Source organism: Tunturibacter empetritectus (assembly GCF_040358985.1).
GTDB lineage: Bacteria > Acidobacteriota > Terriglobia > Terriglobales > Acidobacteriaceae > Edaphobacter > Edaphobacter empetritectus.
Genome location: NZ_CP132932.1, coordinates 287,509 through 345,179, shown reverse-complemented (window position 1 = coordinate 345,179; position 57,671 = coordinate 287,509). Strand labels below are relative to the sequence as shown.

Here is a 57,671-nt window from a genome sequence, read left to right as displayed (position 1 = left end):
CCCCCCGCCAGCCTTGCCACGGAAAAGGCGCGCGCGCTGCTTCCTGCTACCTATCCCCGGGAGGACGTAGTTGCCAATATTCAGTCAACCGCCCTGCTGGTGGCTGCCTTTGCCCAGGGGCGGGGCGATCTTCTCCGAATTGCTATGCAGGATCGTATCCACCAGCCGTACCGCATGAAGGTTTGCCCGCTGCTCCCACTGCTGCTGCCCCTGGCGGACAGTTCGGCGACACTCAGTCCAAAGATCGCGAGCCCCAGGATTCTGGGCGTTGCTCTCAGCGGCGCCGGTCCGTCTGTTCTGATCATTACCGAAGATGCCAAGCCTTCGGCTCTTCCTGCTATGATTCGCGAAGCCGCTGGCGACGAGTCACTTGAAGTTCTACAGACGACAATTTCTATGGGAGCACTTGAAGGCTGAGACCCATCCCTTTCACGCAGAAGGGATTAGGCAGACAGAAGTAACATCTCAGTAATGGTAATTTTGTTACCTAAGAGTTCTTTACGAATCGCAAAAAGCCCCGTACTTTAGCCGAGTGGGCAGTTCTGGGGAGGGCTGCTACGCCGCCCGTTGACCTCTTTACAGAGGTCCGGGCGTTTACACTTTAAGTGGTATTTCGCACTCTGAAACTCCCGGTTCAAAATTGCATCTACTATAGAGAAGACTGCGCTGCACCGGATGGGTGTAAAAAGTGCAGAGCATTCTGGAGGAAGATAAATGGCAGGACAGTTCATCACCGAAGTAAATGATGCAAATTTTGAAAGAGACGTTCTTCAGTCGACAGAGCCTGTTCTCGTCGATTTTTGGGCTGCTTGGTGTGGCCCCTGTCGCGCTCTCGCCCCGGTTGTCGATGAGGTTGCCACACACTACCAGGGCAAGCTCAAGGTTATGAAGATGGATGTCGATTCCAACACTGCAACCCCGATGCGCTATGGCATCCGCGGTATTCCTGCCCTGCTCATCTTCAAGGATGGCAAGGTCGCAGAGCAGATTGTTGGCTTCGTTCCCAAGGACACCATCGACAAGTCCGTGAATAAGGTTCTGGCGTAAGTTTCAAGCAACGCCAAGGGACGGCCCGTTGAGTTCAACTCGCGGGCCGTTTCGTTTGCGTGCAAGATTGCTTATCCGCCTTCCAAATCCGCCCTGATAAACTCAAGCCTTAATGCTCGAGTGGATGCTCTTCCGCATAATCATGGTGGCCTTTTTCATTCTGGCTAGCAGCTTCTTCGTGGCCGCAGAGTTCGCCCTGGTGAGCGTCCGCGAGACTCGCATTCAGCAGCTGATCGCGCTGGGGCGGCCTGGCGCGCGTACGGTGCTCAAGCTCAAACACTCGATTGATGAGTTTCTGCCTGCGGTGCAGCTTGGCGTTACTGTAGCCGGTCTGGCTCTCGGATGGATTGGCGAACCTGCCGTGGCCGAGATCATCCTTAATTTCCTGGGTGGCCCTCTGCACCGGCTGCCCGCTCATGCGGTTTTGTATGCCCATACTGCGGCGGTCATCTTCGCTTTTTCGTTGATCACTTATTTTGAGGTTCTCTTGGGCGAACTTGTTCCGAAGTCGCTCGCCTTACAGCGAACCGAACGCATCGCTCTGGCGGTTGCCGGTCCTATGGACGTCTTTATTCGGCTCACCCGGCCTATTGTGAAGCTGATGAACTCGTCTGCGGCGCTTGTTCTCAGGCTCTTTCGGGCTCCCCTGCGCGGCGAAGGGGCGGTCCACTCGCCTGAAGAGCTGAAGCTTATCGCCACCGCCACGCGCCGGATGGGTCTGCTTCCCGTCTTTCAGGAAGAGATAATCCATCGCGCGATTGAGCTTAATCACGTCACGGTCCGCGAGATCATGACGCCTCGCGGCAGCATCTTCTCGCTCTCTGCGGACCTGCCGCTGCAGCAGGCCTCAGCCCGCATCGTTGAAGAGCAGCACTCCCGCGTCCCGGTCTATGATCCCGTCAGCGGCCCTGAGCACATCATCGGCATCGTCTACTCGAAGGACATCTCGCGCCTGATGCACTTCCGGACCGTCGCTCTTTCGCTTGGCGGCAAGGGCGAGTCCGGACTTACTCTCCGCCAGGTGATGCGTGAGCTGACCGTTGTTCCGGAGACCAAGCTTGCGATCGAGCTTCTGCAGGAGTTCCAAGAGAGACGCCGGCACATTGCCATCGTCGTTGACGAGTTCGGCTCGACGGTCGGCCTGGTCACGGCTGAAGATGTTCTCGAGCAGATCGTCGGCGAACTGGAAGACGAGTTCGACGTCAGCAAATCGCCTCTGCTCAGTACTACCGGAGCCATGGTGCTCGACGGCAGCACCACCCTCCGCGATCTTGGCAACCAGCTTCACTGGACATTCCCGCGCGAGCCTGGAGTTGAAACTCTGGCTGGCTTTCTCCTCGCGAACCTGGGCCATATTCCTGCCGCAGGGGAGAGTGTCGAGCATGGAGGCCGCCGCTACGAAGTTGCTGAGATGGCGGGGCGTCGTATCAGCCGCGTGATTGTGGAGGACGTAGCTCCGCCGCCCAACCAGGTCGAAGACGAAGCCGATAGCAGGGAAGCGATCCAGTGACTCTGAATCGCGCGGCCATCTGGCGACCACTCCGCCGTATCCTCCTCACCCTGCCAGTGCTGTGGGTCGTGGTCTCGGTGGTCTTCCTCCTCATCCACCTCGTCCCGGGGGACCCGATCGTCCAGATGCTTGGCGAAGGCGCCACCGCATCTGACATAGACGCACTCCGCCACTCCTATGGTCTGGACGCCCCGCTCGGCCAGCAGTACGCCCACTACTGGCATGGCATTCTTCACGCTAACCTCGGCCAATCCTTACGGCTGCACGACTCCGTCGTCCACCTCGTTCTTCAGCGGTACCCATACACCCTCGCTCTTACTGCCGCGGCGTTGCTGATAGGTATATTGCTATCCATTCCTGCCGGGATTGCCTCGGCTCTCCACCGCAACCGCTGGCAGGACCGCTTTCTCGGCGTCGTCTCTCTCGTTGGCCTGTCCTTCCCTAACTTCGCTCTCGGGCCGATTCTTATCCTTGTCTTTTCTATTCAGTTTGGGTGGCTACCAGTCTCGGGAGCCGGCACGGGTGAGGCCACCAGCTTCGTCCTCCACCTCATCCTGCCTGCTATCACGCTCGGTCTCTCGCTGGCCGCCATCCTCACCCGGATGGTCCGCACTGCCATGTTGGAAGAGCTAAACCAGGACTACATCCGCACGGCTCGCGCCAAGGGTCTTACGGAGAACGCGGTTGTCTACCGCCATGCCCTGCGCAACGCTCTGATCCCGGTTCTAACGGTTATTGGGCTGCAGTTTGGCAGTCTTCTTGCGGGTGCCATCGTAACCGAAACAATCTTCAGCTGGCCCGGGATTGGCCGGCTCACTCTGTCTGCTATCTCCAACCGGGACTATGCTTTAGTTCAGGGTTGCATCCTTGCCGTGGGGCTAACTTATGTTGTAGTGAATCTTCTGACCGACATCGCCTACACTGTAGCCAATCCGCGCATGCGCGCCGAGTAATAGCGCCTAGAGAAGGAAGCATGAAAACCGCCCACCTTGTCCGTTGTACCACTGCTGTTCTGATGACCGTCGTGACAGTGATCGCCTGCGCGGCGCAGAGCAAGTCTTCCGGGTTGGAGGCCGTTCCGCCCATGCTTCGTCCGAAACCTCCGGCGATCGAGCCCAGCATGCCACCCGCACATCCCTTTCATGATTCGCGCTACGGAGTTACTTTTACTGTTCCTGCGGCCTGGGAGCTTAACCGCAAAGACTCCGAGGTGAGCACTTTTAATCTCGATGCCCGGTCCATTGCTCACAGCACACAGTTGCGTGCCGTTGCCAGCATCAGCTTCAACCCGCACCCCAACTCCACCTTCAGCGGAGCCTTCTTCTACTTCAGCGTCACTCCGCACCTTGGCTCTGCCGAGTGCAGCGCACAGGCGACGGTGCGCGATCCTCACACCGCCTCCAGTGCGCAGATCGGGGGCATACCATTTACCCACGGTTACGACGAGCATGGGGGAATCTGCACTGAATCCCGCGATGAGATCTACACCACCGCGCACAACAACGCGTGCTATCGCTTTGACGCTGTCATCAACACCTTCTGTGGCGGGGATGTCAGCGGGGTGCAGGATATCTCGCCACGGGAGTTAGACGCCGTTCGCCATCGGATGCAGAAGATCCTCGACTCTGTCCACTTCGACACCAACTAGCGAACTTGTCCAAAAGATGTGAAACGAGCCGGTGGGCGACGCTGTCTCGTGGAACAGGCTAAACTGTCCACGACGTGGCTCGACCTGAGGACTCCGCGATGAAGAAGAATCTGCCCACTACTCCTGACCGCCGTACCTTTCTCAAGACCGGAGGCGTTGCCGCCGCAGCCCTTCTTACCAAAGGCGCTATCGCCGTTGAGACCGCGCACACGCTGCCACCGCTCCCAGCCAATACGAACACTCGTACGACGATGCCCACTCGCAATCTCGGCAAGACCGGCTACAAGGTTGGGATCTTCTCGCTTGGCGGGCAGGCGGCCCTGGAGAAGCCCGCGAACTTTGATGTTGCTGTTCCCATCATCGAGCGTGCGCTCGATCTCGGCGTCAACTACATCGATACCTCCTCCATCTATGGTGGGCCTGAACGCTGGAGCGAGCAGTATGTCGGTCGCGTCATGAAGAGCCGACGCAACGAGGCATTCCTCGCCACCAAGACCAAGGAGCGTACCCGCGATGGCTCGCTCCGTATGATTGAGAAGTCTCTCCAGCTTCTCAACACCGATCACGTCGACCTCTGGCAGCTTCATGATGTTGGCCTTCCCGAGGACGTCGACACGATCTTTGCCAAGGGAGGCGCGATGGAAGCGCTGCTCGAGATGCAGGACCAGAAGGTCGTCCGCTACCTCGGCGTCACTGGCCACTATCGCCCCGAAGCTCTCATCGACGCGGTCAACCGCCACAACTTCGACACTATCTTGATGGCTATGAACGCCGCCGATACCCACATTCACAGCTTCACCGACAAGCTGCTTCCGCTGGTCGTCGAGAAGCAGATGGGCATCATCGGCATGAAAGTTCCCTCGCGTGGCCGTCTCCTTGCTTCGTGGACGCCACCCTCGCTCGATGCGCAGCGTCACTCATGGGAGGGCTCTGCTATTGCCCATCGCCCTGGCGTAATGACCATGAAGGATGCAATGAACTTCACGCTCTCGCACCCTGTCAGTACGGTCATCATCGGCTGCGACAATATTCCTCAACTAGAAGAGAACGTAAAGATCGCCCAGGACTTCACGCCCCTCTCCAACTCCCAGATGGCTGCGCTCAACGAACTTGCCGCTCCAGTTGCTGAGCAGTCCCTCTTCTTCCGCTTCACAGACCGCAGCAAAGGCTAATGTCCAACCGAGCAATTTACCACTAAAGATTGTCTGAGGTGCTGCAAACGTGATGCCAAGATGGAGAGTAGTTTTCGGTACTCTGCTTATTCTGACTCCGTTTGTGGTTCTCGCAGGTGGCTGTCTCTTGGGCGTCCTATTGGGTTCAATGGGCATGGATATCCACTGGACTTTAAAAGCGCCGTTTTATGTTGCCGGTATCCTTGGCGTCCTCATTATCTTCGCTAGTGTTATCTCAGGTGTTCACTTAACGAGAAACGCGAGAAACTAGTATTTGCACCGGGCGCGTATCGTATTCTTACCCAACCATGAGCTCCATGACGCTGGCCTCGACCCTATCCTCCACCGTCACAAATCCCACGGTGACCGGTAGCGAAAATCTTCGTGGTCCCGCGCTACCGGGATTGAAATAAATCACTCCATCTTTCACTTCGACTTTAGCTTTATGCGAATGCCCGCTTACCACCATCGCTACGCCGGCGGCCTTTGGGTTGATATCCAGATCGTTCACCGAGTGAACCAGATAAAACAGCTGGCCACTTAGCTCCACGACATCGGTTGCGGGCAGCTCCGCGCAAGCTCCCGACACGTCTACATTCCCGCGAATCGCCGTCACCGGAGCGATCTCGCGAAGGGCATCGAGGATTGCAATATCCCCAACATCGCCAGAGTGCAGAATATGTTCCACGCCGCGCAGTGCAGCCAGAGCCTCCGGCCGCAGCAATCCGTGTGTATCGGAGATCACCCCAATCAACATAGCGACTAAACCCGTTTTGCTTCTGCTTGTTTTCTAATCCGTAATATCCGCGCAGATTCGCAGTCAGTCTTATGCCAGCTTCAAACTCTGCAGCGAGGCATACTCGCGGCTCAACTTCGGATCGTGGCTCCGGTCTGGATCGATCCGCAGCTCGAGCGTCGTAATACCGCTTAGGTTCTCCACATAGTCTTCTATCTCTTCGGTCGAGCCATTCGGACTGAATGTCCACTGCTGGCGCACGATTTCTTTCAGCTCGGTGCCCGCACCTGCAAACAACGCGAACTCCTGTGACCGCTCCGAAGTTCGATCCACAAAGTGCAGCTGCAGCCGTTTGATCGTCAGTGGCTCATCAAAGTGCAGACGTATTAATTGAGGACCCGGCGTCGCAGCTTTCCAGCCGGTCGTTGATTTCCTGTCCAGCGCGTGTTCAATCGGAAACTTCTCATCTTCGGAGCTAATCTCGACACGCGCAATCCGCTCCAGGTCGCGCCATAGATCGCTGATCGGAGTTGCTGTCGTCGTCGACGGTGAAACGATACTCTTACGCATTGGTACTGCCTTTCCGTTGCTAGGCCAAGCATATCCGATAACCGGCGGTGATGCCGCGCATGGAAGACGCACCCGCGGGGCGTAGCGGTGATAAGAGCGACAAAAGAGATGAAACCACAGCCAAGCTAGAACCAGATTAGCCGCAGGGATTCGATCAGCTTTTTATCGATCCTTATCGCTTTGATCATCTTTACGCCTTCCATTTGCGCCGTCAAAGCCCAGTGCTCATCCGCGTTCGAGGGTCGAGATAGTCCCGCAGGGCATCCCCGATGAAGTTGAACGAGAGTACGCAGAGCATTACTGCCATGGCCGGAAAGAAGACCAGATGCGGTGAGTCGAACAGGTGCGACCGCGCATCGTTAAGCATCGATCCCCAACTCGCTGCTGGTGGCGGAACCCCCAGCCCCAGAAAGCTCAGCGTAGCCTCGGCCAGTACGGCGCCCGCCATGCCGATCGCCGCCTGCACGATCAGCGGCTGCAGGATGTTCGGCAGAATATGCCGCGTCATAATGCGAAGATCCGTCGCGCCAAGGGCTCGCGCCGCCTCGACAAACTCGCGCTCCTTCACGGCCATGACCTGCGCACGTACCAAGCGCGCGTATCCCACCCAACCTGAGATGGCGAGGGCCAGAATCACATTGCCCAACCCCGGCCCCATGAATGCAATAAACGCAATCGCCAGCAGAATTCCAGGCAGCGCCAGAAATGCGTTAGTCACGTAGATGTTCACGACCGTGTCCGTCCACCCGCCGTAGAATCCAGCCAGACCGCCCGCCACCAGCCCCACCGCCAGCGAGAGTCCTACTACGCTTACAGCTACTACTAACGAGATTCTCGCCCCAAACAACGTTCGCGAGAGGATGTCCCGTCCCAGTTCGTCTGTGCCAAACCAGTGAGTCCACGACGGACTCATCAGACGTCCCGTCAGATCCAACTGTGCTGGATCCCACGGCGCCAGCCAGGGAGCAAAGACTGCGCAAGCCACAAAGACGACCAGCAGGGCAAGTCCTATCGCTGCCAGTGGCTGTCTCTTGACAGCCACGACCGAAAGTCCCGGAACGATGCCGGCGTTTGCAACAGAAGTTTCCACGACCTAGATCCTACATGCTGGCTAGCGTCGCTCCCATAACTGAGGCTAGGACGCGAACAGCTTTGTAAGACTCGTAAGCTTCACCAGTTCCTGAATGCGTGGTGAGAGATTCTGTAACTTCAAGGTGCAATACCCTTCGTTGATCGCAGAGACCTTCAGCCCGACGAGCGTTCCCAACCCGAGGCTATCCAGAAACGTCACATCCTCCAGGTCGATCACTATCGTGCCGCCCTGAGGGATCAACGGCTTCACGATCTCTTTGACCTCACCAGCCGTCTGGTTAATCAAACGGCCATGGCACCGAACCGTCGTAACCGTGACTCCGTTTTCGGTCGAACTTTCTACGTCGCAATGAAACGGAACCTCTGATGTATTGGTCACTCTAACTCCCACAGTACGACTATTTTGAAATTTACTCCTCCCTCCATTGGGCTTTCGTTAATTTCCGGTTACTACCTGCGCGGGACAGTCTCGTGTTCTGTCTTAGGGTGCTGGGCATAACTCTGGCAGTTGCAACAGATATGAGCACGCAGCCGATCCACATCCGCAATGACGCTAACGGGGCTTTGAAGCTAACTGAAGGAGCATGTAGGGTTAAGGAATGAAGGAACTCCGTCGTCTCGCCATAGCAGTTCCCGCCGCCCTCCTCGTTCTCTGCCTCGCGGCAGCGTGGTGGACGCGTGGTGCCATGGCTCACATGCCTTTTCTCAAATCCAACGGCGGTCCTGCCGGCGGGCAAAATCTCATCGACCAGCGTCCGTGGCAGACTATCGAGTCGCTCGCTCCTCTTGCCGTCTCTGCCGAAGAGCAATCTTTTGCGCATGAGGCGGCCCGGCTAGCTGACCATGAGGTGGATCAGGCGTTTGCCCTCGCTCTTCGCCAGGCTGCGTTACAGACTCGCACTCTCACTGGTGACGCCTTAGTGCTCCAGGAAAAAGAGGCACAGGTCCAGTCGCTCGTCAAAGAAGATCAGGGCAAAGTGGACGCTGTTACTGCTTCTCTCAAACAGCCCAACGGGACGACTGCCGACTCCGATGACCTCGACGTTGCCAAGGCTCAGCTTCAGCTGGACAGCGATGAACTGGCCGACCTCACCGAACAGCTCGCCCGGGTGAGCGGCGACCAACGCAGCCAGATTCAACAGGAGCTCACCGCTCGCGAAGCTGCCATGAAGAAGTACGATGCGGCCCAGGGAAATACCGGGGGGCAGATCGCCGTTCTCTCTGCCCGGCGTTATGGCACGCTCTATGGCCGCGTCTCCGCCTGGTTCGACCAGCGCAGCCGCATGAATCTTATTCGCCAGGCCAAAGCCGAGACCGATGCCGACATCGCCACGCTCACCGCGAGGCATGCAGAGTTCGAAAAGAAAGCCTCAGCGGCTGCAGCCAGCATCAACGCTTCCGTCAATGTATCGAGTGTCGATGGATCCAAGGTCGATGCACCGAGTGCTCAACCCAACGGTGCCGCCCCGCAGGACGCCGTAAAGAGCCGTGTAGCTCGCATGGCTAAGGCTCATGCCTTCTCGCAGATGCATAGCATCGCGGAGGATCAGCTACAGACCCAGCAGCAGCTTTCCTCCGTCTACGGCAAATGGCTCGCGCAGGTGGAGCTTCAACACTCAATCGTCACGCACCTTGCGCTGCAATCACTTTCGCTCATCGCCTTCCTGATTCTTTGCGGGGTCCTTCTCGCCACATTTGTCGGTCAACTTATCGACCGCTCCCGCATGGAGCAGCGCCGCCTCCACACCCTCCGCACCATCATCGGTCTCGGCATCCAGCTGGTCACATTGTTGCTGGTATTACTCGTTATCTTTGGGGCGCCGAGTCAGGTTCCAACTATCCTGGGCCTTGGTGCCGCCGGCCTCACCGTTGTCTTCCAAGACTTTATCCTCGCCTTCTTCGGCTGGTTCATCCTTATGGGCAAAAATGGCATCCGCGTTGGCGACTGGGTTGAGATCAACGGCGTAGGCGGCGAGGTCGTCGAGATCGGCCTCTTCCGTACGGCTCTCCTAGAGACCGGTAATTGGACCGACAAAGGCCATCCCACCGGTCGCCGCGTCACCTTCATCAACAACTTTGCCATCTCAGGCCAATACTTCAACTTCTCCACGACTGGCCAGTGGATGTGGGATGAGATCACGGTCAACATTCCACCGGGCGTCGATTCGTACAAGACTATCGAAGCTATCCACAACACCGTGCTGAAACAGACCGAACGTGACGCCAAGCTCGCCGAGCAGGAGTGGCAGAGTGCCACGCGTCATAATGGCCTGAGCCAGTTCAAGGCCACACCCTCGGTCGATATGCGGCCGGCGGCCTCTGGCGTGGACATCGTCGTTCGCTATGTCATTCGTGCCGGCGACCGCTTCGAGGTGCGCAATCGCCTCTACCAGTCAGTCATTGATCTACTGCACAAGCCGGCGAACACAGCACTCACTCCATCGACTACTGATCAAGAGGAGCTGGCGAAGGTTTAATTAGAGGCTTCCTGCCCAATCCGTCGACTTGAACCAGTACTTCCGTCGTGTGTCGATCCATTGATCCGCATTTCGCGCGGCGATCCAGGAGTTCAGGTAGTTGACGAAGTCCATATCACCACGCCTCACAGCGAAGGCCGCGGGAAACCTTCCCAGCGGGGCCACAGTCGGCACCGTTACAGCATCAGGATAGAGCTTTGCCAGGATGTCCAACCGGGGATTGTCTGCAACAGCCGCAGCAAGCCTGCCCGCGACCAGATCGCTGAACAACGCGCTGTCTTCCGTATAGGTCTGGATTGAGGCCTTCGGAAACGCCAACGCTGCCAGGTCTTCCGACGTCATTCCCTCCACCACCCCAATCGTGATGCCCTTTTTATTGAAGTCTTCCATCGTCTTCAACTCGCCGCCCAATTTTTTGCTGGCGGCAATTGTCACGTCGGTCACGTTGTAAGGCTGGCTGAAGTTCACCGCCAGCGCCCGCCGCGCCTCAATCGAAAAACCTGCGACGATAATGTCGAAACGATTCGCTTCGAGATCCGGAATCAAATAACGAAACTCATCCGGATGAAACTCCACTTGCACTCCCATGTCGCGTGCGAGCTTTCTTGCCACATCGATCTCGAATCCCACCAGGTTTCCATCTTTATCATGCATCGCCCACGGAACAATCTCCGAGACGCCCACACGGAGCTTGCCGCTCTTCTTGATCTCGGCCAGCATATCGACCGTGCTGCGTGTTGGAATCTCAACATCTTTGGAGGTAGAGGGGATAGCGGGCGGAGGAGGGGACGCCGGGGACTCCTGTGCCTGCGCCACCACTGCGCATGCCAAAAGCAAGACCAAACCGGCCATCCGTTGCATCGATGCGGAAACTGCTGAGCTCTTCATTGCGTCAATTCCTCCGTCCTTGCAGTGTGTCGAAATCTACGGCACTGATTGCAGCCGCTTCTGCTCGCAAACCTGGGTCTATCGCGGCGGACGTCGCCCATTATTGTTGTAGCCGTCGGTGTATCCAGCGGCAAAATCCCTCTCATACTTCATCGGGTAGCGTTCGCTCCACCACTGGTAAAAGTTCCGCCGTCCGTTATCAGCATCCTGCCGTCCCATGCGGTATCCGTCGTTGTAGTAGTTCGTGCGCTCGCGGTCTCCACCGTTCTCATTGTCCTTGGCTGCAGCCACCGCCGCTCCCAAAATCAGCGCACCCAAAATCCCGCCCGCAATCGCGGCGCCGGTGTTGTCATCCCCACGCGAGCGCCCTCGGCCATAGACAAACTGGGCTCGACATCCGCGGTCCACCCAGATTCCGCGCGGATCGTATCCCCAGCTATACCCCTGCTCGCACCGCGAACCCGAGATCTGCCGTGTCAGCTGAACCTGGTTCTGAGTGTCCGCGCGACAGTATCTGTAACCCCCATCGTCGCTCGAGCAGGTAAGCCCCCCAGTCTGGGCAATCGTTAAAGCAGAAGTGGAAACAATCAGGAGAGCGGCGACTGCACGAGAGACCCCCATCGGGTGTTCCTCCGAGAAGTGCGTAAGCGTCAATGTCAAATGCGAAACGATGCTACATCAGATCCGAGTCATCTCTCCAATTCTTTTGGGATAAATCGCGACACGAGATAAGAGATGCGTAAGCAATTAGCCGAGTCCGTGAGTGTGAGGCTGATAAAGTCGTCACATCTATTATCCGAAACTTCGAAAAGTCAATCCCTCTCGTTAGGATTTATTTCTCATGGCAGCCCGCTACCCCTCACAGCTATACTGGGACTTGGAAGCAAAGCGGAAAATGCATTGCCAGAGTGTCCCACCAGGTAACCTGAACCACTTCAATAGCTTCTAACTTATGACCCAAGGAGTCTCTCCCTCTATGAAGCTCAAAGGACAGAAAGCAGTCGTCTGTGGTGCCGGTGGATTCATCGGTGGCCACCTAGTTCAAAGCCTGCTCGCCAATGGCGTTGACGTTGTACGTGCGGTCGACATCAAGCCGCTCGATGAGTGGTATCAGGTATCCAAAGGCGTCGAAAGCCTCTCCCTTGATCTCAAGGATAAGGACAGCTGCCTTAAAGCGGCAGCCGGCACCAATGTGGTCTTTCAGCTCGCAGCCGACATGGGTGGGATGGGCTTCATCGAAAACAACAAAGCTCTGTGCATGCTCTCGGTCCTGACGAACACCCACATGCTGATGGCGGCTCGGGAAAAGGGTGTTGAGCGCTTCTTCTACTCCTCTTCCGCCTGCGTCTACAACGGCGAAAAGCAGACCAACCCCGACGTCGTCGCCCTCAAGGAAGAGGACGCGTATCCTGCGCTTCCGGAAGATGGCTACGGTTGGGAGAAGCTCTTCTCCGAGCGCATGTGCCGCCACTTCGAGGAGGACTATGGCTTGCAGACTCGCGTCGCACGCTACCACAACGTCTACGGCCCGCTGGGCACCTGGACCGGCGGCCGCGAGAAGGCTCCCGCCGCAGTCTGTCGCAAGGTCATCGAGGCGAAGCACTCCGGCAAGCACGAGATCGAGATCTGGGGTGACGGGAAGCAGACTCGCTCCTTTATGTACATCGACGATTGCACCAAGGGCACACAGATGATCGCCGAGAGCGAGATCCATGAGCCCCTCAACCTCGGCTCCGATGAGCTCGTCACCATCAACCAACTCGTCGATATTGCCGAAGACATCGCCGGCATCAAGCTCAAACGCAACTACAACCTTGGCGCCCCAAAAGGCGTCAACGGCCGCAACAGTGACAACACGCTCATCCAGGAAAAGATGAACTGGGCACCGTCGATCAAGCTTCGCGACGGCTTGGCAAAGACCTACGCCTGGATCGAAGAGGAGATCCTCTCCGCTAAGCCTCTGGCAGCTGCAACGAGGTAGTAACCGATCACGAAAACACGATAGCCCCCGGAGCAGCACACTTGCGGGGGCTGTCGTGTCATGCTCCAACAGAACCAAGAGAGTTTCTCAGCGCAGGATCTTCGAGTAGAGAGCACGCTTGCAGCAATAGTCGCCAGCTAGCCGTCTCGACTGAAACTGAGCGCCTTCCGCAACGAGTAGCCTCATGTTCTATTACGAAGCGTAGCGCTTATTTAACTCACCTTCGAATAAGATACGAAGCAACACCTCTTTCATGCCTACACCTCCCGTCACCCACCGCATTCTTGGCATTGATTTCTTCGACGGCTCTGCAAAGGAAGCTATCGAGATTATGCGAACCAACAGAGGTCTTCTGGTCGTTCCCGCAGCTCCGGCCCTCAAAGACCTTGATTGCAGTCCTGACTATCGCGACGCACTCCTAAGCGCCGACCTCGCCATCACCGATTCTGCCTTCATGGTTCTTGTCTGGAACCGCCTGCAGCCTGTCCCCATCAGGCGCCTCTCCGGCCTCGTGTATCTCCGTGAACTTCTCTCCGAAGCTGACGTTCGCAAACCAGGTAATTCCTTCTGGATCATGGCGAGTCCAGTCAGCGCCAGACGCAATCTCGCCTGGCTCGCTTCGCAGGGAATCGTCATTCCTGAAGACAACGTCTATATGGCCCCCATGTACGGAAATGGTCTCATTGACGATCCTGCTCTGCTCGAACGCCTCAACCGGCTGCTACCAGAGCACGTCATCGTCACGATTGGCGGCGGGACCCAGGAGCGTCTGGGGCTCTACCTCAAACGCAACCTGGCCTATCGACCCGCGATTCACTGCATCGGCGCAGCGATTGCCTTTCTCAGCGGCGATCAGGTCCACATCCCCGTCTGGGCCGACAGATTCTATCTGGGCTGGCTATTTCGCTCGCTGGCTGAACCTAAACGGTATATTCCTCGCTACTGGGAGGCGCGAAAGCTCTTAGCTATCATGCTCCGCAACCGCAGCCGTCTCCCAGCCCTTAAGCCTTGAGCAGATTGAGTTTCAGAATCGAATCGGAGAATCGATCAGGGAAACTGGCTCAATATTGCAAAACACTTTGACATTGGCAGTAAAGCTTTTACAGCGGGCTGTGGAGTGGGCGTGCAGAGCTCAAAGCTAGAGGTCAGAGGCAAGAGGCGGAGTTAGCCCAGACGGATTCCTGCCTGAGAGTGGTTTCTACTTTGTGTGGTGAGGGTATTTATGAGGGAGCGCGCAAATGATTGGCTTATGGCTCCTGAGGTAGGACTCGAACCTACAACCCTTCGGTTAACAGCCGAATGCTCTGCCATTGAGCTACTCAGGAACATCTTTGGAGTGCGAGAAACTCCCGCGCCTCTTCAGTTATAACAAATCGGGGTGGAGGGGTCAAAAGCTAAGGGTAGAGCAGTACTGCGATGTTGTAGGCAGTGAAGGGGCTGTTGCGGGTTACGGAGCAGGCCCCGACTACGGCCTGGTGGTATTTGCCGGAGGCCAGTTTGCTTCTGAGTTGGCTGGGAATCTCATTCAGGCTTCCGGCGGTGTAGCGCATGATGTACCAGGGTTGGCGAGAACCCGCGTAACCAGAGGACATTGTGCAGGTTTGACGGGCCTCTACGGTGGTTTCGGCGACACGCATTCCGGACTGCGCGATGACGCCGGCGACGGTGCGCTCCTGCTGGTTAAGCGACAGGGTTTGAACGGTGCTGGCGAAGTCTTCTACTGCGTAGAGTTGATGATTGCGGGTGACGATGGCGATTCCTATGGAATCCACATTGGGATCGAGGAGATTAGCGCGGTGGCCGGGCGAGTGCATCCATAGGTTGTGGATGATGACGGAGGTAGGAGCTTCGGCTACGTTTTCTGTGATGAGGCTGAAGTGTGCGCCAGCATTGGCTCCGCGGGCGGCGAGTTCGGGTTCGCCGTCGAACTGGTGGGAGATTTCGGCGTGGTCGGCCATCTCGCGGGCGTGGACTTCGGAGGCTTCGGCGAGGACTGGGTCGAAGCGAAGTGGCTGAAGTCCTTGATTGATGCGGTCCTGGTTGGCGGCGGCGAGGAGGTATTGTTCGGCTACGGTGAGATTTGCTGAGGATTCGAAGCTCTGGGCCGGGAGGAGGTGGGCCGCTGGGAGCAGTAGGGCAGCCAGCGCCAAGTGACCTAGGCGAGAGTTCTGCAATGAAATCAGAGACTTGGCGCACGCTGCAAAGGGGGCCGACATGAGGGTGATTCTAGGTCGGGGGTGCCGGGGTAGGTAATACCACTTTCTGGGTAGCATGAGGGTTTCCTACTGTGTCTATCGTGTTCGGATGCGGAGAAGGTGAGGATATGACGCTTGGGGTGGCAAACTTTAGTGCTAAAAAAATCTGAAGGGAAAACCTCAGTTTTTCAGGGGGTTTTGCAGATTTTGAGTGTTTTGCGGTGGTGAAATCGTGGTGACGTTGTGGTGGATTGCGTGGTAGACGTGGTGTTTTGGACGTGACTTTTGAGGTGTCGGAAAACACGCCACGGTTTTCAAGTTTATTTTCAATTGGTTGGCGGGAGGGTGTCTTTTTGGGACTGGAATCAGGGTAGTGAGGGGACCGGCGGGATTCTGGCTATGCCTAAATTTGAGTTCTTGCAGAGGGACTTGGTGCAACGACAAAAGCAACTGCAACCGCAGATCCCCTTCGGGGATGACAACAAGAACTGCAACCGCAGATTCCTTCCTCCTTCGGCATCGCTCAGGTGTGGAATGATGACATGAGAACAGGCGATGGTGCATTGGCGTATTCTGCATATGGAATGGCGTGTTCTGCTTATCGTCGACTTCTGGACGGGTCTAGCTTTGAAGTTATGTACAACGCAAAAGCATTCTCCGCTGCAAGTGCGACATCGCCGCTCGCCTCCACTACGATCGCGCGGCGCGATCCAACCGAAACCGATGTGCAGATTGAGATTCTCTTCTGCGGAATCTGTCACTCTGACCTTCACCAGGTTCGCAATGAGTGGAGCGGCGTGATGCCGACTGCCTACCCCTGCGTGCCAGGCCATGAGATCGTCGGCCGCGTCACCAAGACCGGTTCTGCGGTCACGAAGTTCAAGGTGGGCGATCTTGCTGCGGTGGGCTGCATGGTCGACTCCGACGGGACCTGCCCGGAGTGCCGCGATGGCCTCGAGCAGTTTTGTCCGAATCTGACCCTTACCTATAACTTTCCCGACAAACACACCGGTGGCGTGACCTACGGTGGCTACTCGGACAGCGTGGTCGTGGATCAGCGCTTCGTGCTGAAGGTTCCCACGAACCTGAACCTGGCCGGAGTTGCGCCTCTGCTCTGCGCGGGCATCACAACTTTTTCGCCTCTACATCACTGGGGTGTGACCAAGGGTAAGAAGGTGGGGATCGTGGGTCTTGGTGGGCTGGGGCACATGGGGGTGAAGTTTGCACACGCGCTTGGAGCGCATGTGGTTTTGTTCACGACTTCGCCGGGAAAGAAGGACGATGCGATTCGCCTTGGCGCTGATGAGGTTGTGATCTCAAAGAATGCGGATGAGATGGCCAAGCATGCAGGCAGCTTCGACTTTATCCTCGACGCGGTTTCGGCTGACCATGACATCAATGCCTTGCTTGGGCTACTTCGACGCGACGGTAATCTGTGCCTGGTTGGTGCTCCGGAGAAGCCGCTTTCTGTTGCTGCCTTCGGTCTGCTCTTTGGACGGCGCAGTCTTTCGGGTTCGCCGATTGGCGGGATCGCTGAGACCCAGGAGATGCTGGACTTCTGCGGCAAACACAACATCACAGCCGATGTTGAAGTGATTCCGATTCAGAAGGTCAACGAGGCTTATGAAAGACTGCTGAAGTCGGACGTGAAGTATCGCTTCTCGATCGACATGGCTTCCCTGAAGACTGCATAAGCATGAAGACTGAATAACGATGAGCAAACACTTTCGGGTTCCCGGCCGTCTGGCAATACGTTTGGAAGAGGCGGGGACCCGTGTGTCTGCTGTGCTTCAGAGTGCGGGATTGGAGCCGGGGCTACTCGATCAACCACGCGTTGTGGTGACGACTGAAGAGCTGTTTGCTTTGTGGCGGGGAGTGGGCGTGGCCAGCCCGAACCCCGCCATTGGTCTTGAACTTGGCACCGAGACTAAGGCGGAACACTTCGATCCGATTGCGGTCGCAGCTCTTTCTACTGCCAGCTTTGGCGAGGCCATGCGGCAGATGGCTCGCTATAAACAACTCTCGTGTCCTGAAGAGATCATCCACGAGACCGATGAGAGCGAGTGGAGCATACAGTTTCGCTGGCTGCTTGCCGATGGCGCCGAGCCTGCGATTCTTACTGATGTGTGTTTTGCCTGGGTGCTGTGCATTGCGCGGCATGGGACTGGGACTCGCATCTCTCCGCTGCGTGTTGAGCTTGCACGCCAAGCTGCGCATGGCAAGATCTTTGAGCGGCACTTCGGCTGCCCGGTTGTGTTTGGGGCTGTCCGTAATGCCATGATCTTTCGTGCGTCGGATGCTGCTCTGCCGTTTGTGACTCGCAATGCCGAACTCTTGGCCATGCTTGCGCCTCAGTTTGATGAAGAGTTGAAGCAGCGTAAGGGCGAAGAGACTTTTCCTGAGAGGGTTCGCGCTGCGATCCAGAGAAAGCTTGCCGGGCGACGACCGAAGATGCAGGAGATTGCGCGTGAGTTTCATATCAGTTCGCGAACGTTGCAGCGAAGGTTGCAGGATGCGGGGTACAGCTTTCAGCAGGTGCTTGAGGAGGCTCGGCATCAGTTGGCGCGGCACTATCTTAATAACTCTCTGCTGGAGCTGAATGAGACGGCTTATCTTCTGGGGTATGAGGATTCGAACTCCTTTGTCCGGGCTTTTCGGATGTGGGAGGGAACTCCTCCTGCGCTCTGGCGGGGGGCGCAGAGGGAGAAGGTCCTGCCGGACGGGCCCACTACGCGTGGCGCGGTCACTTCGTGACTTGTGTACCCCTTCGGGTGGTGCTCCCGTTGGTCGCAGGTTAGATTGTGCCGACCAGCGGGAGGACCTTTATTGATGATGGTGACACGACCGGTATACCTGTCACGAAGTGACCGCGCTCCGCGCAGGAGGCCCGTCCGGCAGGACGCTGCTTCGTTGCAGCCGATGCAGATAGAGATAGATGACCGGTGTGACGTAGAGGGTGAGGGATTGTGAGAGCAGGAGTCCGCCAACGACTGCGATACCAAGAGGGCGACGCGCTTCTCCGCCGATGCCCTGACCAAATGCAATAGGAGCCGCGCCCAGCAGGGCAGCCATCGTAGTCATCATGATGGGGCGGAAGCGCTGAAGACAGCCTTGATAGATAGCCTGCTCGGGCGGGAGTGCGCGATTGCGCTCGGCGTCGAGGGCGAAGTCGACGATCATGATGGCGTTTTTCTTGACGATGCCGACGAGCAGGATGATGCCGAGGAAGGAGTAGAGGTTGAGATCCTGGCCGAAGACGAGCAGCGTGAGGAGCGCGCCGATGGCCGCGGCAGGCAGGCCGGAGAGGATGGTGATGGGGTGGATGAAGCTCTCGTAGAGGACGCCGAGGACAAGATAGATGACCATGACAGCGATGATGAGCAGGACGCCGAGGCCTTTGAGGGAGCTCTGAAACTGCGCGGCAGTGCCCTGGAAGGTGAAGTTCATGCTGGCAGGTAGGCCGATCTGTGTGGCGGCAAGCTGCACGGCGCGGGTGGCTGCGTCGAGTGAGATGCCGGGCTTGAGATCGAAGTGAAAGGTGACGGCGGGAAATTGGCCGAGGTGATTGACGGCGAGAGGCGCGACGGTCTGGCTGAGCGTGGTGACGGCGGAGAGGGGAACGAGGTGACCGTTGGTGGATGCGAGATAGATGCTGCCCATTGACTCGGGATCGCGCTGGTATTGGCGGGCGACTTCGAGGATTACGTCGTACTGCTGGGAGGCTACGGTGATGGTGTTGGCGCGGCGATTTCCGTAGGCGTCGTAGAGCGTGTTCGCAATCTTTTCGGGGTCGACGTTGAGTGACATAGCGAGGTCGCGGCGGATGTCGACGTTGACACGGGGTGCGCTCATCTGGAGGTCGGTGGATACGTTGGCGAGTTCGGGGAGGGAGTCGAGTTTGTCTTTGAGGCGTGGCGCCCAGCGGTAGAGCTCGTCGGCGTCCGGGCTTTGGAGGGCGGCGGAGTATTGGGATCGGGATTCAGACTGGCCGAGGTCGACGAACTCCGGCTGGCGGAGATATACCTTGAGGCTGGGGATGCGGTCGAGCTTCTTCTGGAGGTCGGCGATGATGGTCTTGACGTTGGGGCGGTGGCGGTCCTTACGGAGGTTGACCCAGAGCCAGCCTTCGTTCTGGGCGTAGACGCCGGAGAGGTTGCTGTCCATCCAGGGAATTGCTGCAAGCGCTTTGTTGACTTGCTCGGCGTTGGCGATCGTTTGGGCGAAGGAGCTGTCCTGCGGGGCTTCCATGCTTCCGGAGATGCCGCCGGTGTCGACTGCGGGCATGAAGCTCTTGGGGACGATGGCGAAGAGGATGGCTGTGATTGCTGTCATTGCGATGCTGGCGAAGATGGTTGCGCGGGGATGACGGAGGACTCGATCGAGGGAGCGACGGTAGAAGTTTTCGAGTGCGGTGTAGAGGCGCTCGTTGCGGCGATGGAACCAGTTGTCTGCGTGGGTGCGCTCCGAGAGAAAGCGGCTGCAGAGCATGGGAGTAAGGGTGAGCGCGGAGACGCCGGAGAGCAGGATAGAGACGGAGATTGTGACGGCGAACTCGCGGAGGAGACGGCCGAGGACGCCGTTGAGGAAGAGGATGGGGAGGAAGACGGCGACGAGGGAGAGGGTCATGGAGAGGATGGTGAAGGCGACTTCGGCGGCTCCGTCGAGCGCGGCGGTGACGGGGGGCTTTGCCATCTCGCGATGACGGACGATGTTCTCGATCATGACGATGGCGTCGTCGACGATGAAGCCGACGGAGAGCGTGATGGCCATCATGGAGAACATGTCGACGGTGTAGTTGAGGAGGCGCATGGCGATGAAGGAGCCAAGGATGGAGACGGGGATGGTGGCGCTGGCGATGAGGGTGGAAGAGACGGTGCCGAGGAAGGCGAAGATGACGAAGACGACGAGGGCGATGGTGAGGATGAGGGTGTGGTTGACCTCGGAGATGGAGTCGCGGACGATGTCGGAGTCGTCGGAGACTCGGCCGAAGGTTACACCGGGAGGTAAGACGCTGCGGAGGTTTTGGACTGCGGCTTTGACTTGATCGGCGACCTCGACGGTGTTTGCGCCGGGCTGCTTGCGCACAGCGAGGATGACGCCGCGGCGACCGTTGATCCAGAAGGTGTGCTTGTCGTTGCTGGAGCTGTTGAAGACCTGGGCGACCTGGCTGAGGCGGAGGGGGACTCCGTTGCGATAGGCGATGACGAGGTCGGAGAACTGGTTGGCGGTGGTGAGCTGGCTGTTGGCCTGGAGGGAGTAGTCACGGGCCTCGCCGTAGAGGGTGCCGGTGGGAAGGCTGGCGCTGTTGGTGGTGAGGGCGGTGCGGAGTTGTTCGAGATCGAGGCCGTAGGCGGCGAGGCGCGCGGGGTCGGCCTGGACGCGGATGGCTGGGCGCTCGGGACCGTAGACCTCGACCTGCGAGACGCCGTTGACCATGGAGATCTGCTTGGAGACGATTTGGGTGGCGTAGCGGGAGAACTGCTCGAAGGACATGGTCTGGGAGTGCATCTCGAGCCAGATGATGGGGTCGTCGGCGGGGTTGACCTTGGAGTAGGAGGGTGGGTCGGGCATGCCGGGAGGGAGGCTGCCGGTGGCGCGGGAGATGGCGGCCTGGACGTCTTGCGCGGCAGCGTCGACGCTGCGGTTGAGGGCGAATTGGAGGGTGATGTCGGTGCTGCCGACGGAGCTGGAGGAGGTCATGTTCGCGATGCCGGGGATGCGGGAGAACTCGCCCTCGAGCGGCGTGGCGACGGTGGAGGCCATGGAGTCGGGGTTGGCGCCGGGGAGTGAGGCGGAGACGTGGATGGTGGGGTACTCGACCTCGGGCAGATTGCTGACGGGGAGGGAGAGATAGCTGAGAAAGCCGAAGCCTGCGATGGCGGAGATGAGGAGAGTGGTGGTGATGGCGCGACGGATGAAGAACTCGGTGAAACGCATGAGTGGAACCTCGTCGGCGGATGTGGCTCAGGGTGCTGCGTTGCGCAGGGTGTTGTTGGTGAGGGAATCTTGCGATGAGGGGGCGTCGATGGGAGAGACGCGTGCGCCTGGGGTTAGGCGGAGTTGGCCTTCGGTGACGATCACATCTCCTTGGCGGAGACCGCTGCCTAGAACTGCTACTTCGTTCGCTGCCTGCTCGGATGTTGGGGGGCGGTAGGTGCGCAGCACGGTGACGGGGACCATGGTGGCGATGCTTGCTTGAATGCGCCAAGCGTATGTTCCCTCGAGGCCTTGCTGGATGGCGGACTGCGGAACGACTAGCTGGTTGGCGTCGATCCGTAGACGGAGGCGGACGTTGACGAACTCGCCTGGCCAGAGTGCTCTGTCGGTGTTTAGGAATGAGGCCTTGAGCCGGATCGTGCCAGTAGCGGGATCGACAGTGTTGTCGATGAACTCGAGGCGGCCTTTGCCCAGGGGGCCGTCGCTTGGGCCGGCTTCGACTTCGAGGGGGCCAAGGGAGCTGAGGTGCTGTACCTGGGCGAGGGCTTGCTCTGGAACGCCGAAGGTGACGCGGATGGGTGCGAGCTGAAGGAGGGTGACGAGGGTTGTGTCGTTTTCGCGAATTAGGTTGCCGGCTTTGACCATGGCGGCGCCGGCGCGTCCAGCGATGGGAGCGACGACCTGGGCGAAGTTGAGCTGTAGCTGTGTCTGGGCGAGGCGAGCGCGGTCGGCGTTGATGGCTCCGGTGGCGGCGGCGATGGCGGCCTTGTCGGCCTGGAGGCTGGCGCGTGTGGTGTCGCTTGTTGTGACGGCTTGCCTTACACTTTGGCCGGAGAGAACGCCGAGTTCGCCTAACTTGACGGCAGTGTCGGCCTCGGACTGGCTCTGCCTTTGCGACGCCGCATCTCGGGCGGCGATGGCGGTAGCCTGTTGTTCCATTGCGACATCACGATCGAGTTCGGCCTGTTGTTGTGCCTGCTGGCGGCTTAGCGTGTCGCGGTCGATGGTGAAGAGCAGCTGGCCTTTGGTTACGTCTTGTCCTTCGGTGAAGGCGACTTCTTTGATTTGTCCGGCTACGCGCGGCTTGACGTCGACACTCTCGACGGCTTCGACGTTTCCAACTGCCGCGAGCTCGAGTGGCACATCCTGCGATACGGCGCGGGCAACGTGAACGGGGACGCCCTCGGGAGGAGAGGTGTTGGCATGGGCTACGACGCGGGAACAGGAGGCGAGGGGAATGCAGATTAAGGTGCACAGAAGCACGAGGGTTTTGTTCGCCTGCATAACGGTAGTACCTCAGTGTCAGGATGAGCCTCAGGACGGCGCCTGAAAACCGATATGCAGCCGGATACGCTTAAGCTGCAGGGAGGATGACAGGATGCGCGGTGGATTATGTCGCTGCGGAGTGGCTTCGCTGGCCGGCTTTGCAGACTTTGAGATTGATGCGGGGAAGCTTCAGATGTTGGGATAGTGGGTCAGTTTGATGTGAACGACTCAACTTGCCGAAACCCGACTTTGAGGAAGTTTATCGAATTGGCCAACAGAAGTGCGTTTGTCGTTACCGATCCGCCAATCGCTGGTAGTGACAGGCAGCGGGCGACGGGAAACGTCAAGCTGTCCAAACAATGTCGTGGAAGATCGTAATAATTCCCCAGCCGTACATGAGGATCTGAAGAGCAAAGAACTGGTTGTTGTGCGGATCGTTCATAGTATTCTCGAACTCGTTAATCACGTGAGAACTCGGGTGGATCAGCTTCGATGCCATCTTCCAGGTCAACTCTTCCTGATCACCTGACGGCCTCACGTTGACGCGCTGTCCATCTGAATTCGGTGGCAGTGGCGGCATGGTTTCGACATCGTCCGGCATCAACCTTTTTAGGCGCTCGGAAACTTCCCTCAAGTCGATATTGGATTCGTTGACGAACTGGGTCGCCTTCTCTTCGCTTTCGGAAACGAACTTGGCCCAGAACTTCAGCTCAATGAGATTCCGCATAACCCAGGCCATCAGGTCAGCTTCCTTGTCGACCCAGCTAACAGACCGCGCCAACTGCAAGTCGAGATAGCGCAGTATGCGGTATCGTGCGCGCTGCTGGTCAGAACAGTTGTCTTCGGCGGCGAGTTTGGCGATGACCTCACGGCATTGGCCGATTTCGACTTGGAAGGCCGCGGCGCTATAATCCCCCGCTAGCGCGCTAATTGCCATCACATGATAGGGAATCTCCAGCTCTTTGTCCGCCATGATTTCGGAGCTTACCATGAGCTGTCATAGTGCCATTGCAGGCTTGCAACTGGACACTACCAAGATAAGCGCGTTTGTCGTTACTAATCCGAGAAGTTTCAAACAATGCGACTTCGTGGGAACTGAGCTAAAAGGTTTGGCGACCGCCCACAGAGGACTATTGCTTACTTTTATGTATTTCCCTGAGCAATTCTTCCATCAGGTTGAAGCGATCATGGAAATCCGGCTTACTGTCGGTCTTGGATTGGAAAAGTCGAGTCGCACCTTTCAACGTCTCTTTTTTTGAATTCAACCGTGGATCGATCACTGTTATAAGCAGAGCTTCAAGCATCTCAATCGCTGCCGTCGTTTTTAGACCAACGCGGAGATTCAATTTCTTTACATCTCCATTCGGACGAAGTCCGCAGAAGCCGAACCACGAGAAGGCATCCCAGCGTGTTCCTTTGCGATTCGATTCACGGTGAAGCTGAAGGCGATATCCAATCGACTGCTGAAGAGCTTTCCCCACGTATACGGGCGTGTAGTCGTTATAAAGGACGTATATGCCGCGCTCTTCAAAGACGTTTATGTCCGGTGACTTCGGCCCTTTATTACGTTTACCCAACAGTTTCCATGATCTAGCCCAATCGACGTACTCTGGATTCCACAACTCCCCGTACTGTTTGATCAGATGCGCCTTGACCACTGGCTCTTGTTCGAGTTCTAAGTCTGGCATCAAAGTCTCGCTTTCGTTACAGCAGTCCCCTTTGGAATTCACTGGGTAGCTTCGTCCCAAAGCGTACCACTCCCGGCAAGTCGGCTTTTCGGTAATATCGAAGCGTCATTTCCGGAAACGGGTTTTCGGTTAACTTCGCTTGGTCTGGACTCGAAGCTGACCCACTACCGGCATTAGCCTCGTACCGGAGAGAAGGAGCTAGATATAACATGGCTGCCTGCAGAAATGGGGGCTTTGGCTGCAAAGATGTTGGAGCCGCGGGGGAGACGATGGATCCTAATTCTTGCACGTTCTCGCTTAGGGATCGCGGAACGGCTTAATTTCGATGTAGAGAACCTTTAGTTGAATAAAGAAAAGGATGCGCGCATGAACACTTTGACCACTTCTCCGGAGTTTCGGCAGCCCCCGGCGATCTCGCAGGATAACGCGCCGGAAGAGGTTGCTGCGCAGGGAGGTAGAGGACTCAACGGCTACCTGTTGATCCTGTCGCTGGCGGCAGTACTGGCGCTCGCTACTGCAGCCGAGTGTGGGTCGGTGATGCATCCAGCGTCGCTGGTTTATGGCGCAGTTCTTTGGGGTTGGTGGGGAACGATTGCGTGCGTCCTGTGGAAGATGGCGCCGCGCTTACCGACTGTCTCCAGCCTTTCCGTGAAGACAATTGTGCTGCACGTAGTTGCTGGATCGGTGCTTGCGCTGGTTCATCTGCTGATGCTGTGGGGTATAGGTTTTCCGCTCGGCTGGGGGCCGGGGGAAGAACACATGATGTGGGGGGTGCTGTTCAACGTCAACCGGTTTGGCATCGAACTTCTGCTCTATGGGTTCATTATCGGGGTTACCGGAATCGTTCAATACAAGCTGCGGGCGCAGGACGATGCGATGCGGTCGCTCGAGCTTCAGAAGCAACTCTCTTCGGCTCACCTGCGTGCTCTGCAGATGCAGCTTGAACCTCACTTTCTCTTCAACACATTGAACGCAATCACGACGCTGGTCGAGCTGGGCAGGCAGAGGGAGGCGGTAGAGATGCTGTCGCATCTGAACATGATCCTGAAGAGCACGCTGAAGCGGACGACGCCGGAGAAGGTTCCGCTCTCGCAGGAGCTGGAGATGATTGATAGCTATCTGGCGATCGAGCAGATTCGATTTGCGGATCGGCTGAAGGTAGAGATCAAGGTCGATCCGGGAGCGCTGGACAGCCTGGTGCCGTGTTTTTTGCTCCAGCCAATTGTTGAGAACGCGATTCGACATGGGATTGCGCATTGTGTGAGTGAGGGCGTGGTGGAGGCTTCCGCTCGACGCGACGGCGGTAGCCTGCTCCTGAGGGTACGCGATACGGGAGCCGAAGCCGGTGCGCAGGCGCAGAAGGGACACGGGATCGGGCTGAAGAATACTCGGGAGCGGTTGCTGCACTTTTACCAGAACGAGTTTGCGATGAGGGCAGAGCCGCTGGAGGATGGCGGCTTCGAGGTTGCGATCACCATACCTTATGAGCCGCAAACCCTATGAAGCTGAAGACGCTGATTGCCGATGACGAACCACTGGCGCGAGAGCGGTTGCGTTTTCTGCTCGCCGGCGATGATGAGGTGGAGGTTGTCGGCGAGTGCAGGAACGGCGGCGAGGTGTTGGCCTCGCTGAAGGCGTCGCGGGTCGATGTTCTGTTTCTGGACATTCAGATGCCAGGCAGGGGAGGGTTTGAGGTGATCGAGCAGGTGGGTGCGGCGCAGATGCCGGTGACGGTATTTGTAACCGCACATAATCAGCATGCGCTGCGCGCGTTTGAGGTGCATGCGCTCGACTACCTGACGAAGCCTGTGGAACCGGAGCGACTGAAGGCTGCGCTGGCTCAGGTGAAGAAGCGTATTGCTTCGAATACGGCGTTGCTGAACCAGGAGCGGTTGAAGCAGGTTCTGGCTGAACTGGAGACGGGGGACGTTGGAGCGAAGGAGTATCCGAAGCGGCTGCTGGTTCCGAATGGAACGAAGGATACGGTGGTGAATGTTCAGGAGATCGAGTGGATTGAGGCGCAGGATTACTATTCGTGTCTGCATGTGGGGGCGAAGAGTTTTATGCTGCGGGAGACGGTGAAGCAACTGGCGAACACGCTGGACCCGAATCGCTTCGTTCGAATTCACCGATCTACGATTGTGAACATGGACTATGTGCGCGAGTTGTCGCGGGAGGGGCGTAGCGAGGCATCGGTGATCCTGACACGCGGGCAAAGGCTGAAGATGAGCAAGACAGGGTGGCAGAATCTGGTTATGGCGAGCCGCAAGCTTTGAATTGAGGTGGGTGGCGCTGTGAGATGCGCTCGGCGCGAGTGGTCTGGCGGGCGCCGGCGCACTACACTAGAAGAATGAGCCAGATTGCCACTTCGACTACGACGACGTTTTCCGAGATTGCGGGTAAGGTCACCGAGGGCTCCCGGATTGGGCGGGATGAGGCGCGGTGGCTTTGGAGCAACGCGTCCGATGAGGAGTTGCGGTCGCTTGCTGCGATGGTGCGCGGGCGGTTTCATGCTCCGGCGACGTGCACGTATATGGTGATGCGGATCATCAACTATACGAATGTGTGTGTGGCGCAGTGCGACTACTGTGCGTTCTACAAGCTGCCCAGCCAGGATGGCGGGTATGTGTTAAGCCAGGAAGATGTGTTTGCGAAGCTGGATGAGTTGTTGGCGCTGGGTGGGGATCTGGCGGCATTCAATGGCGGGTTCAATCCGCATCTGCCGCTGAGTTATTACTGCGAGTTGTTTGCTGCGATTCGCGCTCGGTATGGCGATGGACTGGAGTTTTATGCGCTGACGATTGCGGAGTTTATGTATCTGGCGGATCATGCCAAGCTGAGCTACTCGGAGGCGGCGGCGCGGCTGAAGGATGCGGGCGTGCGGTGGATCACTGGCGGCGGGTCGGAGATTTTGACGGAGGAGTTTCGCGCGCGGCACTCGAAGTTCAAGTACACGGTGGCGCAGTACTTTGAGGCGCAGCGGGCGATTGTTGAAGCAGGGCTGAAGACGACGGCGACGATGGTGATCGGATTTGATGAGAGCCTGGAGGAGCGGTTGGAACATCTTGAGCGCACGCGGCAGTTTCAGGATGAGACTGGGGGGCTGGCGAGCTTTCTGTGCTGGACGTTCAAACCCTACTTCACGCAGATTGGCGGGATTGAGATTACGACGGCGGAGTATCTGCGGCACCTCGCGTTGTGCCGGATTTATCTGGACAATATTCCGCGGATTCGTACTTCGGTGTTGACTCAGAATGAGCAGGCGTTGGGTGGGTTGAACTATGGTGCGGATGATTTTGATCTGCCGATCGAGGATGAAGTGACGCAGAAGGCGGGGGCGACGATCAGCCTGGACTTTGAGCGAATACTGAACTATGCACGAGAGCTTGGGTATACGCCGACGTATCGGCATGTGTCGCTGGGGCAACCGCCGTGGGTTGAGGTTTAATGATCGGTCCTGCCGGACGGGCTGCCTACGCGGCAGGCGGTCACTTCGTGACTTGTATAACGCTTCGCGTGGCGCTCCCGATGGTCGCGGTGATGATCGTTTCCGACCATCGGGAGGACATCAGTTTTAGCGGCCGACGACGATGACAGAGAAGGTGCCGGGGACTGGAGTGGGGCGGAACTTCAGCTCTTCGGAGGTCGCGCTGGTGTTCTGGCCGAACTTGGAGGTTACGAGATATGCCCTGTCGTCCTTCTGGCTGACAATCATGGTTCTTGCGCCGGGTTGAGTGCTTACCTGCTGGATGCGGGAGTATTTTGCGAGTCCGTCGCGGCGGAAGATGGAGAGCGTTCCGGTGGCGTCGGCGACGAAGAGCAGATTGTGACGGGCATCGAAGTCGATGTCGCCGGTGTTGGGTGGAGCGTCGCCGATGGGGGTGAGGCGGCCGGTGTCTGTGTCGACGGAGACGAGCTTGTGATCTTCGCAGGTGGTGAAGAGCTGATGGTGGGCTGCGTCGCTGGCTAAGCCGGCTGGGCCGGTGCAGGGCGTGAGCTGCCAGGATGCGGTGATCTTTTTTGCGGCAGGGTCGATGCGGGTGATCTGACCGAGGGCTGGGAGCGCGACGAAGATGGCCCCTTTGCCGTCGGTGATGGCTGAAGCGGGGCGGCTGGTGAGGGGGATGGTTGCGGTGACCTGGTTGGTGGCGGCGTCGATGATGGTGACGCTATGGCTGTGTGAGTTGAAGGCGACGACCGAGTTTGAAGCGGGGTCGAAGACGATGGCGGCGGGAATGGCGCCGGTGGGGATGGAGGCGACAACTTTGAGGGTGGCGCGGTCGAAGACTCGGACGAATCCGGCGGTGCCGTCGGTGGGGTCGGTGACGTAGCCGAATTTGCCGGAGCTGTCGAGGGCGATGTCGCGGATGTTTTTCATGTCCTCTACTTCGCCGATGAGCTTGCCGGTGTCGGTGTCGACGACCATGACGCGATTGGTTCGGGGAATGTAGAGGCGGTGCGCGGGGGCGTCGAGAACGAGGAAGCCCCATCCGCCTTTACCGCCGAGGTTCCATTGGTCCTGGACATGAAACTTCGGCAAGACGGTTGGGCTTGCAGCGTGGAGGAGATGGGTGGCGGCAGCGATTCCCGCGAGGAGGAGGGTTGAGGGAAGGAGTTTTGCGATTAGTTTTTGCAGGCGGAGATTCTTCATTTGATTGATGGCCAATGTGGTTAATAAATTACTTCGACGGCCAGCGTGGGCTGACCGTCGAATGGTTGGATCTTGAGACGTGCTGCGGTTATTTGGTGGAGAATTGGAAGTCATCCGTTAGATCGCCAATTGCTGGGCTGTTCGTCGGGACGTAGGGGCTGGTTGCTTTCTGGATCGGGTTCGGCAGGTTGTCGCGGCTGCGGTCGGAGATGGTGGGCAGGCCCCAGTTCTTCTCGATGAACTTCATGAGGGAGACGTGATCGCCGTACTCGTGCGAGACTTTTCCGCCGGTGGAGTACTTCGAGACAACGATGAGGGGGATGCGGGTACCGTCGCCGAAGAAGTCGACGGGCTGGATGTAGCCGGAGTCATAGTATCCGCCGCCTTCGTCGAAGGTGACGAAGATGGCAGTGTCGGCCCAGAGGGTCGGGTTGGCTTTGACGCCGTCGATGATCTTCTTGGTGAAGCCTTCGAAGAGGTCGAGTTTGGAGGAGGCCGGGTGACCATCGTTGAAGCCGCTGGGCTTGACGATGGAGACTGGGGGCAGGTTGCCGGTGTCGATGTCTTCATAGAGCTCAGTCGTGTCCGCGATGTAGGTCTGGCGGGCAGCCTGGGTTCCCATGAACTGTGTCTGATACTGGAAGGGATTGCAGATGTTGCAGTACTCATCGAACGAGTTCGACTCGGTGGGGTCGGTTACGTACAGATCCCAGTTCTCGCCGAAGTATTTGAAGGGAATGTTGTGAGCAACGAGATTGTCGCCGATGCTCTTCTGGCTGGTTGGTGGAATAGTGAAAGGCGAGTACTGCGAGGTGAGGGTACCGTCGCCGTTGTAGCCGGGGTTGTAGTTGTTGACTAGGTAGTAATCGCCCTTGACGCAGTTCGACTTCACAGGCCGCTTGAGGGACTGGAGGTAGTTGGTGACGGCTGGAACGCCTGGCTGGCTGATGTCGCCGCAGTCGACGTAGCTGCCGCCGCCGTAACCATCCTGATCGTAGAAGTCATTGGTCGCGACCTGGGGGTTGGGGTTTTCGATTTCGTTGGTGGGGGGCTTGGTGGCGGCGCCTTTGGAGTTGGTGTAGAAGATGGCATCGCCGAAGCCGAACATGATGTGGTTGGCGCCGGTGCCGCCCATGACGGACTGGTGGAAGTTGTCGCTGATGGTGTAGTCATCGGCGAGCGTCTTGAAGTAGGGGGCGTCGCCCTGGGCCATGTTGTAGAAGCCCATGGAGGTGGCGCCTTCGCCGGTGGTCGTTTCGTTGAAGTTGGCTGGCTGCTTGGCTCCATTGCCGCCGGTGCCGACCGAGACTTCAACCCAGGGGAAGAGGTCGTTCAAGCAACCGCTGGCGTTCTCTTCGGTGGCGTAGTCGGCGTTGCAGTCGGTCTGCTGCCACATCTGGAAGAAGCGGTGTACGGGGCTGTTGGTGTAGGCGTCGTACGGCATCTTGGGTCCGCTGAGCTGGAAGACACCTTCGCGCAGGTTGGTGTCGTTGGCAATGCGAGTGTCGGGCTTGCCGCCAGCGATGCCGGTGGCACCGGTGAGCAGGAACTTGTTGTAGGCGGGAGCGAGACCGGTGTCAGCAAGTTCGGCGACCTTAAGAGTAGTGAAAGGTGCGCTGGCTACGCTCTGCTTTTCAGGTCCGCCAGCGAGAGCCGCGGGCAGGGTGCTGTAGATGCTCTTTTCCTGTGGGCTATTGGAGTACTTTCCGTTATCAGCGGTGGTGCTGTCGACGGCCGAGAACTGAGCGGAGAGGGAGTAGTTCGGGCCGGGCTTGCCGTTGGCGTTGACGATGCCCTTAGAGAGGAGGTTCGAGACGGTCTCGCCTGCCTTCGGCTTGTAGGTGGCGTAGACGTGATCGAAGGTGCGGTTTTCCCCGATGATGATGATGACGTGCTTGATAGGAGTCTTTGTTTCGGGGACGGCAGTTTGGGCGTAGGCGGATTGTGGCAGTCCCGCAAACACTTGCAGCGCAATCAACATCATCGCGCCGCACTTCAATGTCCCGTTAGGGGCGTTGACAGTACGTTTCAAAATGATACCTCCGGAAAACTGAGGGAACGAATTGACTCGTTGGGGAATACAACCTCAGTGGGATAACCGTAGAGGTAGCGGCATGGTTGGTGTGTCACGTCCAAGTGAAATGATCAATAATTACGGTTACGTTATTGATAGGATTTCGTCGCGAGAAAAATGTTTTTGAATATAACAATCGATTCGCAATCCTGTCACATTCGATTTTGCTCGCAGCGGGTGCGAGTGGGTTACACGATTAGCTTGTAGGGCCTCATCATCTCGTTGTCTTCGTGCTCCAGGATGTGGCAGTGCCAGACGTAGAGGAGTTCGTCGCCTGGAGAGACCTGTGCTCCGTGGGGAAGATCAAAGCGCATGATGACGCGGGTGACATAGCCCGGGTAGGACTTGATCGTATCTTTGTAGGCGGGGCGCTCGTTGCTCTCGGGCGCCATTGGCCTTCCGGTGAAGACGAGCTTGCCGGTCTGCTGGTAGGTTGGCACATCGAAGGTCTGGCGATTCAAGACCTGGAAGCGCACGAGATGGATGTGCAGGGGATGGACGTCGCCGGTGATGTTGATGAAAGACCAGATCTCGGTTGAACCAGCCGTTGGATCTTCGGTGATGGGTTCGTGCCAGCGTGCGTTGCCGAGAAGGCCGGTGATGACGTAGCCGTCGGAGGGGCGCTCTTTTTCTGAGACGAGGAGGAGGCGTTCCCGGGTCGTATAGGTGGGGACAAGCGGCTCGAATGGGACGAGTGTTTCTGAGACGACGCTGGTGTCCTGGCTGGAGAGGGGCTTGTTCACCTTGAAGAGCAGGACGTCTTCGGCGAGGTACTGACCGCCCATGGTGTAGGGGGCAGGGGCGTCGTTGACGAGCGAGAAGGATTTGCCTTCACAGCCAGAGAAGTCGATGACGATATCGAAGCGCTCGCCTGGGGCTATGAGGAGGTAGTGAAGTTGGAGCGGGGCAGGGAGAAGGCCACCGTCGGTGCCGATCTGCTGGAAGGATGGGGTGTCGAAGGAGTCGTTCTGGATCTTTCCGGTGGCGTCTGAGTTGAAGAGCCGCAGGTGATAGAAGCGCGCGTTCGCGGCGTTGACGATGCGGAAGCGGTATCTGCGCGGTTCGACCTCGAGAAATGGGGCGACCTTTCCGTTGACGCAGTTGTAGTCGCCGTAGAACTCCTGAATCCAGATGGGGTGTTCCTTGGGGCCGTTAATAACTTTTGGGTAGTAGAGGGATCCGTCGTGGTGGAAGAGGCGATCCTGCAGCATGAGGGGGATTTCGTAGTCGCCTTGAGGGAGGTTGAGTGCTTTCTCCGCTTCGTCGCGAATGAGATAGAAGCCTGCTAATCCGGCGTAGACGTTCAGCCTGGTGATGCCGAGGCAATGGTCGTGATACCAGAGAGCGGTTGAGGGCTGGCAGTTGGGATATGTCGAGGGGCGGGGGTTGAACTTCGCGCCATGCGGCCCGTGTTCGCCTTGCGCTGTGAACCAGGCTTCGGGGTAGCCGTCGTCGTCGGGCATGGTGCAGGCGCCGTGGAGATGGGCGACGTTGCGGACGGCGGGCAGTGACGATTCGGCGCCGTGTATGGAGTGATCGATGGGGAGTAGATGCGTTGTAGGAAGCTTACTGATCCAGTTGATGCTGAGGGGCTGGCCGCTCCGGGCTTCGATGGTGGGGCCGGGCCAGGAGCTGTTGTATCCCCACAAGGTCGTCGGCGGGAGGTCGCGGTGAACCTTGTGTTGGAACTGGCGCATTTCGACGTCGATGACTTCGTTTGGTTTGCCGGTGGTGCGGATAACCGGCGGGATGGGCAGGGGGTCGACGTAGCTGGTGAGTTTGACTCCACTGCGTACCTGGGCGGGCGAGGCCATGGCCTGTTGCATTGCAGGCACGGTTTTGCTAAGGGTGAGGCCGGCGGCGGAGGTGAGACCGCGCTGGAGTAGGCGGCGTCTGCTTAGCATCGTGCGGCGCCTGGGCTGTATGGATTTTTTGCGAGGAAAGGGTTCATTAATTCAGATTCAATTTGCTTGTTTCTAATACGGCTGCAAAGAAAGACACTAGTCTGATCTTGTTACGGCAAGATGAAGGTGTCCGGATATGGCGCTAAGGGAAATAGAATGAGGGGACATGCCGAAAGCGACACTCTCTGTAGCCATCATCACCTTGAATGAAGAAGCCAATCTCGCGCGGACGCTGGCCAGTGTGGGGTTTGCGAATGAGGTGATTGTGGTGGACTCAGGCTCGACCGATCGCACTCTGGAGATTGCGGAGTCGTTTGGGGCAAAGATTTTTACGGAGCCGTGGAAGGGATTTGCGAGGCAGAAGAACTCTGCCATTGAAAAGTGTGTGGGGACGTGGGTACTTTCGCTGGATGCGGATGAAGAGCTGACGGCGGAGTTGCAGAGGGAGATTGGGCAGATGCTTGAAGGGGACGCCGAGGTGCGCCCACCTGTGGATGGCTATCGGCTTCGACTGCGGCATGTCTTTCTCGGACGCTGGATGCGTCATGGAGGCTATTATCCGGATCTCAAGCTGCGTTTATTTCGGCGTGTGGCGAGCGCTGGTGCGGCCGGCTTCACTGAGCGGCCGGTGCATGAGTCGGTGCAGGTTGCGGGGAGGGTGGAGATGATGAAGAACGATTTTCTCCACCATGGTTATCCTGAGTTGAATATTTATCTGGAACATATGAACCGCTACAGCAGTCTTGGCGGCAAGATTGTTGCGGCAAAGGGGAAGGTCAGCCGCTCGTGGGTGGCTTTCTGCTGGAACGTTGTTTGGGTTCCGCTGCTGACGTTTGTGTGGAACTTTGGGTTTCGGCTGGGTTTTCTGGATGGGCGCGAAGGGTTGCTGCTCCATCTTTATCATTCGGCTTATATCAGCTGGAAGTATGCCAAGGCGTGGCAGATTGGGCGTTACGTCGGCTCTCGCTGAGACGCTCGAGTGGCGGACTGGAAGAGGTAGACGGTGAGGATGGTCATGAGGGGTTCGAGCGGGTGGCGAAAGCGAGCCTGGACGGTGACGAAGTAATAGGTGAGCGGTAGAAGTGCGAAAGCCCATGCGAAGAGGATCGCTCCAGGGATGCGCTGCTTGAGCGCTAAAAAGAGACCTAGAAGTCCGGCGAGGCTGACGAAGCTGTAGTTCAGGACACGGAAGGCTTCGTTGAGGACTCCTTTTTCGACCGGCTTGGGAACGCTGATCCAGTAGAAGTAGAAGCGCTTGAGAGCGAGTTCGAAGAATCGCATTTTGTGGGTGCGGATATGTTCGCGTGCGAGTTTGCCTTCGTGCTGGACGTAGGCGTACTCTCCCATGGTTTTGTATCTGAGGTACTCCGGGCATACGTCACAGACGGGCACTCTTGTGCCGACGGTGAAGCCATTGTAGGAGTCGAGAACGGAGTCGTGCAGCTCTGCGCCGAGGTTGCCGCGAATGGGGATGAATGCGTGAAAGACTCTCTCGTTGCGCAGCATCCACGGTGCGAGACAGGCGAGAAAGATGATTGCCGAGAGGATGGCTTTGCTGATTGCGGGGCCGAGGGCGGGTTTTGGCTTTGCTCCTCCGAGGAGCATCCAGATGCCGCAGACGGGGAGGAAGAGAAGGATCGTTGAGTTGAGCAGGGCGATCATGCCCCAGAGGAGTCCGAAGAGGCACCAGCGGAGGGTGGTTTGAGGATTGGGTGCTGGAGGTTCTTCTCCGATGCTGCGAACACGCAGGGCGATCACGATGACGGCGGAGAAGAGGAAGGCGGTGAGGGCCATGTCCCAGACCCAGTGGACGGCGTATTGCAAGGCGGCGGGGTAGAGCGCCCATAGCCAGGCTGACCAGAGGGCGATCTTGCGGGCTCGTCCGGTGGGTTGAAAGCACCTTGCGGCGATCTCGAATATGAGGAGAGCTGTTGCTGCGGAGAAGATGCTGTTGATGGTGAGGATGACCCAGGTGGATTTCGCGGTGTAGACGCCGAAGAGTTTGAAGACACCGGCAAGGAGCAGAGGGTAGAGCGGCGGCACCCAGGCGGTGGGGCCGGAGTGGCCTGTGAATGGGTCGGCGTATCCAAAGCCGGTGGAGAGTGCCCGGGCGATGCGGCCCATCTCCCACCCAAACTGCAGGTGATCCTCGGAGGGGCGGATGCGGTAGGTGTGGGCGAGGGTGATGTAGAGAACGCGGAGAAGGAGGCCGGCCCAGAAGAGATACCACGGCGCTCGGAAGGGATGAGAGTGCTTCTGTGTTTGTGGAGTTGGCATCCGCTTAATCCTACGTCTAGCTGCGCCCGGCGCGGGGTTGAGCGATGACGAGTCCGCGAGGCGTGGGTAGAAAGACGACGGAGAGCAGGCCTTCGGCCTCCATTGATTTCGCAGCGTCGCGAACGACTTTGTGGTGCGAACTGGCGTCGTGCATGAGGATGAGTCCGTTGGGGTTGATCTGGGGAAGAAAGCGTTTGACCTCCTGCTCGCGGATCGGCATGTCGGAGTCGGAGAAGAAGAGATCGATGGTGCCGTCAATCTTCATCTCAAGGCTGGACTGGTTGCGGAGTTCGATCCAGGGCTTGAGCGGGGAGGCATCGAGGCGTTCTTTGGCGCGAGCGTAGACGACGGGGTCAAACTCGCAGCTGATGACTTTGCCGAAGCCGTTGCGCTCGAGGCCCTTTGCAATCCATTCGGTCGAGACGCCTAGGAACGATCCGGTTTCAACGACGAGCCTGGGCTTGATGGTTGTCACCAGCGTCGCGAGGAATTCGAGGACTTCGAGCTCGGCGGTCATGGAGTCGACCATGCTCCAGTGCTGGGGTTGCGGGCACTCGGGCGTGGCGCGGTGGGTCTCGGACTGGAGCGTACCGGCGGCGCGATCATGCTGCAGCATGACCTTGTGTTCCTGCTTTATCTTCTTGCTGAATAAACCCATGCAAAACTCCCTGATATTCCATTATGCGGGATTGGATGGCGCAGGGACGAGTGGGTACAGGGGTTCAGGCGGTTGGCGAGAGATGGCTTTGGTGTCTATTTCACCGCTGTGGTCGCAGGTAGAAGCCTGTGGCGGTCTCGTCGACCTTCCCGTCTTGGCGGACGGGCCGATACCGAATTTGGCCGGTATTGTGAGGCAAACCTTCGCTTGCGGAGAAAAATGTAGATAATGGCCAGCGAGCGGAGAGACGGAGTTTTCGACTTCCGTGGTTCTTCCCAAGTAGATCGAACAGACAAGCAAGGAGAAGACGCTGAATGAGCAAGACGTTCGTGGGGCAACTGATATCAGAAGCTGTGGCTATGTTCATTGTGATTGCCTTTGGAGATTCGGTCGCGGCAATGTACACGCTTTACAATCCAAGCCCGTACCAGCAGGCCTATTGGGGAGTGTGTATTGCCTGGGGGCTGGCGGTGACGATCTCGATCTACACGACGGCTTCGGTGAGCGGGTGTCATGGGAACCCGGTGGTAACGCTGACGCTCGCAGTCTATCGAGGGTTTTCCTGGCATAAGGTGCTTCCGTATTGCCTTGCACAGGTGACAGGAGCATTTTTGGGGGCGGGGATCGTCTATACGCTGTTCTCGCCGGTGATCGACAACTTCAACCTGACGAACCACCTCACTCGAGCTGGGGGCGGGGCTGCGGGAGTTTTCTTTACTCACCCGGGTTTGGCGATCACACCCATGCATGCCTTTGGCGATGAGATTATTCTGACTGCGTTTCTGATCTTTGGGATCTTTGCGATTACGGAGCAGTACAACGAGATGGCTCCCGGCGCGAATGCGGGAGCGCTGATGATCGGATTCCTGGTGGCGTTGATTGGCGCCTCGATGGGTTATCTGGAGGCGTGGGCGCTTAACCCTGCGCGCGATTTTGGACCGCGGCTCTTCTGCTTCTTTATGGGTTGGGGTTCTTCTGCGCTTCCTTCGCCACAGAGTTATTGGTGGATTCCCATCGTTGCCCCGCTGATCGGCGGAGTTTTGGGTGGCGGAGCATACCAATTTCTGATTCGGCCTTTTTTGCCAGCCAGACAGAAAGCACTGCTTGATGTAGTGAAGCAACTCTCAAAGGACGAATCGTCCTTCGAACTGCGAACATCCAAGGAGATAAGATGAAGTACGTACTCTCACTCGATCAGGGAACGACGAGCTCTCGCGCCATCCTCTTCGATCACGATGGGCAGATTGCGGGAACTGCGGCGCATGAGTTTCCGCAGATCTATCCGAATAGTGGCTGGGTAGAACATGATCCCTTCGACATTCTGACGTCACAGCTGAGCTCTGCAATTGAGGTGATGGGTAAAGCGCGAGTGCGTCCAAGAGATGTCATCGCTCTGGGGATTACCAACCAGCGGGAGACTACGATCGTTTGGGATCGCGAGACGGGAAAGCCGGTCTATAACGCGATCGTCTGGCAGGACAGCCGTACCGGCGCCATGATGAAGAGGCTCGCTGATGAGGGGGCTGAGGAGATCGTTCGGCAAAAGACAGGGCTCCTTCTAAGCCCCTACTTCTCTGCGGGCAAAGTGGCGTGGATACTGGAGAATGTTGAGGGAGTGCGTGCCCGTGCAGAGGCGGGAAAGTTAGCCTTCGGAACGGTTGACAGCTGGCTGGTGTGGAATTTGACCAGTGGTAAGCGTCACGTCACGGATAGGACCAACGCTTCACGAACTCTTCTCTACAATATCGTTGAAGACAAGTGGGACGATGACCTGCTGAAGCTTTTCAATGTTCCCAAGAGTCTTTTGCCTGAGGTGGTGTGGTCTAACGAGAAGGTGGGAGAGGTGACGACCTCGCTTGGGCTGGGCGAAGTTGAGATTGCAGGTATTGCCGGGGATCAGCAATCGGCCTTGTTTGGGCAGCTCTGTGTCTCTCCTGGCGATGCGAAGAATACTTACGGTACGGGTTGTTTTCTGTTGCAGAATATTGGCGGGAAGTTCACGCTTTCGAGCCATCGCCTGATTACAACCCTTGCCTGCAGCACAGACCGGAAGCTTGCTTATGCACTTGAAGGCAGCATCTTTATAGGCGGCGCTGTGGTGCAGTGGCTTCGGGATAACATGAAGTTTTTTCGGAAGTCCTCGGAGGTGGAGGCGGTTGCGGCCACTGTACCTGACTCGGATGGTGTGGTCTTTGTGCCTGCATTTACAGGTCTCGGAGCGCCTTACTGGGATGCCGAGGCGAGGGGGTTGATCATAGGCCTGCAACGCGGAACGCAGATCGCTCACATTGCGAAGGCGGCTGTCGAGAGCATTGCGTTTCAGGTCGCGGACGTTCTTCGCGTGATGGATTCAGATACCAAGAATCCCTTTACAGAGCTTCGCGTCGATGGGGGAGCCGCAGCCAACGATGACCTGATGCAGTTTCAGGCGGACCTGCTAGGTGTGCCGGTTCGTCGTCCTGCGGTGCTGGAGACGACTGCTCTTGGTGCCGCCTATCTGGCGGGCCTGTCCAGTGGATTCTGGAGCAGCATCGATGAGTTGAAGCTGCATCGCAAGGCGGACACGCTCTTCGAGCCAAAGACGGATAAGAAGCAGATGCAAAAACTGCAGGACAACTGGAGAGAGGCTGTCGAGCGCTCTCGCCACTGGAACAAGGAGAGCAGATGAATCGCGATGAGATGTTAGCCCGTGTACGCAATCGCAAAGAGCCCTGGGACATTGTTGTGATCGGCGGAGGAGCCACAGGCGCTGGCGTTGCCGTTGATGCGGCATCGCGAGGGTATGATGTGTTGCTGCTGGAGCGGGAAGACTTTGGCAAAGGTACATCCAGTCGCGCCACCAAATTAGTTCATGGTGGTGTTCGTTATCTTGAGCAGGGAAACGTTTCGCTGGTGATGGAGGCGCTGAAGGAGCGGGGGATACTTCTGCGGAACGCACCTCATATCGTGAAAGATCTGAAGTTCATAGTTCCCAACTACTCCTGGTGGGAGGCGCCGTTCTATGGGATTGGGATGAAGATTTATGACTTCCTTGCAGGCAAGTACAGTTTTGGCTCGTCCAAGGTGCTTTCCCTGGAAGAGACGTTGCAGCTTCTGCCCACGATTCGCAGGGACGGACTGCGCGGCGGGGTGATGTATCACGACGGGCAGTTTGATGACACGCGTCTCCTGATCAATCTGATGACTACTGCCGCGGAGCATGGTGCGACTCTTTTGAACTATGCGGGTGTGGTTGAGCTAAAGAAGGACGAGTCGGGCTTTGTGCAGGGTGTGCGGGCGGTCGATAGTGAGAGCGGGGAGAAGTTTGAGATTGAAGCGCGTTCCGTGGTGAATGCGACAGGAATCTTCACCGATGAGATCCGCCGGCTGGCGGAGCCCGGGGTCGAACAGATGATGGCTCCCAGTCAGGGTATTCACCTTATGTTCGACCGCTCCTTCCTGGTGGGCGACACAGCTTTGCTTGTACCCCAAACAGACGATGGTCGCGTACTGTTTGCGGTTCCCTGGCACAACCGCACTCTGGTCGGTACTACGGATACGCCCATCGAATCGATATCGTATGAGCCGCTACCCTTTGAGGAGGAGATCGACTTTGTGCTTGAGACGGCGGGCCGCTATCTGAGCCACAAGCCGACTCGGGAAGATATTCTCAGCGTCTATGTTGGCATTCGACCGTTGGTAAAGGCTGCAGGGGCCAGCGACGGAAAGACTTCATCGCTGTCGCGCGACTATACGATTCATATCGACCACTCCGGTCTGCTGACGATTGTCGGGGGAAAGTGGACGACCTATCGACATATGGCCGAAGACACAGTGGACCACGCCATGACTCTCGGAAGACTGGACGAAAGACCATGTGTCACGGCGACCATGCACATTCATGGATACCATCAGCATCCCGAGGAGTTTGGGAGTTTGTCCGTCTACGGCTCCGATGCACCGGCGATCCTGGAGCTATCCAAAGAAAGGCCTGAACTCGGCGGACTCCTGCACCCTGATCTGCCATACACTGCGGCAGAGGTTGTGTGGGCGGCACGAAATGAGATGTCTCGCACGTTGGATGATGCTCTGGCGCGACGCACTCGAGCGCTGCTGTTGAACGCGCGTGCTGCAGTAGAGATAGCGCCTGCGGTAGCGTCCCTGCTGGCTAAGGAACTCGGCAAGGATGCGGCGTGGGCGGAGGAGCAGGTGAGGATTTTTGGTGCGTTGGCAGCCCAGTACATACCACAGGGGACGAGGTATCCGGCCGCGCCACCTGTGGTATGAACCGGGTGATTTCGGTGTAGAGCCGATCTCTTGCTATTGCTTTAGGTAAGCGATCAAGTCCCGCCGGTCTTCGGCCTTGGGAACACTGAAGCTCATCTTGTTATCCGCTATCAACAAATCCGGATCGCTCAGCCACCTCTCCAACGTCGCCTGGTCCCAAGTCAGACCGGAGTTCTTCAGTACAGCTGAGTATGTAAATCCAGGGCTGCTTCCGGCTTTCCTGCCGAACACACCCGCGAGGCGCGGTCCTTCACGATCCGCGTCCATCGCATGGCACCCTGTGCAACGTCTCTCAAACAGGGCCTTTCCGTGGGTAGCATCGGCGGCTCCCTCCGAAGCTACTTCGCTCTTTCCCACATTCTTTCCTAGCATCGAAAGGGTAAGTACATCGGACTTGGAAAGGGCTGCATTCCAATGCAATAACCGATACTGCATGGGAGGCATCTCTCCACTCTTCGTCTCTTGAACAATCTTCGACATCAGCACATCCTGCTGATCCGGGGATAACTGTTCCCATTGCGACAGATTCATCTTTTTCCGCGCTTCAACGATATCCCGCTCGATCAGCCATGATCCCGGAGCGATCCGCGCATACATCGGCCACCGCGTCTCGCTTGAATGGCAGTCAGCGCACTTGGTTATCAAGACTGCCTTTGCATCCGACGGCATCTTCGCACTATGCAACAGCGTGCCGAGCCCATTTGCGGGCTCGACACGCGGAATGCCAAACGGGTGCACAAATCCGAACCCGACAACGGCAGCCACAGTCAATATTGCTACAGACCACACGCGCATTTTAAACGGTCTCCGCGAGTGTGGAGTCGATAACTGCCAGGTGATTGTGCCCGCGAACAACCTTAACTTTTGTCACGCCAAGCACACTCTCCAGCTTGCCTGCGGGGACTGTCATCGGCCCCGGATTTGGCGCAGCTCCGGGAGCAGGCTGTGGAAACGCGGTCGACATCGCGGTGTGGAACGCCACGTTGCCTTCGACCTTCTGGACGATCTGGTGAATATGCCCATTCAACACCGTCACCGAACCAAACGGTTTCAGCATAGCTAATGCCTGCTCGCCGTCCTTCGTCCCCCAGCCCCACTTCTCGTACACCATCCAGAGCGGAATGTGCGCAAACACCACGATCGGTGTGGAATGGCTCAGACCCGCCAGATCTGACTTAAGCCACGCCAGTTGGTCGCTGCCCAGGTTGCCCATTGCATCCACCTGCACGCAGTTGTTCAAACCGACAAAGTGAACGCCCTTGTGGTTGTAGCTATACCAGCCGTTGCCAGCGGTGCCCTTGCCGAAACGTTGTTTGTACTGAACGCCATCGTCGATATAGTCATGCTCCCCGGGGACGTAAAACACTTCGCCCCTGAAGCCTTTGATCACCTGCGAAGCTGTATCGAACTCTGCCGCCTTCGAGTTCTGCGTGATGTCTCCGGTGTGAAGCATAAAATCCGGAGCCTTCGCGCCGGCAGGCGCAAGATTTGATCTGTCGATCGCCTTCTTGAGCGTGTGGGTTACATCCGGATTTGCACCTTTGTTGAAGCCGATATGACAGTCGCTTATCTGTACGAAGGAGAAGTCTTCAACTTTGCCACTCCCTCCGCCGCTCTTGATCGCCTGCGCCAACAGCTTTGAAGTTGGCACGCCGCCAACCATCGACCACAGCAATCCTGTTCCAGCCCATGCCATGCATCCCAGAAAATTGCGCCGGTCGATGCCATCGTTTTCCGACTTTGCAGTATTTTCGTGCTCCTGTACTACTTCGTCCTCTTTAAACCGGTTCATGTCAAACTCCATTTTGCGTATTTTTGATTGCCTGCACCTCCCTAAACTGAGTTAGTTCACTTTTATTCCAGCGCATAGGCAAATAATTCGTGGAATAATCTGTCTGCGATTTGGTTAACGGTAGCGATGTTTCCTAATCGATGCTGTTCTATGCCGTATTCCTGCAACTCGGCAATCTCACACCCACCGAGGCACACTGCACCGTGTCGTCCGCCACCACCCGTAGCGCAGACTTCGAGCAACTCGCGCTGCCACTGTTTGGTTCGCTCTACAACCACGCCTTCTGGCTGACCCGCAATCAAGCCGATGCCGAGGATCTGGTGCAGGAAACCTTCTCCAAGTCGCTCCGCGCGTTTGATTCGTTCCAGTCTGGCACCAACTTCAAGGCGTGGATCTTTCGTATTCTCCGGAACACCTTTTTGACCACACGCACCGGCATCGCGGCGTCCCGCACCGTTTTCCTCGAAGATCATCCGGAGACTCTCAACGCCACTGCTATTGATTTCACTCCAGAAGACAATCTCATTCGCCTCGGCGATCAGGCTGCTCTTCACAGCGCGCTAGAGCAACTTCCGCCGCTATTCCGGGAAGTATTGCTCCTCTGCGACGTTGAGGAGATCAAGTACAAAGACATCGCCCTTATTCTCGATGTCCCTATCGGCACTGTTATGTCACGCGTCTCTCGCGCCCGCAGCACTCTCCGTCAACTGTTGCAGCCGCAATTTGGGGAATCGCTATGAATCAGATATCTCAAAACGATCAATCAACGGAACATCTCAATCCGAATGTGGTCAATGCTTTTATTGACGACGAGCTTTTACCAGAGGAACAGCAGGGAGCTCAGCATCATCTCTCCACCTGTCATAGCTGCACGCTCCGCGTCCTCTCCGCGACACGACTGAAAGCTGCTACCGGCCGCGCTGGCCAACGCTTTGCCCCGCCGCCCGAAGCCCTCGCTCGCCTTACCGCCCATCTTCATTTGCAACCAACGCAGACCGAGCCAAGGGGGAAGAAGGTCGTATCCATCGATTCTTTTCGCGCTGCGGCCTGGACGGCACTCGCCGCGGCTATCCTGCTTACCATCTCATTCTTTGGCTGGCGCCAGCTGCATCAAAGGGACACCCTCGCTGCTGAACTCCTCGACCAGCACCTCTCTACTCTTTCCGCTGGAGCGACCCCAGAGGTCATCTCCACGGATCGGCACACGGTCAAACCCTGGTTTCAGGGGCGTCTTCCCTTTAGCTTCAACCTTCCCGAAACCCTGCCCCCCGATACAATTCTGAAGGGAGCTGATCTCACCTACTTCAACGGTCAACCGGCGGCCCTGCTCCTTTACACCATTCATAAACACGAAGTCTCTATCTTTGTAACGCAGCGATACACAAGCCCGACCCATGGCCCTCTGCCGAACACACGTGCAGGCTTTTATCTTCGAACCGCTACCACATCCGACCTGAATCTTTTTGCAGTCAGCGATGTGAATCCCACCGATCTCGATCTCCTGGTGGCCGCTTTGGTTTCTGTACAGAAACCTGCGTGAAGTTGATTGAACATTCCTTCGACAGGAGAGTGCTCTTCTGCAAGTGCTCAGCATGTGGAGTAGATTTCGCACTGTGTTCGCGTGGCCACGAGTCACAAGCCGATTTGTCAATTTGCCATCGCGGCTGAAGAGTCTGGGTTTGTTTACAATAGTGGTCGTGCGTGTCCGTAAGTAATGCACACTCAGGAGATGTGGCTTTTTAGTAAAGTCGGAGGCGCGGTTTCTACTTCCACGCGATAGCACGGGCTATTCCAAGCTTTCGGGCGGAAGATATGCCGTTTCAAGCCTGGTTAGGCGCGGAACTAAATCTTGCCGTCTTCCCGGGAACGCGGAACGCGCTTCGCAGAGAACTTAGCCTTGTCCAGGCGATCTGCCATTGGAGGAAAGTCAGGCGTAGGCCCCGTCCAAAGCAGATCGTCGACAGTTGCGAAGAGGGGAAGATTAGGACGAAGCATAGCAAGGTCTCGGAAGAGAAAGGCAAGATCCCGCTTGCTGTTGAAAACTTCGGACAGGCTCTTCCGATTGGAGACGTTTACCTGCCAATCCTTTGCGTCGGGTGGAATTGCTTCCAATCTGCCAAAACGGGATAGGACAGCAGAAGCAGACTTCGCACCCCATCCTGGTAGGCCAGGATAGCCGTCTGCTGTGTCGCCAACTAAGGCGAGGTAGTCCGGAATGGAGCGTGGTTTGACTCCGAACTTCTGAACGACTCCCTCTTCATCCCGCTCTAAACGTCTTCGACGGTCGAGTTGCACAACTCGCGTACCTTGAACGCACTGTGCCAGATCTTTATCGGGGGTACTAATGACCACACGCTTGACTCTAGGGTCCTTTCCTGCGAGAAAAGCTGCCGACGCCAGCGCGTCGTCTGCCTCATACTCTTCCATCGCCCACACCACCACTCCGAGTGCCTCGAGCGTTTCTTCCAGCAAAGGGAACTGGGCTAACAGCTCAGGGTCCACGCCCTGCCCGGTCTTATATCCGGGCCACATTCGGTTCCGGAAGGATTCAATCACATGATCTGTCGCCACCCCAATGTACGTCTTACCGGCCTGCATCATGCCCAAAAGTGAACCGAGAACGCCGCGCACCGCAGCGACCTCGCGACCTTCGCTGTCTCTAGCGGACGGCAGGGCATAAAAATGCCGGAAGAGCTCGTAGGTCCCATCGATGAGGTGCACTTCCATAACGCTCCGTCAGAGTTTCGAAGTAACTATCCCGCCACCAGGTTAGACAAGGTAACTTGTATCGATGTGCAATCGAATCTGTAGCAAACACGGCCCAATTCGCAAACTTTAGTGAAACTCCAAAGGAGTTCATCATGACGCGTCAAACCATCTTTACCTCCAAGGCCGCGAAGCCGTCACCGACTTATAGCCAAGCTGTTAGGGCAGCAGGTCTCGTGTTTGTTTCGGGCACAGCACCAGTAGAGCCGGAGACGGGTGAAATCAAAGGGACAACCATTCAAGAACAGACACGGCAATGCCTGACCAATATTGCCGCTATTCTAGAAGAAGCTGGAACTTCAATGGAAAAGATCGCAAGTGCCACGGTTATTCTGGCGGACGAGGATGATTTCGCCGGCATGAACGAGGAATGGATGCGATGGTTTCCCGAGAATCCGCCTGCACGTCAGGGCGCCAAGCTGCCGGCACGCATTCCGGGCCTCAAGATCTCAATCGCTGTCATCGCTGAGGCTTAGGGTTGGCGTTAGACAGGAAAAGTCTAAAGTTTCATCGCCAAATTCAGGAGCGGCGAACGTCTATGTTGCCTTTGACGAACGCTCCATCTGCGATAGATATTCTCGAGACGATCGCATCCCCGCTCATCGATCCCTCACTTCGAATGTCGAGGTGATCGCTTGCCTGACAGTTCCCGCGGACTTGTCCAAGCACAACTATTTCATTCGCTATGAGCAGAGCCTCGGTCTGACCGGCTCGTCCCACTGTGATCGTCTGTCCGGGAAGCGCAATGGAACCCTCAACTTTACCTTCGATATGCATAGCCTCCATCCCTGTTACCTCACCTTTGAGGATAAGAGACTTGCCTATCAGCGTCCGATGCACGTTTGCTTCTACCATTTCGATTGCCTTCCTGAACTCGCGATGAATTGAATTGCTGATGACCTTCACGGTATCCAGAGTGCAGTCACCTGGACATAACACTTTCGTGTCGATGTCATTGTTTGCGCTTATGGGACTAATCACGCAAGACGAATCGATATCACCCCATCAGCTCACACCACTGTTGGCGAGCCGTCTACACTATCAGTGGCGAACCAACGCCGCCGGACCTCCTCTGACCATATCCCCCCTGGGGGGACACCTAAGGAGTACTCACCTAATGCAGCAATCCCTTCCCGGCGCTCCCACCCTCACCGCTCCGCGCTTCTATATCACCGGTCGCCAGCCGCTCAGTCCTGCGGTTATCCTGCTTGCTACCGTCGCCGCCGGTGCCGCGCTCTGGTTAGTTCTCTATGCTTTGGGTCACAATAAACGTCTACCTCTTATCTCCGGCGCTGCCCGATCCGCAAACGCCTCATCAGAAGCGTTTTCAGACGAGAAAGACGATCCAAACCAGATCGACACCATTGTTCTCGGTGATCCCGCCGACGCTCCTGTGCCAGCACGCCGGGGAGACCATGTCAGCCCCGTTCACCCCACCATCCTCGTTCGCCTACCGCGTTTTGGGGACCAGGTAGGCCTCATCCCAGATACTCCCGCCGGACGCCTTCTCTACGCTTGGCTCGCCGCGTTCAACCAGGCAAGCTACCCCGCGCTTGGCAACGCTCTGCCAAACGTCGCTCTCGCCCCTGCAGCCGCTGCCCAGATCGAGCTTCGGAATCAGACCGGCGGCTTCAATCTACTATCTGCCAAAGAGGTCCAGCCCGGAGTCCTTGTCTTTCGGCTTCGCGACCAGACTCCCGCGGCGATCGAGGTTCTCGGCACCCTCCAGGTGCGTCCGGACTCCAGCCCTGCCGCCATCGCAAGCTTTAGTCTCCGTGCCGTTTCCCCAAGCAGCTAGTACGCCTCAAGCTGGTTGCAATCCTCTTTGGAAGCCGTAGCAACAGCGCTGCGAGTGTTACTTCGCTGGAGCGTAGTGCTCAGTCAGATCGAGGAGGATACTTTCGCGAGAGGCCCACGCAACGTGTACTCGAGCTTCGGTTTCCTTCGTGAGCCGCCCTTTGTGTACATCGATCGCATCTTTGATCGATGTATCTACGTATCCACGAGGTCAAAAGATATTGATATTTTGGAGGCGCGGGTCGGGATCGAACCGACGCATAAAGGTTTTGCAGACCTCTCCCTTACCACTTGGGTACCGCGCCTCTGGTGGGCTATGTGATTCTGCCCTGCTGGATTGTAGGAGAAGTGTACCGCAGGCAGGATGCTATTTGGAGCGGGAGACCGGGGTCGAACCGGCGACATCTTCCTTGGCAAGGAAGCACTCTACCACTGAGCTACTCCCGCTCTACAGATTCAAGTATAACGGCCATGTTCCGTATGGTCAACGCGCTGTGAGGTGTCGTCGTAAATCCGATTGCGTTTCTGAGCGACATGGGAGGCAAAAATGTGCATCTCATTTGTTGATTGGCGCAGACTTAGCGAAAGTGCCAGATCGAAATGAGGTAGATGACGCAACCATTACTACAGAATGTAGGGCAGATGCAGCATTGGCAGGCGCTGCTTGACTCTGCCGGAGAGGGCATATGGGGTCTCGACCTTGAAGGGAATTGTACGTTCGTGAATCGTATGGCGGTGAATTGCTTTGGTTTTGCGAGCGAGGAGATTCTGGGCAACAACATGCATGAACTGGTGCACCATCACTATCCGGACGGGCGTCATTTTCCTGGCTCCGAGTGCCCGATTTACGATGTGGTGCGGAAGAGTAAAGTTCTCAGGCAGCTGACGGACACAATGTTTCGGAAGGACGGGACTAGTTTCGTTGCAGAGCTCTCCGCGCAGCCGGTTATCGTTGAGGGATCTGTGATCGGAGTCGTGGTGACGTTTCGAGAGATCACTGAAGTGCGACAACAACAAGAGAAGATTCGACGGGCCTATGAACTGGCAGAACAGAAGACGGCTGAGCTGGATGCTGTTATCGAAAGCATGCCGCATGGGGTTTATATCTCGACTTCTAATGCAAAGCTCCGCTCCAACCACGTTGCGAAGATGATGAGCGGCGGAACCTTTCCGCCGGAGTTGAAGACACTGGATACGGCGCTGGCTGGGCAGTGGTCCACCGAGACGGTAAAGACGTCCGATCGCTGGATTCGGAGTGTTGCCGCGCCGATTTTTCTGAATGGAAATATACTCGGCGGCGTCGCTGTGAATACTGATGTTACGCAGGCCCGGCTGCAGGACGAGGCGCTGAGGAAGTCAGAGAAGCTGGCGGCGGTAGGGCAATTGGCTTCTTCGATTGCCCATGAGATCAATAATCCGCTCGAGTCGATTACGAACCTGCTCTATCTGATTCGACAGTCGGAATCGATGGAAGACACGCAGCACTATGCGGCTCTGGCTCAAGGAGAGTTGGCTCGCGTCACTGAAATTACATTGCAAACCTTGCGGTTCAACCGACAGCATAGCAAGCCGATCGAGGTGGATATGGCGGAGCTGTTGCGTACGGTGATGGCTTTGTATACCGGGCGGACTCTGGTCAGGAACATTGAGATTGATTTGAAGCTGCTGGCAACTCCGAGGGTGAGGGTGCTCGAAGGAGAGATTCGCCAAGTGATCAATAACCTGGTGAGAAACGCACTCGACGCGATGAGCAGAGGGGGACGGCTGACGATAAGGCTGCATCCGCAACGGGGTAGTCTAAGCGGCGCTCACGGGGTGCGTTTGACGGTTGCAGATATAGGTGAGGGAATCAGGCCAGAGATGCAGGAGCATCTTTTTGAGGCGTTCCAGACGACGAAGGAACTTACCGGAACAGGGCTTGGGCTTTGGGTGAGCAAGGGGATTGTTGAGAAGCACGGCGGGCGAATCCGGGCAAGGACACGACGCGGCGAGAGACATGGCACTGTGTTTTCGGTTTGGTTGCCGGTGGAGGGGAGTCCTAACCTGGTGGCTCAGGTAAATTGATTGCGATTCTAGGGCCTACGGTGAGGTTGGATCGGCGACGGGTGATGTGGGGCGTGAGGAGAAGGAGGAGTTCGCCGGAGCTGGTGTCTGTCAGGCGGTCCGCGGTAAGGGTTTGAAAGCCGGGTAGCTCACTCAATATGGGATATCCGTTGATACTCGCAGATTCGCTTCTGCTGAGGCTGCTGACCATGAGCGCAGTGTCTCCGTCGTCGAGAGTTACGTCCGAGGCGAATTGCTGGCTATTGAGGATTGGGATGTTGTTGATCGTGCCGCCGTTGAGTGCCTCGATCTTCAGGTCGATGTGCATTTTGATTGCGCCGGACTTCTGCACGGTTGGTGTTGCCTTCAGGGTCAAGCCGAGATCCTCGTATTGAATCTGGGGAATTGTCGCTGCTGTACCGGCTGCGGAGTTGAGGAGGCTGGAGACGGGGACTCCGTTGATGGTGGCGTTCGAGGGCACCGAGGAATTGCTGATTCCAGAGGAGTAGGTTGCGGTAGTAATGGGGTAGCGTTCTCCGACCCTGAAAGTGGCGGACTGCCGGTCGCCAACTCGAATCTGAATATCATTGAGGGCGCGGGTGTCGCTTGCACTGAGGGAGAGGCTGAAGGCTGCAAACTGATTAGTAGTGACGCCTGTCTGGGTGAGGCCTCCGCCAAAGAAGCCGACGGTGTTGGAGAGCAAAGTGCTCTGGACGAGGCCTGACGCGATGAGTGCAAGAGCTATGACGATGTTGCTCGACCCGGCTGGAATCAGCCCCTGGGCGATGGCCTGGTTGACGAGGCTTTGATTGGAGCTGACGATACTTTGCGCCGCTGAAGCTACGCTGTAGATGCCGACCTGTTGCGGAAGCTGTGCGCCGATGTTGCGTTGATTGGTCTTGTTGACCGAGTAGAGTTGAAGGTCGATCATGACCTCACTGCCACCGTCGATGAGATCGGCGAGGGTGAGGTTGATGTAGGTCAGGGTCTCCTGAGGGGCACGGAGGACGAGGGTTCCAGAGGCCTTCCCAACGGTAATCTCTTTGATATCGAAGATATTTTTTACAAGGGTGCCGAGGTTGTCCATCTCTTCATTGGTCATGCCGGGGATGTAGATTGTCTCCTGCAACTGACGTTCGAGGCGCTGGCGGTTCTCCTGGGTGTCTTTGGCTATGAAGACGCTTTTGGCATCCAGAGGGACAGCGAATAGATGGGTGATGTTCAGGAGGACTGGGACAGCCTGTTGATAAGACGAGTCGTCGAGATCGAAGCGCAGATCTTCTCTTTGGACCGATTCATCAAATACTGGACGGACGCCATAACCTGACACGACCTGGCGAATAACGCTCTGAACATCGGCGTGTAGATGGAAGTTCTTCTTCCCGGGATCAGGCTCGAGGGTGACGGGCCCCGCAATGGCAGGGCCTTCACGAATCCAAGGTTCTATCTCCGGATGGAATGCCTTCGGGAGTTCGCCGTTGTCGACCTGGGAGCCTACGATCTTATTCTCGGGGTCCAGGAGGCGGGCTTCGGCGAGGAGTGTTTCGGCCTTTTCATGCTGGCCGAGGAGACGCGCTTTACCCGCCTGCTGTATCAGATCGGAGACGTGGCGTTGGTGGGTGATGCTTAGCGCCAGGGCGTAGTCATGGTTGGAGGAGTTGAGAGTGGTTGCTTCGCGGAATTTCAGTTCAGCGCCGGTTAGATCGTTATGATCCAGTAGTCGCGCACCAGAGAGGTAGGCGTCTTCAGCGGCGCGAACGTTTCGTTTGGAGACAGAGTCAGACGCGCTGGCGTTTGGGCCCGGATTGGACTGGGCCAGGGTGGGAAGAGAGGCGATGCCGATAATCGTGAGCGCGGCGGTATATTTTGCAACTGCGGCCGCACGGGCTTGGAAGGTGGGTCTCATCGACTGCTGATTAGACGGACGGGGACGTTAACGGGCGCTGGCAATATTTTGGATGTGTGGGCGCTCGCTTCTGGGGGGGCGGCGCATGCCGTTGCGGATCTGGGCGGTGTCCATGTCGAGCTCAGCGAGGGTACGACTAAGGGTGTTGCGGTGCATACCGAGCTCGTCGGCGGCCTTGCACTGGTTTCCCTTGTGGTGCGCCAATACTTCGAGGATGTAGCGCTTCTTGAACTGACGTACGGCCTCCGAGTAGGGGATGCCGGCGCTGTGCATCTGAGTGATCAAGCCGTCCATTTCGCGCTTCAAGGTTATTCCTCGCTGGCGGCTCCTTCGTGGAACCGCACTCTCATTGTGCCTCTACCGTAGCGGTTTGATCCAATAGGGCGCGTTGTGCTTGAGTTGAGCGGCGCCATCCAGAATCCGTTGCTGAAGGTCGTGAGGTACAACGAAGGATACCGCATGCGCCCCCGCAAGGAAATAGGAAGATAGCTGCGAATTTTTAATCCAAGTGGAATGAGGGTAGAAGGCGGCGATCGCCATCAGGATGGCTACTCCGAAGAGGCAACCACGGGCGAACCCGAAGACTGCGCCGAGGATACGGTCGAAGAAGCCGAGCCCGATGGCATGGGCGGTGCGGTTGAGGGCTCGGCCGAGCAACGCACTTAGCACCATGACTCCCATGACGAGAAAGAGGAAGGAGACCATCTCTGCGATGGATGGTGTGGCGATGACACGCAGCAGGTAGAGTGCCAAGCGATTGTAGTTCCAGCCTGCGATTAGGATTCCCGCGATCAGGCCGCCCAGGGAGAAGATCTCCCGGATAATGCCTCGGAAAAAAGCCACGATGGTGGAGTAGGCCAGGGTTGCTATCAGGAACCAGTCGAAGAGGTTCATGCGGCTTAAAGGTTTGTGCGGCCGGTGAGCAAGCGGTAGGCTTCGAGATACTTCTCGCTGGTACGGAGGACCACCTCACGTGGGAGCGCTGGTGCGGGAGCCTGCTTGTTCCAGTGAATCGATTCGAGATAGTCGCGGACGTACTGTTTGTCGAAAGAAGGTTGCGGCCCACCAGGGTTGTAGGAGTCTGCTGGCCAGTAGCGTGAAGAGTCGGGCGTCAGTACCTCGTCGGCAAGAACGATCTGCTCGTTTCCCGATTTGTCGGTGACGAGGCCAAATTCAAATTTGGTGTCAGCGAGGATCAGCCCTTTGCTGGCTGCATGCTCAGTTGCTTTTTTATAGATTTTGAGTGTAAGTGAGCGCAGTTCATCGGCATAGGTAGCGCCTAGCGTCTTTTCAACCATTTCGTAGGAGATATTTTCGTCGTGGCCGCCGGAATGAATCTTTGCAGCCGGGGTAAAGATTGGCTCAGGTAGGCGGTCCGACTCTCGAAGACTGGCAGGTAGTTTGATGCCGCAGATGGAACCGGTTTGCTGATAGTCTTTCCAGCCGGATCCGGAGATATAGCCGCGGACGACACACTCGATAGGGAACATCTTCGCTCTTTTGACGAGCATGCTGCGTCCTTCGAGTTGGTCGAGGAATGGCTGTAGTTCAGACGGAAACTGTGCGGTATCGGCGGTGATCAAGTGGTTTGGGACGATCGGTTGGAGGAGATCGAACCAGAAAAGCGAAAGCCGGGTGAGGATCCTCCCCTTGAAGGGAATGCCACTGCCGAGAACGTGATCGAAAGCAGAGATGCGGTCACTAGCCACGAAGAGGAGCTGGTCGGCGGAGAGGGCGTAGATGTCACGAACCTTACCGCGGGCTGTGAGGGGAAGCGATCCGAGATCGGTTTGAATCAAGGCTTTTGCCATGGGCTTGACGGTACCACCTTTGTGTTCTGCAAATCAGGCTGGAATAGACAGTAAAAGCCTAGAGCAGCGGGAGTAACTTGTCGACCGTTCCCGGGGCCTGCGATGGCCACCGGGGGCACCGACCGAGGACGGTTCCTTTGTCAGGGAAGGGGATAGCGAAGGCAGCAGTTGAGTTGCATTCGCTATCACTGAAAGGGATGGTTCGGGCTCTACGACGGAGGAATGGTGCGAAGGGAGGACGATAGGAGACGATCACGTCCGAGCCCTTATTTCCGCTGCCTGGGTCACCCCATGGTTTCACTTTGTAGAACATGTTGTTGCCGACTGGCACCGACTTGTAAGACGAGGGGTCAAAGATCTCGCCTAGTGGCATAAGGATGCTTGCTCCAAAGACCGGAATCAAAAGGATTGCCGCGCTAAAGTATGTCAGCCATCTTGGTGTGAGCCGAGTAAAGAGGAGAATCAGAAGCTCATAGGACGCAATGGCCAGCCAATTGATGAAGATGTTCAACCTGTCAGATGTCGTCCCCCACCTGGTAGCAGCGAAGAACGCATGAAGGAGAAGCAGGATGATGGAAAGGGTGAAGATAGAAGACCTGACACGAGGTGGGATGCGTTCCCAAAAGATCCGCAGTAGAAGCATCGCCCCTGACAACAAAATAAGAACAGCAGTTGTGAGCGGTATATTCATGCCGTCTTTAGATTAGCTGCTTTCGCGATGAGATGGGACAAGAGCATGACGGCGTGAAAAAAAGCTGGAGCGAGTGGTGAATCGCTCCAGCTGCGCAAAGGCCAGGGCATTACGCTACGGCGCGGCGGTTGTCGGGGACTTCGCGGCGATTGAGGTTGACGCTGACGATCTTCGAAACGCCTGGCTCCTGCATGGTGACTCCGTAGATGACGTCCGCCTGGGACATCGTGCGTTTGCTGTGGGTGATGACGACGAATTGAGTGGTCGCGCTCATCTCGTGAATGAGCTTTGCGAAGCGGCCCACGTTGGTTTCGTCGAGTGGAGCATCGACTTCATCGAGGATGCAGAAGGGGGCGGGTTGGAACTGGAAGATTCCGACGAGCAGGGACAGAGCAGTAAGAGCCTTTTCCCCTCCAGAGAGCAGAAGGATGTTCTGCAGCTTTTTGCCTGGGGGCGAAGCGACGATATCGATGCCGCTTTCGTTGGAGTTCTCGGCATCCGTGAGCTTCATGAACGCCTGGCCACCACCGAAGAGCTTGGTGAAAGTGACGGAGAAGTTGTCGTTGATGACTTTGAAGGCCTCATCGAATTTGAGACGGGAGACGTCGTCGATCTCTTTGATCGAGGCCTGAGTATTTTCGATGGAGTCGAGCAAATCCTTGCGCTGTGTCTCGAGGAAACTATGCCGGGTGGCGGTTTCGTTGTACTCGTCGAGAGCCATCATGTTGACCGGACCCATGGCTTCGAGCTTCTGCTTGAGGGTGCGTGACTCATCTTCCTGAACGTGGAGGTCGTCGCCTTCAATACGGGCGATGGTGTGGTCTTCGCGGAGGGTGATGGCTTCCGCGCCGAGGTCGTTGAGGCAGGTGGCGTCGATATGTTCAATGTCGGAGGCGAGCTTTGCGGCACGTGCGGTGAGAGCAGCGCGCTGTTCGCGCAGTGCCTCGGTTTCATGACGCAACGTGCGAAGCCGGGCATCGAGTTCGGCCATGGAAGCACGGAGCGCGTGAGCCTCTTCGGTGAGCCGTGCGCCTTGAGCTACGGCGTTGGCGCGTACCTCCGAGAGCTCGGCTTGCTGAATGGCGAGCGTGGCTGTTTCCTCCTCGCGACGAAGTTTTTCTGCTCCGGCCGAGGCTAGCTGTTGGTCGAGCTGTTGGATGCGCTGGCTCTGGCCGTTGTGAAGGCGGGTAGTCTGCTCGAAGTTTGCGGCGGCGTTGCGGCGGCGTTCTTCCAGGCCGGCGAGTGCGGCGGAGGCTGCTGCTGCGCCCTGCTGAAGCTCTTCGCGGCGGCGGCGCAGTTCTTCGAGTTGCTCCTGAAGCGCGGTGAGGCTCGCCTCAAGCGTACTGCGTTCGTTCTCGAAGGCGGTTGCCTCCTGCTGGCGCCGGGAGATCAAGTCTGCTTTCTGATTGCGGGCCTCGCGATTGCGTTCGTTGGTCAGAGCCCAGTCCTGCAGGCGGCGCTCGATGCGGGCGACCTCCGACTCCATCTGGCGCAAAGCCGCTCCGGAGTTGGCTGATTCACGCTCGGCGTCGCGACGCTCGTGGGTCTTGCCTTCGATGGCGGACTGGAGGGCCGCGATTTGATGCTGCAGCTCGATGGTGCTGCGATCGGTCTGAATTAGTTCTTGTTCTGTCTTTTCGAGCTTTTGCTGGACTTCGGCTAATTCGCGTTTGAGAGCCAGAGGCCCCTGTGTGCGGGGGCGCCCGCTGGTGACTGTGACGTTGTGGAAGGTCTCGCCGGTGGGAGAGAGGAAGAATGCCTGAGGGTTCGAGAGGGCAAGGGAGCGTGCGGTGTAGGAGTCTGGGGCAACGAAACCCTCGCGGAGCTTGGGCAGAATGACCTCGAGGGATTTACCGAAGCCGTCGAGAACACGGACGCACTCTTTAAGAGGGATGACGCCTTCGATTTCGTCGATGTTGGTCTGAGCGATGCTGGGCATGCCCTCGGCAAAGGCGAAGTTGGCCTGGGAGTCATTGGGATGGACGAGGAAGGTGGCGCGTCCAGTGACGTCGGTCTGGAGGAGATGCATGCCTGCGTTGGCGGCATCCCAGGATTTGACGACGACATAATTGAGCTCGTCGCGGAGGAATTCATCGACGACATTTTCATATTTACCGTCGACTTCGAGGAAGTCTGCGAGAGTGCCCACAGCTGCCATGCCGTCGGAGTTCTGCTTATAGGCGTCAGTCTTGAAGAGATTTCGAACGGTGTCGGTGGAGTAGCTGTGCTCGCGAATGAGCGCTTCGAGGGAGGTGCGCCGACCGGCGAGGGTTGCTGCTTCGCCTCGCAACTGGTCGCCGTGGCGTTTGGACTCAGACTCTTCATTGCGACTTGCTTCAATCTGAAGGCGAAGTTCGACGATCTCGACTTCGAGACGTTTAAGGCGTTCGGTCACTGACTCGAAGGACAACTTGACCTGGCCACGCTGCAGGCCCAGGGTCTCGAGTTCTTGTCTGGCGATCTCGGACTCGGAGAGGAGGCGTTCCGCTTCGCGATCCAGGCCGGCGAGAGCTGCAGCTGCCTGAGCCTCTTCGTTGCGAGTCTGTGCGATGCGTTGAACCAGCTGCATGGTGGAGCGGCGGTTTTGTTCGGTCTGTTGTTCTGCTGACGCGACGGCACGTGCGGCCTCCTGCGCCTGCGCTTGATGGCTCTGTGCGGCTTCACGGGAGCTTGTCGACTCGGCTGTAGCGTTGTTGAGGAAATTCCGATGTTCTTCGAGCTCGGCGGTAAGGCTTGAAAGCTGTTCGCGGGCTTGGGCGAGATCGTCGGAGCCAGTCGCGAGCCGGTTGGTGAGTTCCGTGATGCGGTCGGCGTTCGAGGCGGAGCGGGCAGAGATGCGCTCGAGTTCGACGGCAGACTGGTTTGCCTGAGCTCCGGCTTCGCGAATCTGCTGATCGAGACTGTAGCCCGAGTTGACGCCCTCGGTGTGCTCGGCGTCCATCGCTTCGACGGTTGCAGCCTGAGTATCTATCTGAGTTGCAAGAGCAGAGATTTTTCCCGTGGTGGCGGCCTGCTCGATATCCAGCTGCGACATGCGACTGGCGAGTACGACACGGAGGCGGGTGCGGAGTTCATCGCGGAGTGCCCCATAGCGTTCCGCCTTGGCAGCCTGGCGCTTGAGGGTAGTCATCTGCCGAGTGACTTCGTCGAAGATGTCGTTGACACGGGCAAGGTTTTGGCGTGCGGATTCCAATCGCAGCTCGGCGAGGCGTTTCTTTGTCTTGAAACGGGTGATGCCCGCGGCCTCTTCGATGATGGAGCGACGGTCGTGCGGCTTGGCGGAGAGGAGTTGGCCGATGCGCTCCTGGCCGATGATGGCGTAGGACTCGCCGCCGAGGCCTGTGCCCATGAAGATGTCCTGAATGTCTCGCAGGCGGCAGATCTTGCCGTTGAGCAGATATTCGCTGTCGCCGGAGCGGAAGAGGCGGCGGGTGATAGTGAGTTCGCCGGCGCGGACGGGGGCGCGGCCGAACTTTCGGCGACGAATCTTCAGAACGACGTTGTTTGGATTTGCGAGTTCTGCTGCCGCGTCGGCTTCTGCAGGGGAAGGAACCACATGAGGACCTTTGGCCTCACCTTCGATGACGGTGCCAGGTTGGGCTTCGGCGACGGCCTCCTCGGTCTCTTCTGCGCGCAGCTGGCGAAGTGTTGTCTCGTCCCAGTCGGTGGGGAGGCTCTCGTCGATGACGATTTCAGGGTCGTCCTGAAGACTGGCGCCGTCGTAGACTTCGGGGTCGACGAGGGTGAGTGAGACCTCTGCCATACCCGTAGGCTTGCGATCGCGAGTACCGGCGAAGATGACGTCTTCCATCTTGAGGCCACGGAGACTCTTGGCAGACTGTTCGCCCAAGACCCAGGTGATGGCGTCAGAGATGTTGGACTTGCCGCATCCGTTGGGGCCAACAATGGCGGCGATTCCTTCGCCGGAGAGCTGAACCTCGGTGCGATCACAGAAGGATTTGAAGCCGAGTATCTGGACTTTTTTGAGCTTGAGCAAGTGCACCTCTGCGGGGCGGACGGCAAGTGATCCGGAACTCGCCCCTGTCGATAGGACTACTTCAACTGTAGCTGCGGTTGTGTACGGAATCAACGGGTACAACACCACCTGTTGTGGATAAGACGGACGAAACACCATAAATAGGTGACTCGAGCAAGATGCGCTCTCAGTAACCCGCTTTATAACCATTCTGTCCCGCGATTGGGATGTTGATGGAATGGTAATCGAGCCATTTACGCGAGATTTTAATCCGACAGAGACGTAAGCGAAAAGGAGCGACGCGTAGGTTCGCGGAAGTAACCACAGCAGAAGTTTCCGACAAAGGGAGATCAATGGCACACGAAGCGCACAAGAAAGCAGCGGAGCATCACGAGCACGCAGCAAAAGCACACCACGCAGCAGCCGAGCACCATGCAAAAGGCGATCATGTAGCCGCCCACGAGCATGCTGTGAAGGCGCATGAGCACTCCACCCAGGCACACGCTCATTCGGGCGAAGCTCACCAGAAGTCTGTGGCGCATCAGTAACTTACTGCGGTAGAACAGATGCCCTGGCTGACTGGCGTTGGTCAGGGCGCATCTTTTCCTGGTGCAGGTTATTTGCAATCAAATCCTTAGGCGCGGTTGTTCGTGTATAACACTTTAATTGCAGCTAAAGGTTGGGTGGGCTTGCGTTTTGAGCAACGGCGTTTCTATAATCCGCATCATCATCCCGAGATGCCAAGAACACTTCAACCGCCTGGCCGAAGGGTTAGGCACGGCGAGGACAACGACCGAGCAGTATGATCGGTCTCTGCTTCGTCTTATATCCAAGTGACCCCGGAAGTCTCGG

Annotated in this window: 49 protein-coding genes and 3 tRNA genes (1 of these 52 running past the window's edge); 24 read left to right on the top strand and 28 right to left on the bottom strand. The window is 57.3% G+C overall.

Going from position 1 to position 57,671, the window contains the following annotated elements:
* The 6 genes from thrB to RBB75_RS01240 all read left to right on the top strand — a co-directional run.
* Positions 1–417: the end of a homoserine kinase gene (gene thrB, locus RBB75_RS01265; protein ID WP_179639000.1), read on the top strand. The gene continues 531 nt to the left of window position 1, outside the view; only the last 417 of its 948 coding nucleotides appear in the window; the start codon falls outside the window, past its left edge; it ends in the stop codon at positions 415–417.
* Positions 418–714: 297 nt separating this feature from the next.
* Entirely contained in the window at positions 715–1,047 is a 333-nt protein-coding gene (gene trxA, locus RBB75_RS01260; protein WP_179638999.1) for a thioredoxin, read from the top strand.
* Between the two features lie 112 nt (positions 1,048–1,159).
* Positions 1,160–2,557: a hemolysin family protein gene (locus RBB75_RS01255; protein WP_179638998.1), complete on the top strand. Its 1,398-nt coding sequence runs from the start codon at positions 1,160–1,162 to the stop codon at positions 2,555–2,557.
* Positions 2,554–3,510 carry an ABC transporter permease gene (locus RBB75_RS01250; RefSeq protein ID WP_353069268.1) on the top strand — a complete coding sequence of 319 codons (957 nt, stop codon included), beginning with the start codon at positions 2,554–2,556 and terminating at the stop codon, positions 3,508–3,510. The genes RBB75_RS01255 and RBB75_RS01250 overlap by 4 nt, the downstream gene beginning before the upstream one ends.
* A gap of 20 nt (positions 3,511–3,530) precedes the next feature.
* Positions 3,531–4,205, top strand: coding sequence for a hypothetical protein (locus RBB75_RS01245; RefSeq protein ID WP_179638997.1), 675 nt, complete (start codon positions 3,531–3,533; stop codon positions 4,203–4,205).
* Between the two features lie 98 nt (positions 4,206–4,303).
* Complete coding sequence (locus tag RBB75_RS01240) at positions 4,304–5,377, top strand: aldo/keto reductase (RefSeq protein WP_179639905.1); 1,074 nt, start codon at positions 4,304–4,306, stop codon at positions 5,375–5,377.
* Positions 5,378–5,675: 298 nt separating this feature from the next.
* On the opposite strand, the gene RBB75_RS01235 is transcribed toward RBB75_RS01240, so the two are convergent.
* The 4 genes from RBB75_RS01235 to RBB75_RS01220 form a co-directional block, all read right to left on the bottom strand.
* Positions 5,676–6,134 carry a metallophosphoesterase family protein gene (locus RBB75_RS01235; RefSeq protein WP_353069267.1) on the bottom strand — a complete coding sequence of 153 codons (459 nt, stop codon included), beginning with the start codon at positions 6,132–6,134 and terminating at the stop codon, positions 5,676–5,678.
* A 69-nt stretch (positions 6,135–6,203) separates the two neighbouring features.
* Complete coding sequence (locus tag RBB75_RS01230; protein WP_179638995.1) at positions 6,204–6,683, bottom strand: hypothetical protein; 480 nt, start codon at positions 6,681–6,683, stop codon at positions 6,204–6,206.
* Between the two features lie 211 nt (positions 6,684–6,894).
* Complete coding sequence (locus RBB75_RS01225) at positions 6,895–7,773, bottom strand: ABC transporter permease (protein WP_434557143.1); 879 nt, start codon at positions 7,771–7,773, stop codon at positions 6,895–6,897.
* A gap of 45 nt (positions 7,774–7,818) precedes the next feature.
* Positions 7,819–8,154, bottom strand: a complete 336-nt coding sequence (locus RBB75_RS01220; RefSeq protein WP_179638994.1) for an STAS domain-containing protein — start codon at positions 8,152–8,154, stop codon at positions 7,819–7,821.
* A gap of 220 nt (positions 8,155–8,374) precedes the next feature.
* Between RBB75_RS01220 and RBB75_RS01215 the strand changes: the two genes are divergently transcribed.
* Positions 8,375–10,252: a mechanosensitive ion channel family protein gene (locus RBB75_RS01215; protein ID WP_179638993.1), complete on the top strand. Its 1,878-nt coding sequence runs from the start codon at positions 8,375–8,377 to the stop codon at positions 10,250–10,252.
* On the opposite strand, the gene RBB75_RS01210 is transcribed toward RBB75_RS01215, so the two are convergent.
* On the bottom strand, positions 10,253–11,140 hold the full coding sequence (locus tag RBB75_RS01210) for a transporter substrate-binding domain-containing protein (RefSeq protein WP_179638992.1): 888 nt from the start codon (positions 11,138–11,140) through the stop codon (positions 10,253–10,255).
* 78 nt (positions 11,141–11,218) lie between these two features.
* On the bottom strand, positions 11,219–11,761 hold the full coding sequence (locus RBB75_RS01205; RefSeq protein ID WP_179638991.1) for a DUF3011 domain-containing protein: 543 nt from the start codon (positions 11,759–11,761) through the stop codon (positions 11,219–11,221).
* 355 nt (positions 11,762–12,116) lie between these two features.
* On the opposite strand from RBB75_RS01205, the gene RBB75_RS01200 reads away from it, so the two are divergent.
* On the top strand, positions 12,117–13,121 hold the full coding sequence (locus tag RBB75_RS01200) for an NAD-dependent epimerase/dehydratase family protein (RefSeq protein ID WP_179638990.1): 1,005 nt from the start codon (positions 12,117–12,119) through the stop codon (positions 13,119–13,121).
* A 253-nt stretch (positions 13,122–13,374) separates the two neighbouring features.
* Complete coding sequence (locus RBB75_RS01195) at positions 13,375–14,133, top strand: WecB/TagA/CpsF family glycosyltransferase (protein WP_179638989.1); 759 nt, start codon at positions 13,375–13,377, stop codon at positions 14,131–14,133.
* Between the two features lie 238 nt (positions 14,134–14,371).
* Here the strand turns inward: RBB75_RS01195 and RBB75_RS01190 are convergent.
* Both RBB75_RS01190 and RBB75_RS01185 read right to left on the bottom strand, forming a co-directional pair.
* Positions 14,372–14,446 (bottom strand) — tRNA-Asn (locus RBB75_RS01190).
* Positions 14,447–14,515: 69 nt separating this feature from the next.
* Positions 14,516–15,337, bottom strand: a complete 822-nt coding sequence (locus RBB75_RS01185) for a CAP domain-containing protein (RefSeq protein WP_353069264.1) — start codon at positions 15,335–15,337, stop codon at positions 14,516–14,518.
* Positions 15,338–15,951: 614 nt separating this feature from the next.
* On the opposite strand from RBB75_RS01185, the gene RBB75_RS01180 reads away from it, so the two are divergent.
* Positions 15,952–17,010 carry an NAD(P)-dependent alcohol dehydrogenase gene (locus tag RBB75_RS01180; RefSeq protein ID WP_353069263.1) on the top strand — a complete coding sequence of 353 codons (1,059 nt, stop codon included), beginning with the start codon at positions 15,952–15,954 and terminating at the stop codon, positions 17,008–17,010.
* A 19-nt stretch (positions 17,011–17,029) separates the two neighbouring features.
* Positions 17,030–18,070 (top strand): AraC family transcriptional regulator, encoded by a 1,041-nt coding sequence (locus RBB75_RS01175; RefSeq protein WP_179638679.1) that lies wholly within the window; start codon positions 17,030–17,032, stop codon positions 18,068–18,070.
* Positions 18,071–18,172: 102 nt separating this feature from the next.
* On the opposite strand, the gene RBB75_RS01170 is transcribed toward RBB75_RS01175, so the two are convergent.
* From RBB75_RS01170 to RBB75_RS01155, 4 genes are all read right to left on the bottom strand, one after another.
* A complete protein-coding gene (locus RBB75_RS01170; RefSeq protein WP_353069262.1) occupies positions 18,173–21,253 on the bottom strand; it encodes an efflux RND transporter permease subunit in 3,081 nt (1,026 codons plus the stop codon).
* Positions 21,254–21,280: 27 nt separating this feature from the next.
* Complete coding sequence (locus RBB75_RS01165) at positions 21,281–22,537, bottom strand: efflux RND transporter periplasmic adaptor subunit (protein WP_353069260.1); 1,257 nt, start codon at positions 22,535–22,537, stop codon at positions 21,281–21,283.
* Positions 22,538–22,862: 325 nt separating this feature from the next.
* A complete protein-coding gene (locus tag RBB75_RS01160; protein ID WP_353069259.1) occupies positions 22,863–23,510 on the bottom strand; it encodes a hypothetical protein in 648 nt (215 codons plus the stop codon).
* Positions 23,511–23,649: 139 nt separating this feature from the next.
* Complete coding sequence (locus RBB75_RS01155; RefSeq protein ID WP_353069258.1) at positions 23,650–24,207, bottom strand: hypothetical protein; 558 nt, start codon at positions 24,205–24,207, stop codon at positions 23,650–23,652.
* Positions 24,208–24,573: 366 nt separating this feature from the next.
* Here RBB75_RS01155 and RBB75_RS01150 point away from each other — a divergent pair, with 366 nt between their 5' ends.
* The 3 genes from RBB75_RS01150 to RBB75_RS01140 all read left to right on the top strand — a co-directional run bounded on the left by RBB75_RS01150 (position 24,574) and on the right by RBB75_RS01140 (position 27,655).
* Positions 24,574–25,710, top strand: a complete 1,137-nt coding sequence (locus RBB75_RS01150) for a sensor histidine kinase (protein WP_353069257.1) — start codon at positions 24,574–24,576, stop codon at positions 25,708–25,710.
* Entirely contained in the window at positions 25,707–26,483 is a 777-nt protein-coding gene (locus RBB75_RS01145; RefSeq protein ID WP_353069256.1) for a LytR/AlgR family response regulator transcription factor, read from the top strand. Before RBB75_RS01150 ends, RBB75_RS01145 begins: the two co-directional genes overlap by 4 nt.
* 74 nt (positions 26,484–26,557) lie before the next feature.
* Complete coding sequence (locus RBB75_RS01140) at positions 26,558–27,655, top strand: radical SAM protein (RefSeq protein ID WP_179638673.1); 1,098 nt, start codon at positions 26,558–26,560, stop codon at positions 27,653–27,655.
* A 126-nt stretch (positions 27,656–27,781) separates the two neighbouring features.
* Here the strand turns inward: RBB75_RS01140 and RBB75_RS01135 are convergent, their stop codons facing one another.
* The 3 genes from RBB75_RS01135 to RBB75_RS01125 form a co-directional block, all read right to left on the bottom strand.
* Positions 27,782–28,858, bottom strand: coding sequence for a YncE family protein (locus RBB75_RS01135; RefSeq protein ID WP_179638672.1), 1,077 nt, complete (start codon positions 28,856–28,858; stop codon positions 27,782–27,784).
* Positions 28,859–28,946: 88 nt separating this feature from the next.
* Positions 28,947–30,890: an alkaline phosphatase family protein gene (locus tag RBB75_RS01130; RefSeq protein ID WP_257030990.1), complete on the bottom strand. Its 1,944-nt coding sequence runs from the start codon at positions 30,888–30,890 to the stop codon at positions 28,947–28,949.
* Between the two features lie 230 nt (positions 30,891–31,120).
* Positions 31,121–32,836 carry a multicopper oxidase family protein gene (locus tag RBB75_RS01125; protein WP_179638671.1) on the bottom strand — a complete coding sequence of 572 codons (1,716 nt, stop codon included), beginning with the start codon at positions 32,834–32,836 and terminating at the stop codon, positions 31,121–31,123.
* A 166-nt stretch (positions 32,837–33,002) separates the two neighbouring features.
* On the opposite strand from RBB75_RS01125, the gene RBB75_RS01120 reads away from it, so the two are divergent.
* Positions 33,003–33,806: a glycosyltransferase family 2 protein gene (locus RBB75_RS01120; RefSeq protein ID WP_179638670.1), complete on the top strand. Its 804-nt coding sequence runs from the start codon at positions 33,003–33,005 to the stop codon at positions 33,804–33,806.
* Here the strand turns inward: RBB75_RS01120 and RBB75_RS01115 are convergent.
* Together RBB75_RS01115 and RBB75_RS01110 are read right to left on the bottom strand one after the other, a co-directional pair.
* Positions 33,788–35,113: an ArnT family glycosyltransferase gene (locus RBB75_RS01115; RefSeq protein ID WP_179638669.1), complete on the bottom strand. Its 1,326-nt coding sequence runs from the start codon at positions 35,111–35,113 to the stop codon at positions 33,788–33,790. The genes RBB75_RS01120 and RBB75_RS01115 overlap by 19 nt on opposite strands.
* Before the next feature lie 16 nt (positions 35,114–35,129).
* A complete protein-coding gene (locus tag RBB75_RS01110) occupies positions 35,130–35,771 on the bottom strand; it encodes an O-methyltransferase (RefSeq protein WP_179638668.1) in 642 nt (213 codons plus the stop codon).
* A 314-nt stretch (positions 35,772–36,085) separates the two neighbouring features.
* Between RBB75_RS01110 and RBB75_RS01105 the strand changes: the two genes are divergently transcribed.
* The 3 genes from RBB75_RS01105 to RBB75_RS01095 are packed head-to-tail and all read left to right on the top strand — an operon-like array spanning position 36,086 to position 40,037.
* Positions 36,086–36,946, top strand: coding sequence for an MIP/aquaporin family protein (locus RBB75_RS01105; RefSeq protein WP_179638667.1), 861 nt, complete (start codon positions 36,086–36,088; stop codon positions 36,944–36,946).
* Positions 36,943–38,439 carry a glycerol kinase GlpK gene (glpK, locus tag RBB75_RS01100; RefSeq protein WP_179638666.1) on the top strand — a complete coding sequence of 499 codons (1,497 nt, stop codon included), beginning with the start codon at positions 36,943–36,945 and terminating at the stop codon, positions 38,437–38,439. Before RBB75_RS01105 ends, glpK begins: the two co-directional genes overlap by 4 nt.
* Entirely contained in the window at positions 38,436–40,037 is a 1,602-nt protein-coding gene (locus RBB75_RS01095) for a glycerol-3-phosphate dehydrogenase/oxidase (RefSeq protein ID WP_179638665.1), read from the top strand. The genes glpK and RBB75_RS01095 overlap by 4 nt, the downstream gene beginning before the upstream one ends.
* A 33-nt stretch (positions 40,038–40,070) precedes the next feature.
* Here the strand turns inward: RBB75_RS01095 and RBB75_RS01090 are convergent, their stop codons facing one another.
* Together RBB75_RS01090 and RBB75_RS01085 are read right to left on the bottom strand one after the other, a co-directional pair.
* Positions 40,071–40,832, bottom strand: coding sequence for a heme-binding domain-containing protein (locus RBB75_RS01090; protein ID WP_179638664.1), 762 nt, complete (start codon positions 40,830–40,832; stop codon positions 40,071–40,073).
* 1 nt (position 40,833) lies between these two features.
* Positions 40,834–41,829 carry a metallophosphoesterase family protein gene (locus tag RBB75_RS01085; protein ID WP_179638663.1) on the bottom strand — a complete coding sequence of 332 codons (996 nt, stop codon included), beginning with the start codon at positions 41,827–41,829 and terminating at the stop codon, positions 40,834–40,836.
* A gap of 140 nt (positions 41,830–41,969) precedes the next feature.
* Between RBB75_RS01085 and RBB75_RS01080 the strand changes: the two genes are divergently transcribed.
* Both RBB75_RS01080 and RBB75_RS01075 read left to right on the top strand, forming a co-directional pair.
* Complete coding sequence (locus RBB75_RS01080; protein WP_179638662.1) at positions 41,970–42,569, top strand: RNA polymerase sigma factor; 600 nt, start codon at positions 41,970–41,972, stop codon at positions 42,567–42,569.
* Positions 42,566–43,369, top strand: a complete 804-nt coding sequence (locus RBB75_RS01075; RefSeq protein ID WP_179638661.1) for an anti-sigma factor family protein — start codon at positions 42,566–42,568, stop codon at positions 43,367–43,369. The genes RBB75_RS01080 and RBB75_RS01075 overlap by 4 nt, the downstream gene beginning before the upstream one ends.
* Before the next feature lie 302 nt (positions 43,370–43,671).
* On the opposite strand, the gene RBB75_RS01070 is transcribed toward RBB75_RS01075, so the two are convergent.
* Positions 43,672–44,556 carry a 5'-3' exonuclease gene (locus RBB75_RS01070; protein ID WP_179638660.1) on the bottom strand — a complete coding sequence of 295 codons (885 nt, stop codon included), beginning with the start codon at positions 44,554–44,556 and terminating at the stop codon, positions 43,672–43,674.
* 134 nt (positions 44,557–44,690) lie between these two features.
* Between RBB75_RS01070 and RBB75_RS01065 the strand changes: the two genes are divergently transcribed.
* Complete coding sequence (locus RBB75_RS01065; protein ID WP_353069253.1) at positions 44,691–45,071, top strand: RidA family protein; 381 nt, start codon at positions 44,691–44,693, stop codon at positions 45,069–45,071.
* Between the two features lie 43 nt (positions 45,072–45,114).
* On the opposite strand, the gene RBB75_RS01060 is transcribed toward RBB75_RS01065, so the two are convergent.
* Positions 45,115–45,450, bottom strand: coding sequence for a bactofilin family protein (locus tag RBB75_RS01060; RefSeq protein WP_179638658.1), 336 nt, complete (start codon positions 45,448–45,450; stop codon positions 45,115–45,117).
* 262 nt (positions 45,451–45,712) lie between these two features.
* Between RBB75_RS01060 and RBB75_RS01055 the strand changes: the two genes are divergently transcribed.
* Positions 45,713–46,393 (top strand): hypothetical protein, encoded by a 681-nt coding sequence (locus tag RBB75_RS01055; protein WP_179638657.1) that lies wholly within the window; start codon positions 45,713–45,715, stop codon positions 46,391–46,393.
* A gap of 229 nt (positions 46,394–46,622) precedes the next feature.
* Here RBB75_RS01055 and RBB75_RS01050 read toward each other — a convergent pair.
* Positions 46,623–46,697 (bottom strand) — tRNA-Cys (locus RBB75_RS01050).
* A gap of 67 nt (positions 46,698–46,764) precedes the next feature.
* Positions 46,765–46,839, bottom strand: a tRNA-Gly gene (locus RBB75_RS01045).
* 162 nt (positions 46,840–47,001) lie between these two features.
* Here RBB75_RS01045 and RBB75_RS01040 point away from each other — a divergent pair.
* Positions 47,002–48,456, top strand: coding sequence for a PAS domain-containing sensor histidine kinase (locus RBB75_RS01040; RefSeq protein WP_353069252.1), 1,455 nt, complete (start codon positions 47,002–47,004; stop codon positions 48,454–48,456).
* Here RBB75_RS01040 and RBB75_RS01035 read toward each other — a convergent pair.
* The 5 genes from RBB75_RS01035 to smc all read right to left on the bottom strand — a co-directional run bounded on the left by RBB75_RS01035 (position 48,431) and on the right by smc (position 56,840).
* Positions 48,431–50,341 (bottom strand): type II secretion system protein GspD, encoded by a 1,911-nt coding sequence (locus tag RBB75_RS01035; RefSeq protein ID WP_353069250.1) that lies wholly within the window; start codon positions 50,339–50,341, stop codon positions 48,431–48,433. The genes RBB75_RS01040 and RBB75_RS01035 overlap by 26 nt on opposite strands.
* A 27-nt stretch (positions 50,342–50,368) precedes the next feature.
* Positions 50,369–50,647, bottom strand: coding sequence for a helix-turn-helix domain-containing protein (locus tag RBB75_RS01030; RefSeq protein ID WP_179582483.1), 279 nt, complete (start codon positions 50,645–50,647; stop codon positions 50,369–50,371).
* A 51-nt stretch (positions 50,648–50,698) separates the two neighbouring features.
* Positions 50,699–51,235 (bottom strand): CvpA family protein, encoded by a 537-nt coding sequence (locus tag RBB75_RS01025; protein WP_179638654.1) that lies wholly within the window; start codon positions 51,233–51,235, stop codon positions 50,699–50,701.
* Between the two features lie 5 nt (positions 51,236–51,240).
* Positions 51,241–52,152 (bottom strand): phosphoribosylaminoimidazolesuccinocarboxamide synthase, encoded by a 912-nt coding sequence (locus RBB75_RS01020; protein WP_179638653.1) that lies wholly within the window; start codon positions 52,150–52,152, stop codon positions 51,241–51,243.
* 800 nt (positions 52,153–52,952) lie between these two features.
* Entirely contained in the window at positions 52,953–56,840 is a 3,888-nt protein-coding gene (smc, locus tag RBB75_RS01015) for a chromosome segregation protein SMC (RefSeq protein WP_179638958.1), read from the bottom strand.
* A gap of 332 nt (positions 56,841–57,172) precedes the next feature.
* On the opposite strand from smc, the gene RBB75_RS01010 reads away from it, so the two are divergent.
* Complete coding sequence (locus RBB75_RS01010; RefSeq protein WP_179638652.1) at positions 57,173–57,367, top strand: hypothetical protein; 195 nt, start codon at positions 57,173–57,175, stop codon at positions 57,365–57,367.
* Positions 57,368–57,671: the final 304 nt, after the last annotated feature.

Bases quoted from the DNA above. Each gene is read 5' to 3' on its own strand.
- RBB75_RS01245 (WP_179638997.1), top strand. From the start codon at position 3,531: ATGAAAACCGCCCACCTTGTCCGTTGTACCACTGCTGTTCTGATGACC.
- RBB75_RS01110 (WP_179638668.1), bottom strand. From the start codon at position 35,771: ATGGGTTTATTCAGCAAGAAGATAAAGCAGGAACACAAGGTCATGCTG.
- RBB75_RS01160 (WP_353069259.1), bottom strand. From the start codon at position 23,510: ATGGTAAGCTCCGAAATCATGGCGGACAAAGAGCTGGAGATTCCCTAT.
- RBB75_RS01230 (WP_179638995.1), bottom strand. From the start codon at position 6,683: ATGCGTAAGAGTATCGTTTCACCGTCGACGACGACAGCAACTCCGATC.
- RBB75_RS01115 (WP_179638669.1), bottom strand. From the start codon at position 35,113: ATGCCAACTCCACAAACACAGAAGCACTCTCATCCCTTCCGAGCGCCG.
- RBB75_RS01105 (WP_179638667.1), top strand. From the start codon at position 36,086: ATGAGCAAGACGTTCGTGGGGCAACTGATATCAGAAGCTGTGGCTATG.
- RBB75_RS01240 (WP_179639905.1), top strand. From the start codon at position 4,304: ATGAAGAAGAATCTGCCCACTACTCCTGACCGCCGTACCTTTCTCAAG.
- RBB75_RS01185 (WP_353069264.1), bottom strand. From the start codon at position 15,337: ATGTCGGCCCCCTTTGCAGCGTGCGCCAAGTCTCTGATTTCATTGCAG.
- RBB75_RS01180 (WP_353069263.1), top strand. From the start codon at position 15,952: ATGTACAACGCAAAAGCATTCTCCGCTGCAAGTGCGACATCGCCGCTC.
- RBB75_RS01215 (WP_179638993.1), top strand. From the start codon at position 8,375: ATGAAGGAACTCCGTCGTCTCGCCATAGCAGTTCCCGCCGCCCTCCTC.
- RBB75_RS01025 (WP_179638654.1), bottom strand. From the start codon at position 51,235: ATGAACCTCTTCGACTGGTTCCTGATAGCAACCCTGGCCTACTCCACC.
- RBB75_RS01200 (WP_179638990.1), top strand. From the start codon at position 12,117: ATGAAGCTCAAAGGACAGAAAGCAGTCGTCTGTGGTGCCGGTGGATTC.
- RBB75_RS01080 (WP_179638662.1), top strand. From the start codon at position 41,970: ATGCTGTTCTATGCCGTATTCCTGCAACTCGGCAATCTCACACCCACC.
- RBB75_RS01235 (WP_353069267.1), bottom strand. From the start codon at position 6,134: ATGTTGATTGGGGTGATCTCCGATACACACGGATTGCTGCGGCCGGAG.
- RBB75_RS01140 (WP_179638673.1), top strand. From the start codon at position 26,558: ATGAGCCAGATTGCCACTTCGACTACGACGACGTTTTCCGAGATTGCG.
- RBB75_RS01070 (WP_179638660.1), bottom strand. From the start codon at position 44,556: ATGGAAGTGCACCTCATCGATGGGACCTACGAGCTCTTCCGGCATTTT.
- RBB75_RS01095 (WP_179638665.1), top strand. From the start codon at position 38,436: ATGAATCGCGATGAGATGTTAGCCCGTGTACGCAATCGCAAAGAGCCC.
- RBB75_RS01195 (WP_179638989.1), top strand. From the start codon at position 13,375: ATGCCTACACCTCCCGTCACCCACCGCATTCTTGGCATTGATTTCTTC.
- trxA (WP_179638999.1), top strand. From the start codon at position 715: ATGGCAGGACAGTTCATCACCGAAGTAAATGATGCAAATTTTGAAAGA.
- RBB75_RS01165 (WP_353069260.1), bottom strand. From the start codon at position 22,537: ATGCAGGCGAACAAAACCCTCGTGCTTCTGTGCACCTTAATCTGCATT.
- RBB75_RS01255 (WP_179638998.1), top strand. From the start codon at position 1,160: ATGCTCGAGTGGATGCTCTTCCGCATAATCATGGTGGCCTTTTTCATT.
- RBB75_RS01065 (WP_353069253.1), top strand. From the start codon at position 44,691: ATGACGCGTCAAACCATCTTTACCTCCAAGGCCGCGAAGCCGTCACCG.
- RBB75_RS01040 (WP_353069252.1), top strand. From the start codon at position 47,002: ATGACGCAACCATTACTACAGAATGTAGGGCAGATGCAGCATTGGCAG.
- RBB75_RS01205 (WP_179638991.1), bottom strand. From the start codon at position 11,761: ATGGGGGTCTCTCGTGCAGTCGCCGCTCTCCTGATTGTTTCCACTTCT.
- glpK (WP_179638666.1), top strand. From the start codon at position 36,943: ATGAAGTACGTACTCTCACTCGATCAGGGAACGACGAGCTCTCGCGCC.
- RBB75_RS01035 (WP_353069250.1), bottom strand. From the start codon at position 50,341: ATGAGACCCACCTTCCAAGCCCGTGCGGCCGCAGTTGCAAAATATACC.
- RBB75_RS01145 (WP_353069256.1), top strand. From the start codon at position 25,707: ATGAAGCTGAAGACGCTGATTGCCGATGACGAACCACTGGCGCGAGAG.
- RBB75_RS01155 (WP_353069258.1), bottom strand. From the start codon at position 24,207: ATGCCAGACTTAGAACTCGAACAAGAGCCAGTGGTCAAGGCGCATCTG.
- RBB75_RS01150 (WP_353069257.1), top strand. From the start codon at position 24,574: ATGAACACTTTGACCACTTCTCCGGAGTTTCGGCAGCCCCCGGCGATC.
- RBB75_RS01010 (WP_179638652.1), top strand. From the start codon at position 57,173: ATGGCACACGAAGCGCACAAGAAAGCAGCGGAGCATCACGAGCACGCA.
- RBB75_RS01175 (WP_179638679.1), top strand. From the start codon at position 17,030: ATGAGCAAACACTTTCGGGTTCCCGGCCGTCTGGCAATACGTTTGGAA.
- RBB75_RS01170 (WP_353069262.1), bottom strand. From the start codon at position 21,253: ATGCGTTTCACCGAGTTCTTCATCCGTCGCGCCATCACCACCACTCTC.
- RBB75_RS01125 (WP_179638671.1), bottom strand. From the start codon at position 32,836: ATGCTAAGCAGACGCCGCCTACTCCAGCGCGGTCTCACCTCCGCCGCC.
- RBB75_RS01120 (WP_179638670.1), top strand. From the start codon at position 33,003: ATGCCGAAAGCGACACTCTCTGTAGCCATCATCACCTTGAATGAAGAA.
- RBB75_RS01210 (WP_179638992.1), bottom strand. From the start codon at position 11,140: ATGAAGAGCTCAGCAGTTTCCGCATCGATGCAACGGATGGCCGGTTTG.
- RBB75_RS01060 (WP_179638658.1), bottom strand. From the start codon at position 45,450: ATGGTAGAAGCAAACGTGCATCGGACGCTGATAGGCAAGTCTCTTATC.
- RBB75_RS01090 (WP_179638664.1), bottom strand. From the start codon at position 40,832: ATGCGCGTGTGGTCTGTAGCAATATTGACTGTGGCTGCCGTTGTCGGG.
- RBB75_RS01020 (WP_179638653.1), bottom strand. From the start codon at position 52,152: ATGGCAAAAGCCTTGATTCAAACCGATCTCGGATCGCTTCCCCTCACA.
- RBB75_RS01055 (WP_179638657.1), top strand. From the start codon at position 45,713: ATGCAGCAATCCCTTCCCGGCGCTCCCACCCTCACCGCTCCGCGCTTC.
- RBB75_RS01075 (WP_179638661.1), top strand. From the start codon at position 42,566: ATGAATCAGATATCTCAAAACGATCAATCAACGGAACATCTCAATCCG.
- RBB75_RS01135 (WP_179638672.1), bottom strand. From the start codon at position 28,858: ATGAAGAATCTCCGCCTGCAAAAACTAATCGCAAAACTCCTTCCCTCA.
- RBB75_RS01085 (WP_179638663.1), bottom strand. From the start codon at position 41,829: ATGAACCGGTTTAAAGAGGACGAAGTAGTACAGGAGCACGAAAATACT.